Origin of the sequence: Pseudomonas sp. lyk4-TYG-107 (assembly GCF_030209055.1) — a bacterium.
Taxonomy (GTDB): domain Bacteria; phylum Pseudomonadota; class Gammaproteobacteria; order Pseudomonadales; family Pseudomonadaceae; genus Aquipseudomonas; species Aquipseudomonas putida_A.
On sequence record NZ_JARVST010000002.1, the window covers coordinates 171562 to 228420 of the forward strand.

Annotated in this window: 54 protein-coding genes, 1 tRNA gene and 1 pseudogene (1 of these 56 only partly in view); 29 read left to right on the plus strand and 27 right to left on the minus strand. The window is 59.9% G+C overall.

Features of this window, described 5'->3' with window-relative positions:
* Positions 1-69: 69 nt before the first annotated feature.
* The 4 genes from QRN61_RS02510 (at position 70) to QRN61_RS02525 (ending at position 3163) form a co-directional block, all read left to right on the plus strand.
* Entirely contained in the window at positions 70-765 is a 696-nt protein-coding gene (locus QRN61_RS02510) for an ABC transporter permease (protein WP_285373138.1), read from the plus strand.
* The gene (locus QRN61_RS02515) at positions 762-1451 is read left to right on the plus strand and encodes an ABC transporter permease (protein WP_007961692.1); all 690 of its coding nucleotides are present in this window, start codon (positions 762-764) and stop codon (positions 1449-1451) included. The genes QRN61_RS02510 and QRN61_RS02515 overlap by 4 nt, the downstream gene beginning before the upstream one ends.
* Complete coding sequence (locus QRN61_RS02520; protein WP_285373139.1) at positions 1432-2667, plus strand: methyltransferase; 1236 nt, start codon at positions 1432-1434, stop codon at positions 2665-2667. The genes QRN61_RS02515 and QRN61_RS02520 overlap by 20 nt, the downstream gene beginning before the upstream one ends.
* A 420-nt stretch (positions 2668-3087) precedes the next feature.
* Positions 3088-3163 (plus strand) — tRNA-Thr (locus tag QRN61_RS02525).
* A gap of 118 nt (positions 3164-3281) precedes the next feature.
* Here the strand turns inward: QRN61_RS02525 and QRN61_RS02530 are convergent.
* The 4 genes and pseudogenes from QRN61_RS02530 to QRN61_RS02545 form a co-directional block, all read right to left on the minus strand.
* Positions 3282-3407: pseudogene (locus QRN61_RS02530) on the minus strand (helix-turn-helix domain-containing protein); the annotation flags it as partial.
* Positions 3408-3471: 64 nt separating this feature from the next.
* The gene (locus QRN61_RS02535; protein WP_285373140.1) at positions 3472-4152 is read right to left on the minus strand and encodes an RES family NAD+ phosphorylase; all 681 of its coding nucleotides are present in this window, start codon (positions 4150-4152) and stop codon (positions 3472-3474) included.
* The gene (locus tag QRN61_RS02540) at positions 4149-4559 is read right to left on the minus strand and encodes an MbcA/ParS/Xre antitoxin family protein (RefSeq protein ID WP_285373141.1); all 411 of its coding nucleotides are present in this window, start codon (positions 4557-4559) and stop codon (positions 4149-4151) included. The genes QRN61_RS02535 and QRN61_RS02540 overlap by 4 nt, the downstream gene beginning before the upstream one ends.
* Positions 4560-4867: 308 nt before the next feature.
* On the minus strand, positions 4868-5377 hold the full coding sequence (locus tag QRN61_RS02545; RefSeq protein ID WP_159988108.1) for a PBECR2 nuclease fold domain-containing protein: 510 nt from the start codon (positions 5375-5377) through the stop codon (positions 4868-4870).
* Between the two features lie 442 nt (positions 5378-5819).
* On the opposite strand from QRN61_RS02545, the gene QRN61_RS02550 reads away from it, so the two are divergent.
* The gene (locus QRN61_RS02550; RefSeq protein WP_285373143.1) at positions 5820-6746 is read left to right on the plus strand and encodes a LysR family transcriptional regulator; all 927 of its coding nucleotides are present in this window, start codon (positions 5820-5822) and stop codon (positions 6744-6746) included.
* Here the strand turns inward: QRN61_RS02550 and QRN61_RS02555 are convergent.
* The 6 genes from QRN61_RS02555 to QRN61_RS02580 form a co-directional block, all read right to left on the minus strand.
* Positions 6663-6980, minus strand: a complete 318-nt coding sequence (locus QRN61_RS02555; RefSeq protein WP_007952614.1) for an AzlD domain-containing protein — start codon at positions 6978-6980, stop codon at positions 6663-6665. The genes QRN61_RS02550 and QRN61_RS02555 overlap by 84 nt on opposite strands.
* A complete protein-coding gene (locus QRN61_RS02560; protein WP_003220701.1) occupies positions 6959-7675 on the minus strand; it encodes an AzlC family ABC transporter permease in 717 nt (238 codons plus the stop codon). Before QRN61_RS02560 ends, QRN61_RS02555 begins: the two co-directional genes overlap by 22 nt.
* Positions 7672-8049, minus strand: a complete 378-nt coding sequence (locus tag QRN61_RS02565; protein WP_003220700.1) for a GNAT family N-acetyltransferase — start codon at positions 8047-8049, stop codon at positions 7672-7674. The genes QRN61_RS02560 and QRN61_RS02565 overlap by 4 nt, the downstream gene beginning before the upstream one ends.
* A gap of 79 nt (positions 8050-8128) precedes the next feature.
* Positions 8129-8875: a 2OG-Fe dioxygenase family protein gene (locus QRN61_RS02570; RefSeq protein ID WP_064585516.1), complete on the minus strand. Its 747-nt coding sequence runs from the start codon at positions 8873-8875 to the stop codon at positions 8129-8131.
* Positions 8876-9106: 231 nt separating this feature from the next.
* Complete coding sequence (locus QRN61_RS02575) at positions 9107-10393, minus strand: OprD family porin (protein ID WP_027611233.1); 1287 nt, start codon at positions 10391-10393, stop codon at positions 9107-9109.
* Positions 10394-10689: 296 nt separating this feature from the next.
* Positions 10690-11358, minus strand: a complete 669-nt coding sequence (locus QRN61_RS02580; protein WP_285373144.1) for a DsbA family protein — start codon at positions 11356-11358, stop codon at positions 10690-10692.
* Positions 11359-11614: 256 nt separating this feature from the next.
* On the opposite strand from QRN61_RS02580, the gene QRN61_RS02585 reads away from it, so the two are divergent.
* On the plus strand, positions 11615-13708 hold the full coding sequence (locus QRN61_RS02585) for a TonB-dependent receptor (protein ID WP_285373145.1): 2094 nt from the start codon (positions 11615-11617) through the stop codon (positions 13706-13708).
* Between the two features lie 187 nt (positions 13709-13895).
* Here the strand turns inward: QRN61_RS02585 and QRN61_RS02590 are convergent, their stop codons facing one another.
* From QRN61_RS02590 to QRN61_RS02600, 3 genes are all read right to left on the minus strand, one after another.
* Complete coding sequence (locus tag QRN61_RS02590) at positions 13896-14108, minus strand: hypothetical protein (protein ID WP_007961849.1); 213 nt, start codon at positions 14106-14108, stop codon at positions 13896-13898.
* 246 nt (positions 14109-14354) lie between these two features.
* Entirely contained in the window at positions 14355-15461 is a 1107-nt protein-coding gene (gene aguA / locus QRN61_RS02595; RefSeq protein WP_096796710.1) for an agmatine deiminase, read from the minus strand.
* A 248-nt stretch (positions 15462-15709) separates the two neighbouring features.
* Entirely contained in the window at positions 15710-18622 is a 2913-nt protein-coding gene (locus QRN61_RS02600; RefSeq protein ID WP_096796711.1) for an aminotransferase, read from the minus strand.
* Positions 18623-18768: 146 nt separating this feature from the next.
* On the opposite strand from QRN61_RS02600, the gene rfbC reads away from it, so the two are divergent.
* Genes rfbC through QRN61_RS02620 form a run of 4 tightly spaced genes read left to right on the plus strand, consistent with a single transcriptional unit; the run spans position 18769 to position 22999 of the window.
* Complete coding sequence (gene rfbC, locus QRN61_RS02605; RefSeq protein ID WP_025110961.1) at positions 18769-19314, plus strand: dTDP-4-dehydrorhamnose 3,5-epimerase; 546 nt, start codon at positions 18769-18771, stop codon at positions 19312-19314.
* Positions 19315-19356: 42 nt separating this feature from the next.
* Positions 19357-21165: a sensor histidine kinase gene (locus tag QRN61_RS02610; RefSeq protein WP_285373146.1), complete on the plus strand. Its 1809-nt coding sequence runs from the start codon at positions 19357-19359 to the stop codon at positions 21163-21165.
* Positions 21162-22547: a sigma-54-dependent transcriptional regulator gene (locus QRN61_RS02615; protein WP_097086920.1), complete on the plus strand. Its 1386-nt coding sequence runs from the start codon at positions 21162-21164 to the stop codon at positions 22545-22547. Before QRN61_RS02610 ends, QRN61_RS02615 begins: the two co-directional genes overlap by 4 nt.
* On the plus strand, positions 22544-22999 hold the full coding sequence (locus QRN61_RS02620; protein ID WP_285373147.1) for a YiiD C-terminal domain-containing protein: 456 nt from the start codon (positions 22544-22546) through the stop codon (positions 22997-22999). The genes QRN61_RS02615 and QRN61_RS02620 overlap by 4 nt, the downstream gene beginning before the upstream one ends.
* 207 nt (positions 23000-23206) lie before the next feature.
* Here QRN61_RS02620 and cysQ read toward each other — a convergent pair whose 3' ends face one another.
* Both cysQ and nudE read right to left on the minus strand, forming a co-directional pair.
* Positions 23207-24040 (minus strand): 3'(2'),5'-bisphosphate nucleotidase CysQ, encoded by an 834-nt coding sequence (cysQ, locus tag QRN61_RS02625; protein WP_285373223.1) that lies wholly within the window; start codon positions 24038-24040, stop codon positions 23207-23209.
* Positions 24041-24045: 5 nt separating this feature from the next.
* Positions 24046-24612, minus strand: coding sequence for an ADP compounds hydrolase NudE (nudE, locus tag QRN61_RS02630; RefSeq protein ID WP_027611223.1), 567 nt, complete (start codon positions 24610-24612; stop codon positions 24046-24048).
* Between the two features lie 88 nt (positions 24613-24700).
* Here nudE and yrfG point away from each other — a divergent pair, with 88 nt between their 5' ends.
* Positions 24701-25363 (plus strand): GMP/IMP nucleotidase, encoded by a 663-nt coding sequence (gene yrfG / locus QRN61_RS02635; protein WP_027611222.1) that lies wholly within the window; start codon positions 24701-24703, stop codon positions 25361-25363.
* Positions 25364-25466: 103 nt separating this feature from the next.
* Here the strand turns inward: yrfG and lysM are convergent, their stop codons facing one another.
* Positions 25467-25907 carry a peptidoglycan-binding protein LysM gene (gene lysM / locus QRN61_RS02640; RefSeq protein ID WP_027611221.1) on the minus strand — a complete coding sequence of 147 codons (441 nt, stop codon included), beginning with the start codon at positions 25905-25907 and terminating at the stop codon, positions 25467-25469.
* A gap of 188 nt (positions 25908-26095) precedes the next feature.
* Between lysM and fdhD the strand changes: the two genes are divergently transcribed.
* The 3 genes from fdhD (at position 26096) to QRN61_RS02655 (ending at position 30089) form a co-directional block, all read left to right on the plus strand.
* A complete protein-coding gene (gene fdhD / locus QRN61_RS02645) occupies positions 26096-26935 on the plus strand; it encodes a formate dehydrogenase accessory sulfurtransferase FdhD (RefSeq protein ID WP_047600939.1) in 840 nt (279 codons plus the stop codon).
* Positions 26932-29280 carry an FdhF/YdeP family oxidoreductase gene (locus tag QRN61_RS02650; RefSeq protein ID WP_285373148.1) on the plus strand — a complete coding sequence of 783 codons (2349 nt, stop codon included), beginning with the start codon at positions 26932-26934 and terminating at the stop codon, positions 29278-29280. Before fdhD ends, QRN61_RS02650 begins: the two co-directional genes overlap by 4 nt.
* 329 nt (positions 29281-29609) lie before the next feature.
* Complete coding sequence (locus tag QRN61_RS02655; protein WP_027611218.1) at positions 29610-30089, plus strand: glycine zipper domain-containing protein; 480 nt, start codon at positions 29610-29612, stop codon at positions 30087-30089.
* Positions 30090-30153: 64 nt separating this feature from the next.
* Here QRN61_RS02655 and QRN61_RS02660 read toward each other — a convergent pair whose 3' ends face one another.
* The 4 genes from QRN61_RS02660 to QRN61_RS02675 all read right to left on the minus strand — a co-directional run bounded on the left by QRN61_RS02660 (position 30154) and on the right by QRN61_RS02675 (position 34602).
* Positions 30154-30585 carry an acyl-CoA thioesterase gene (locus QRN61_RS02660; protein ID WP_097086913.1) on the minus strand — a complete coding sequence of 144 codons (432 nt, stop codon included), beginning with the start codon at positions 30583-30585 and terminating at the stop codon, positions 30154-30156.
* Positions 30586-30616: 31 nt separating this feature from the next.
* Positions 30617-31840: a 3-hydroxyacyl-CoA dehydrogenase gene (locus QRN61_RS02665; RefSeq protein ID WP_285373149.1), complete on the minus strand. Its 1224-nt coding sequence runs from the start codon at positions 31838-31840 to the stop codon at positions 30617-30619.
* Between the two features lie 142 nt (positions 31841-31982).
* Positions 31983-33917, minus strand: a complete 1935-nt coding sequence (locus QRN61_RS02670; RefSeq protein WP_285373150.1) for a RecQ family ATP-dependent DNA helicase — start codon at positions 33915-33917, stop codon at positions 31983-31985.
* 181 nt (positions 33918-34098) lie between these two features.
* Positions 34099-34602, minus strand: a complete 504-nt coding sequence (locus QRN61_RS02675; RefSeq protein ID WP_285373151.1) for a polysaccharide deacetylase — start codon at positions 34600-34602, stop codon at positions 34099-34101.
* A 302-nt stretch (positions 34603-34904) separates the two neighbouring features.
* On the opposite strand from QRN61_RS02675, the gene QRN61_RS02680 reads away from it, so the two are divergent.
* The 5 genes from QRN61_RS02680 to QRN61_RS02700 all read left to right on the plus strand — a co-directional run bounded on the left by QRN61_RS02680 (position 34905) and on the right by QRN61_RS02700 (position 37961).
* Entirely contained in the window at positions 34905-35180 is a 276-nt protein-coding gene (locus tag QRN61_RS02680) for a hypothetical protein (protein ID WP_183784575.1), read from the plus strand.
* A gap of 92 nt (positions 35181-35272) precedes the next feature.
* Positions 35273-36415, plus strand: a complete 1143-nt coding sequence (locus tag QRN61_RS02685) for a hypothetical protein (protein ID WP_285373224.1) — start codon at positions 35273-35275, stop codon at positions 36413-36415.
* A gap of 342 nt (positions 36416-36757) precedes the next feature.
* The gene (locus QRN61_RS02690) at positions 36758-37057 is read left to right on the plus strand and encodes a hypothetical protein (protein ID WP_285373152.1); all 300 of its coding nucleotides are present in this window, start codon (positions 36758-36760) and stop codon (positions 37055-37057) included.
* Between the two features lie 134 nt (positions 37058-37191).
* On the plus strand, positions 37192-37362 hold the full coding sequence (locus tag QRN61_RS02695) for a YhfG family protein (protein WP_096796727.1): 171 nt from the start codon (positions 37192-37194) through the stop codon (positions 37360-37362).
* Positions 37362-37961, plus strand: coding sequence for a putative adenosine monophosphate-protein transferase Fic (locus QRN61_RS02700; RefSeq protein ID WP_096796728.1), 600 nt, complete (start codon positions 37362-37364; stop codon positions 37959-37961). The genes QRN61_RS02695 and QRN61_RS02700 overlap by 1 nt, the downstream gene beginning before the upstream one ends.
* Before the next feature lie 129 nt (positions 37962-38090).
* Here the strand turns inward: QRN61_RS02700 and QRN61_RS02705 are convergent, their stop codons facing one another.
* Both QRN61_RS02705 and hslO read right to left on the minus strand, forming a co-directional pair.
* Positions 38091-39632: a phosphoenolpyruvate carboxykinase gene (locus tag QRN61_RS02705; protein WP_027611209.1), complete on the minus strand. Its 1542-nt coding sequence runs from the start codon at positions 39630-39632 to the stop codon at positions 38091-38093.
* Positions 39633-39813: 181 nt separating this feature from the next.
* A complete protein-coding gene (gene hslO, locus QRN61_RS02710) occupies positions 39814-40716 on the minus strand; it encodes an Hsp33 family molecular chaperone HslO (protein ID WP_098966688.1) in 903 nt (300 codons plus the stop codon).
* 104 nt (positions 40717-40820) lie between these two features.
* Here hslO and QRN61_RS02715 point away from each other — a divergent pair, with 104 nt between their 5' ends.
* Complete coding sequence (locus tag QRN61_RS02715; protein ID WP_285373153.1) at positions 40821-41621, plus strand: phosphatase PAP2 family protein; 801 nt, start codon at positions 40821-40823, stop codon at positions 41619-41621.
* An 89-nt stretch (positions 41622-41710) separates the two neighbouring features.
* On the opposite strand, the gene QRN61_RS02720 is transcribed toward QRN61_RS02715, so the two are convergent.
* Positions 41711-42115 carry an RNA-binding S4 domain-containing protein gene (locus QRN61_RS02720; RefSeq protein WP_285373154.1) on the minus strand — a complete coding sequence of 135 codons (405 nt, stop codon included), beginning with the start codon at positions 42113-42115 and terminating at the stop codon, positions 41711-41713.
* Between the two features lie 217 nt (positions 42116-42332).
* On the opposite strand from QRN61_RS02720, the gene rimB reads away from it, so the two are divergent.
* Positions 42333-42812, plus strand: coding sequence for a retropepsin-like aspartic endopeptidase RimB (rimB, locus tag QRN61_RS02725; protein WP_065257793.1), 480 nt, complete (start codon positions 42333-42335; stop codon positions 42810-42812).
* The gene (gene rimK, locus QRN61_RS02730) at positions 42809-43714 is read left to right on the plus strand and encodes a 30S ribosomal protein S6--L-glutamate ligase (RefSeq protein WP_007949201.1); all 906 of its coding nucleotides are present in this window, start codon (positions 42809-42811) and stop codon (positions 43712-43714) included. The genes rimB and rimK overlap by 4 nt, the downstream gene beginning before the upstream one ends.
* 130 nt (positions 43715-43844) lie before the next feature.
* On the opposite strand, the gene QRN61_RS02735 is transcribed toward rimK, so the two are convergent.
* Entirely contained in the window at positions 43845-45158 is a 1314-nt protein-coding gene (locus QRN61_RS02735) for an ATP-binding protein (protein WP_095190569.1), read from the minus strand.
* A gap of 112 nt (positions 45159-45270) precedes the next feature.
* Positions 45271-46011, minus strand: a complete 741-nt coding sequence (gene ompR / locus QRN61_RS02740) for an osmolarity response regulator transcription factor OmpR (protein WP_003220637.1) — start codon at positions 46009-46011, stop codon at positions 45271-45273.
* A gap of 358 nt (positions 46012-46369) precedes the next feature.
* Here ompR and QRN61_RS02745 point away from each other — a divergent pair, with 358 nt between their 5' ends.
* The 7 genes from QRN61_RS02745 (at position 46370) to tauD (ending at position 54755) form a co-directional block, all read left to right on the plus strand.
* On the plus strand, positions 46370-48694 hold the full coding sequence (locus QRN61_RS02745) for a Tex family protein (RefSeq protein ID WP_007964702.1): 2325 nt from the start codon (positions 46370-46372) through the stop codon (positions 48692-48694).
* Positions 48694-49077: a PaaI family thioesterase gene (locus QRN61_RS02750; RefSeq protein ID WP_086793980.1), complete on the plus strand. Its 384-nt coding sequence runs from the start codon at positions 48694-48696 to the stop codon at positions 49075-49077. Before QRN61_RS02745 ends, QRN61_RS02750 begins: the two co-directional genes overlap by 1 nt.
* Before the next feature lie 270 nt (positions 49078-49347).
* Entirely contained in the window at positions 49348-50931 is a 1584-nt protein-coding gene (gene gshA / locus QRN61_RS02755) for a glutamate--cysteine ligase (RefSeq protein ID WP_285373155.1), read from the plus strand.
* A gap of 221 nt (positions 50932-51152) precedes the next feature.
* Positions 51153-52130, plus strand: a complete 978-nt coding sequence (gene tauA / locus QRN61_RS02760; RefSeq protein WP_285373156.1) for a taurine ABC transporter substrate-binding protein — start codon at positions 51153-51155, stop codon at positions 52128-52130.
* A gap of 16 nt (positions 52131-52146) precedes the next feature.
* The gene (gene tauB, locus QRN61_RS02765; protein ID WP_097086895.1) at positions 52147-52941 is read left to right on the plus strand and encodes a taurine ABC transporter ATP-binding subunit; all 795 of its coding nucleotides are present in this window, start codon (positions 52147-52149) and stop codon (positions 52939-52941) included.
* Entirely contained in the window at positions 52938-53771 is an 834-nt protein-coding gene (tauC, locus tag QRN61_RS02770) for a taurine ABC transporter permease TauC (RefSeq protein ID WP_285373157.1), read from the plus strand. The genes tauB and tauC overlap by 4 nt, the downstream gene beginning before the upstream one ends.
* A gap of 141 nt (positions 53772-53912) precedes the next feature.
* On the plus strand, positions 53913-54755 hold the full coding sequence (tauD, locus tag QRN61_RS02775; protein ID WP_285373158.1) for a taurine dioxygenase: 843 nt from the start codon (positions 53913-53915) through the stop codon (positions 54753-54755).
* Between the two features lie 160 nt (positions 54756-54915).
* Here tauD and mgrA read toward each other — a convergent pair whose 3' ends face one another.
* Both mgrA and QRN61_RS02785 read right to left on the minus strand, forming a co-directional pair.
* Positions 54916-55953 carry an L-glyceraldehyde 3-phosphate reductase gene (mgrA, locus tag QRN61_RS02780; RefSeq protein WP_285373159.1) on the minus strand — a complete coding sequence of 346 codons (1038 nt, stop codon included), beginning with the start codon at positions 55951-55953 and terminating at the stop codon, positions 54916-54918.
* A 110-nt stretch (positions 55954-56063) separates the two neighbouring features.
* Positions 56064-56859, minus strand: the 3' portion of a protein-coding gene (locus tag QRN61_RS02785) for an LLM class flavin-dependent oxidoreductase (protein ID WP_285373160.1). It continues 524 nt past the right edge of the window; 796 of the gene's 1320 nt are visible here — the last part of the coding sequence; its start codon lies off the right edge, out of view; the stop codon is at positions 56064-56066.

Here is a 56859-nt window from a genome sequence, read left to right on the forward strand (position 1 = left end):
GCGGGACCGGCACCGTGATCCGACGGCGCCGGCTCCCGGCCTTGCCTGCCGCGATTTGAAAAGAAATCCATGATTATCGACCTCTACGGATTCGGCCCGGCCCTCGCCGCCGGTGCGCTGATGACCGTCAAACTGGCGCTGACGGCCCTGTGCCTGGGACTGGTGCTCGGTCTGCTCGGCGCCTTGGCCAAGACTTCCCCGTACAAGCCGCTGCAATGGCTTGGCGGCACTTATTCGACGCTGGTGCGTGGCGTCCCGGAATTGCTCTGGGTGCTGTTGATCTACTTCGGTACGGTCAACCTGATGCGCAGCTTCGGTGAGTTTTTCGGCAATCCCGATCTGCAACTCAGCGCCTTCGCCGCCGGCGTGATTGCGCTGGGCCTGTGCTTCGGCGCCTACGCCACGGAAGTGTTCCGCGGCGCGATCCTTGCCATTCCCAAAGGCCATCGCGAAGCGGGCGTGGCGCTGGGACTGTCGAAATGGCGGATCTTCACCAAGCTGATCATGCCGCAGATGTGGCGCATCGCCCTGCCCGGCCTGGGCAACCTGTTCATGATCCTGATGAAAGACACCGCGCTGGTCTCGGTGATCGGTCTGGAAGAAATCATGCGTCACGCACAAATCGGCGTGACCGTATCGAAACAACCGTTCACCTTCTATCTGGTGGCGGCGGTCATGTACCTCGGCCTGACGGTGCTGGCGATGACCGGCATGCACTTCCTGGAAAAACGCGCCGCTCGCGGCTTTGCGAGGAGCGCTTCATGAACTGGGAAGTGATCATCAAATGGCTGCCAAAACTGGCGCAGGGCGCGACCCTGACCCTGGAGCTGGTGGCGATTGCCGTGATTGCCGGCCTGTTGCTGGCCATTCCGCTGGGCATCGCCCGCTCCTCGAAGCTGTGGTACGTGCGCGCTTTGCCCTACGCCTACATCTTCTTTTTCCGTGGCACGCCGCTGCTGGTGCAACTGTTCCTCGTCTATTACGGCCTGGCGCAGTTCGATGCAGTGCGTAACAGCGCGCTGTGGCCTTACCTGCGCGATCCGTTCTGGTGTACTACCGCAACCATGACCCTGCACACGGCGGCGTACATCGCCGAGATTCTGCGCGGCGCGATCCAGGCGATTCCGCCCGGCGAAATCGAGGCGGCGCGGGCATTGGGCATGTCCAAACCCAAGGCAATGTTCTACATCATGCTGCCGCGAGCGGCGCGCATCGGCCTGCCGGCCTACAGCAATGAAGTGATCCTGATGCTCAAGGCCAGCGCGCTGGCGAGCACCGTGACCCTGCTGGAACTGACCGGCATGGCCCGCACGATCATCGCCCGGACCTACCTGCCGGTGGAAATCTTCTTCGCCGCCGGCGTGTTCTATCTGCTGATGTCCTACGTGCTGGTGCGCGGCTTCAAGCTGCTGGAGCGCTGGCTGCGCGTCGATGCCTGCCAAGGGCGTTGAAACTTCCCACGTGCTGACGGGCGAGGCCCTACTCGCCCGCTTCACCGCGCTGGATGCTTTTCTGATTGAGCATCAGGCGCTGTGGAAACCTCGTCCGTTCACTCATCTTTCGCTCCCATGGGAAACCGCCTACCCCGAATTGGCTTCGTGGCTACGCGGACGATCGCTGGAAGATGCAGAGCTTGTGCATAACCACCCTGCCGACCTCATCGATGCGCCGGAGCCGTTCGCTTCATTGGCGGCATTGTCGATTGAGCTGAGCGCGGTTGGTGAGTTGCCGGAACATGCACTGGAAGCCTCAGGCCATCGATTGAATGTCGATGTGCCGGGGCGCAAGTGGCAGCAGATCGAAGCCTTCGCCAGCCGTTTGTCTTTTGCCTCGCCGCCAACGCATTGGCTGGACTGGTGTTCCGGCAAGGGGCATTTGGGTCGACGTCTGTTGGGTGCGGGACAACAACTGACTTGTGTCGAATACGATCCGGCGTTGGTCGCCAGTGGTCAGGCCCTGAGTCAGCGGCATCATTTGCACGCCCTGCATGTCGAGCAGGATGTGCTGGCGGCAGACGCAGCAAGCGTTATAAGTGCTCAGCACACCCCGGTCGCCCTGCATGCCTGCGGCGATCTGCATGTGCGCTTGATGCAACTGGCGAGCGCGGCCGGATGTCAGCAGATGGCCATCGCCCCGTGCTGTTACAACCGGATTGATCGCAGCGAGTATCAGGCCTTGTCCTGCGCCGGCATGCGATCCGCCCTACAACTCTCGCTTGAAGATCTGGCACTGCCCATGAGCGAAACCGTCACCGCCGGTGCACGGGTCCGACGTCAGCGCGACACCTCCATGGCCCGACGTTTGGCCTTTGATCTGCTGCAACGACAAGTGCGCGGAGTAGACGAATACCTGCCCACCCCGTCCCTGCCCAGCGCCTGGCTGGAAAAACCCTTCGCCGATTACTGCCGCGACCTGGCAGCGCTGAAAGAGTTATCCACAATCGGAACGCCAGACTGGCAGGCACTGGAAGCCGCCGGTTGGCAGCGGTTGGCCGAAGTTCGCAACCTGGAATTACTGCGCGGACTGTTCCGACGACCGCTGGAGCTTTGGCTGAATCTTGATCGAGCCATTTTCCTCGCCGAACAGGGATACGTCGTACGCCTCGGCACCTTCTGCGACGCACCGCTGACTCCGCGTAATTTCATGCTGCTGGCCGAGCGCGCTTGAAATCTTCACAGCCTGTGGATAACTCTGTTGATGGTTTTCCCGTGGATCCAATATTCACGGCCGTTAGACCGCTTAAACAGCATTGGTCATTTTTTGTTCATATTGATAAAAAACCTGTAAAACAGGGATTTGCGCACAAAATGAGAACGTGTCCACAAAATCCCCTGCAATGCAGCCGTAGCGCCCATCCGTTGTGCATAAGCTTCCAATCAAAACGACATAAACGGGTGAAATGGGTGCTTGAACGGTGCAGAAATCCTGCCCTCACGCTCATTCTGGCTTGATCGCGTAGCACCTCGGTTTTGCGGCTAAAAACTCGGCGACACCGCTCACGCCAAGCCTGATCCAGCGCCTGCGTAAAAATAGTCTGAATTCAGGGGTTTACAGAACCAACCCAATCGCTATAATCGTCGCCCACACGCCGGTATAGCTCAGTTGGTAGAGCAACTGACTTGTAATCAGTAGGTCCCGGGTTCGACTCCTGGTGCCGGCACCATACAAAACGAAGCCCCTGCAGAAATGCAGGGGCTTTGTTGTTTCTGGTACGTCCACATTACGTCCACACTGCCTCAAGCCTGTGAAGCCCCAAATCGTCATTGATCTGGATGGCTCGTTATCGAGGGATGTGCTTCTGCCAGTGCGGGGCGCGGCACCTTGGTTACACGTACAGCTTTACCGGCCTTCATCTGACGTACAGATTCCAGCAAATCCCTCCGGAATTGTTCCAATTCATTGAGCATTAATGAGTTTTCTCATTCGGTTGCTCAGGTCGGCTACGAGCAGGCTGTCGAATAAGATCGCGCTTCAAACCTGACTGATCTCAAACACAAACGAAATCCTGCGTTGACTCGCACTCCACACATAACGCAGATGTTTGCCCTGCTTCGGAATCGACACCGCTGGCGGCCGGAAAGCGGCGACACATTCGTGGCCCGGCAGGCGAACGCTGTTGTAGAGCATCCCCCACGATTCAGACTCGCGCAGTTGTCGGGCAAATGCCTGGGATGGGCCGTAGGCTTCCGGATCGGGTTGATGCAAATGTGCAAAACCATCACGAACATCGTGCAGCGGCTTAACCACACGATTGACGTAAGTACGCATGGTCAACTCAAGGTCCGCTTCGTTGGTGGCCGCGAGGAAACGCTCCTGGTGATAGCAGGTTTCGGCGATGGCCGCGGCCTGGCTGCTGGCGGCGTAGTAGACGCCGAAGGTGCCATCGGTGAAGCGGCTGCTTTTGCCGATGTGGGTAAACGCCGCCATCACCGGAGTTGAACCGGGGCCGGAGAGCCGGTCTTCGGGACGCACGCGGGCGAGGACGCCGGACTGCTCGATCAGGCGATCGTTGGTCAGTGCTTCCAGCGCGTAGGCGATTTCCAGGTCTTCGGGGTCGAGCACGTCTTCGAACAACGCAATCGGCGGGAAGCTGCTGTTGACGATCCGGTAGGCCTTCGGCCATTGCGGCTCAGCCAGCGGCGGGGCCTTCAACCGCGTACCCCATCGAGGTAGCGGCGCACGTCGGCGATATCGACCACCCTCCCCGCCAGCATGTAATCCAGCGCGGTCCGGCCATTGAATGGCGCCGCCGTGTTCGGGCTGCTGACCCACGTATAGGCGCGCTCGCTGCTGTTGCTGAAGATGATGCTCAAGGCCTTGTGAATGCCCATCAGATACGAGATGCGCTCCAGCGTGTCGTGCGGCAGGCGAATGTTTGGCGGCAGGTGCTTGTATTTGTAAAACGTGGTGTTGCCCACGCCGCCCAACAACGTGCGCTGCTGCTCGGCACTGCAGCCCCAGCGCTCCATGAGATTGAAGAAAAACTTCAGCGCGACGCGCCCGGCTTCGGGGACGTCGAGTTGTTCACGCGGGGTGAGGGCTGGGGATGAGGTAGGCATGATTGTCCTTCTTCGCAGGTCCGCAAGCTGAGCGTAGTACAGATATGAATATTTTCAATAGAGTTATTCGTATACGAATGAAAATCCTCAAAACCCAGGTTGACATCTCAATGCTCGGTGGCAGAGAATCCGGCTCAAGAGCGCGAAACCGACTGCCTTCAGGTGGCAATAGTCGGCGTTAGGAACCCCGTTGATGACCTGAAAATCAGCGCTCGGGTGAGACCTCTTCTCCCCTGCTTGAGGGAGCACAATATCAAGCAACATTCATGTGAAGGGCAGCCTGAGAAGGCTGCCCTTTTTCGTTTGAACTACCGGTAACGTCGATACAACAGCTCACCATGCCGATGCTTGTTCAGGCCTTTCTTGTCACAGTTCATGAAATTCCAGAGTACGTTGCCGCGCTCAACATGAACCACCACCAGCATCTGGTATCTCGCGTTGTAAGCACCGATGAAAGAGAGTCGAAACGAGGCGTCATCGTAGGAAACCCGCCATATCTCTAACGGCCTCGTCAGGGTATCTCGCGCAAATTCGGTGAACCGCTCACGGGCATTCGGGCGCTTTTCCACCGTATGAAGCAAATGCTCGCGCTTCACCAAAATCGGCACATATGGCGTTTCGATCAGAACAGCATCAAGACCATGATCAAGTCCGAAGACTCTGGCAACCTGCTCCCACGCTGCATTAAGACTCAGTTCACCTGGCAGCTCTCTAACCGCAGAAATCAGAAGGCCGGGGTCAATATCGCGAATATCCGGTAAGCCCAGATCTTTCCAGTTTTTTTGATCGGGTAACGCCCTGCTGCCCTGCAAACTCATGGCATCGACTCGCTAGCTTCGCGGATGCCGGCATTGCCTGGAAATCCATGGCCTCGGACCAAAAGTCCCGAAAATAACTACCTGATATTTCAGCCACTTGTGCATGGGCGGTAAATAAGCCCGTTCGCTCTTTTCTATAGGAGGCTTCCGACAACGGTGCAAAACAGTGGCGTTTCGGTGTGGGAAACATTCAAAAAAGCTGTAGTCCCGAGACGTAAAAAAATGCCCGACTCGTCCGAATCGGGCACTTTTCTTGACCCCAATCACCCCCACGTCATCAAAAATCCCGATCCTGTGTCAGCTTCCAGCCATCGGCGGGGACATCAATTCGCTACTAAACCCGCGACAACTATGCTCAGGTGCTGGAATATAGCCGGCATATGACGCCGGATCGGCAGTCTCGTAAACAACAATACCCAGCCCACTTCAGAGGGCATTACCCATGGATAGCAGAACCTTACGCAACCTCATGCGCATCGTGCAGACCGGCTCGTTGTCGGCCGCAGCCGAGCATTCGTGCCTGACTGTGCAGGCCCTGGCCGCGCAGTTGAACAAGGTCGAAGAGCAGTTCGGTTTCCGCTTGTTTCGACGTTCCAACAAAGGGCTGACGCTGACGCCGCAAGGCACTGAGCTGACGCCCTACATGGACAAAGTGCTGATTGCCACGCGACAGATGGAAGAAAAGGTCGAGGCGCTCAAGGTGCCCGGCCAGCGCACATTGAAGGTTGCGTTGAACAACACGTTGTCGCCTGACTTCAACCGGCGAATGATCGGACGCCTGATCGAGGTGTTTCCCGATTACCAGATGGAATTCAGCTATGCCGAGTCGATGGAGAACCTCAGCAAGCTGAAGAATGAAGACTTTGATCTTGCGGTGTTGATCGGCCCGCAGCGGCCGGGTTTGCCGAGTATCGTCCTGCCGGATGTGCAGGTGCAGGTGGTCGGTGCGCATTGCGGGCAGGAAAACGATCCACTGACGTTACTGGGCAACAAGTTTCAGGTGCGTCCTGCGGAAGATTGTCCGTATTCCCACAGTTTCCTGCGTTTTCTCGACGCCGGACTGGGCAATCACGAGAACGGTCAACGCATGGTTTATTCCTGCAGCGAGACCCTGACGCTGTCGTTGATCACGCAGATGGACGCAGTGGGCATGGTGTCTCGTGAGGCCGCGCAAAAGAACGGCCTGACGATTTTTCCCGGTTTTGAGGATTTCCTCGAAGTGCGTCTGGCGGTGAACAACCCGAATCTTTCAGGCCAGGCCCTGAACGATGTGGTCGATCTGCCGCTACATGAAAGAGCCGAGCGCAATGTACGCAGCCGTCCCAACCGCCACACTGAGAAAGAGGTTTTTGCTGAAATACGCACATAACAACGTCGGAATGGCTGCATAAAATTCCGGGCGATCGAGCTGTATGTGCTGATCCTTGATCAACAAGGGTGTCAGGCTGATCGCAGCGACGATCGCCACCGGCAGGTATTCCAGCGCCCGCGCAACGAATGGCGGCCAGTGCTCGGTGTTGACCTGCAGCGGCAACGCGCGTGGCAGGAAGGTCACGGCCATCATCAGCGCGACCACCAGAATCAGGAACGTTTGGTCAGGCATACACCCACTCCGCAGCCCACAAACGTGGCGATGAAAACGTTGAACGGCGAAGTGCCGACCAGGCTCAGCGCGCCCATGCAGGCGACGGCAGCCGCGGCGGCGATGAGTTTGTTGCGGGTGTTGCACAGCGACACCAGCACGTAGAGCATCATCGCGGTCAGTGCGTAGTCGAGCTGATATTTGATCAGGTGCGATGCATATTGCGCGCAGACAGCGCCCAACAATCCACCCAGCACCCAAGAGGTGTGGCAGAACAGGTTGAAGCCGATCAGGTAACGGATGTTGACCGGCGCGCCGGTGCCCAGTTTGACGCTGTGGAACGCGAAGGACTCGTCGGTCAGACCACCGGCGTAAGCCCAGCGCTCCATGCGGCTGAGCCCCAATGCGCGCAAGGCCTTGGCCATGTACACCGACATCAGCATGTGCCGCGCATTGATCAGGAAGGTGGTCAGCACGATGGTGGTCAGCGAAGCGCCGCTGGAGATCAGCGCCAGTGCGGCGAATTGCGAAGCGCCGGCGTAGACGAACAAGCACATCGCCACCGGCAGCCACATCGGCAGCCCGGCGTTGACCGCCATCAGCCCGAACACGAACGACACCGTGAAGTAACCGGCCACCACCGGGCTGGCTTCGGCAAACGTGCGCGATGGCTGATGAGCAGCCATCAGCGGCGCACTGCCGGACGTTTCATTCATAGATCCCTCTCAAATGTCCGCTCGCCGTGGGGTTCGCAAAAACCCTGGGCAGTCCAGAATCGCTTGCCCGCGAGGTTAGCATCGTCGACGAACAGAAACATCCGTAATACACCGACCCGCTTCATGTCGGACGACGCCGCTTCCACCAGCCGCTGACCGACGCCCTGGCTGCGATAGCGCGGGCTGACCGCCAGGTGGTTGATGGTGCCGCGACTACCAAGCATGCCGCCGAGCACCGCACCGACGATTTCGCCTTCGACGTCGAAGGCCAGATAGGCCGTGGTGGTCTTCTGGATCAATACACCGCGCAGGCATTTGGCGTCCTGCCATTCGCAGAACGACACTTCGTCGAACTGCCGGAAGAAGCGCTCCATGCGCTGCGCGTCCTTGGCGGTGGCGCGTCGCAGCACCACCGGCGTCGAGCACTCGACGCCATCGATTGGGGTGATCTGATTAGCGAACAATGTCGAAAGCGGTCCCGGGCCGCGAGAAGGAAATCGCCAGAATCTGCCGGTACGCCATGGCATGCGTGTGGGTGTTGCGCGCCGGAGTCACGTAATGGCGCATGTCGCGATCAAGGAAGTACGTGGTGTCGAGGATTTCCTGGTAGGTGGTCGACGCCAGTTGATGCTCGTGCACATCGTACAAACGGCTTTCCGCGCCCTCGACATTGTTGCGCCCCCAAAAGTGCACACCGCTGAACGGATAGCCGTCGCAGTGAATCCCTTCCGGGGTTATTTCCAGTTGCTTGCCGGGTTTGATCTCGATGCGGATCTGATGAATCTGGCACTGCCAAATCTCATCGTGCAATTCTTCCGGCAACACGCTTTTGTACACTTCAAAATCGGTGTCGATCAGGCTGCGCATTACCGGCGAAGTGATCACTTCATCAGAGAAGTCCTGAAAGTGCCGCACAACACCGCCCACGTAGGCGTTGTTCTCTTTCGACTGCACGTACGCGCGATGCTCGAGTTGCTTCAATTCACGTGTTTTCGGGTTGTACTCAAAGTCGCTGTAACGACGGTAACGCATGCCGGCTTCGGCCTGACCGTAGTAACTGTCTGGCTCCATGTTTTCCCAACTTTTGGTCAGTCTGACGAAGTCGGCAAAATGACCGTAGAGATTGAAGTCACCACCCTGGACGTTGACATATTTGTCGCGCCGTAGCGATTCGCCCACTTCTCTGTTCAAAACGATCATTACCAAATTCTCCGCTGCGTTGAGCGGCCTAATCTATTAGGTGGAGAATTTGCGTCCATGAGAAAGAATTTCAGGCATTTAAAGCCCTGCTTGAAACGGTACTTGAAGACGCTTCAAAACAACTTTTACGTGACAAAAAAACGGGTTTTTTACGGTTTTTGCGAAAAAGACGTCGAAAAAAAACCCCGAGCCAGTCGGGGTTTTCTCATGTTTCTTACACCGGATCGTTCATCAGAAGATGTTGATCGGGTAGTCCACGAACACACGCACTTCGTTGCCGCTGCTGTTGTAGTCGGCGGATTTCTGCGACACGCGCAGAATCGAGCTGCGCAGTTTCACGCTAAGGTCTTTCGCCGGACCGCTTTGCACGACGTATTTGACCTGGTTGAAGATCTCACGCTCGGTGCCGCCACTGCTGGTGTCGGTGGTGATGTTGTCGCCACGCACGTAAGCAAAGTTGTAGCTCAGGCCAGGTACGCCAAAGGCACCAAAGTCCAGGCCGTAGCCCAGTTGCCAGCTGCGCTCGTCTTCAGCGTTGAAGTCCGACCAGTACGAGTTGGCCAGGTAAATGGTGTTGCCACCGTCGCCCTGACGACGACCATCGTTCTGATAACCGCCGTACGGATAACCCAGGTTGCTGTCACCGGTACTGCGCTGGTGCGCCACGGTGAACGAGTGCGGGCCGGTGGCGAATGTGGCCGCCAGGCTCCAGATCTTGTTGTCCTGGCCGCCGGTGTTCTTGATGTCGGCATAAGACTTGTCGAGCTTGGTGCGATAGCCGTTGAAGTCCAGGGTCAGGGACTGATCCTTGTCGATCGGGAACACGTAGTTGGCGTTCACGTACTGCTTCTTCATGACGTCTTCAACGTCGGAAGCGTACAACGCCGCCTTGAACTGTTCGGTGAACTGGTAGCTACCGCCCAACACGTTGATCGACTTCAGACCACCGCTGTCACGGCCTTCAGCGCTTTTACGCGATTCGGCGGTGAAACGACCGGCGTCCAGTTGCAGGCCTTTGATCTCTTTGGAGGTGATCAAGGTACCGGTGTAGCTTTCCGGCAGCAGACGCGAGTTGTCGTAGTTCAGCACCGGCAGGGCCGGCATCTGGTCGCCGTACGTCAGCACGGTGTTGGACACGCGGAATTTGACCGCAGCGCCACCCTTGGACAGGTCGTCAGCCGCGTTGCCGCTGTCACCCTGTTTGAAGAAGTCGATACCACCGGCGCCGCTGCGGCCCTTGCCGCCATCCAGACGCAGTGCATACAGACCGAAAGCATCCACACCCACACCCACGGTGCCTTGGGTGAAACCGGACGAAAACGTACCGATGGCCGCTTGGCCCCACTCGGCTTTGTCCGGGTTGCCGTCTTTGTAATCACGATTGATGTAGGCATTGCGCAGCAGCACTTTGAGGCTGCTGTCTTCTACAAAACCCTTGGACTCGGCTTGGCCGTCAGCCATTGCCGAAGTGGCACTCAACATCCCCAGTGCGATCAGACTGATTCGCTTGTTCAACATTTTGTTTTCCTTATTACGGGTTGAAACGCGCTGTGTCGAACGGCTGAAACGGCGCTATTGCACTCTTTTTTCACCCCGAAACAAAAAGACCCGCCCACGGCAAAACCGTGTCGGGCCCTTTTATTATTTTTGAGTCATGGCGGTTGGCCACAGGCGTTGGGCCGAATCGTAGCCGCGCCCTCAATAATGTGTCAATTTCAAGAATCGTCTTTAAATAGGTAAAAATCGTCTAAGAATCGTAAATTTTGCGATAGCGCATTGCTCGGAAATACGCTCAGCCAGTGAATCCAGTTCGATTACGCACAGCCGTCGATACCGCATTGCGCGGCGGATTGCCCCGGCTCAACCGCGACCACCGCTTGCCCCAACCAGTCGGCGAAAGCCTGAGGATTGCCAAGCCATGGGCTGATGTCGATCAAGGTGAACTGCCCGTCATGCTCCAGCGCCAATGTCGGAAAACCTTGGCCACCCAGTTGCGCCAAGAGTGCGCGGCTGGCCTTTACATGCGCTGTCGTATCAGCGGACTTAAACGCAGCCGCAAAGGTGTCCTCGGTGTAGCCCAACTCCCGGGCGAGTTCGAAAAGTACGGATTCATCGGCAATCCGCCGTCCTTCCACGTAATGCGCCGTCTGCAAACGTCCGAGCATCTGCAAACCGCGACCGTCGATGGACTCTGCCGCCATCACCGCCGCAATCGGCGGCGTCGAATCGAAGACCGCCGAGTGATCACGCAGCAGACCTTCGAAATACGCTTCGCCAAAGGGTTGTCCGGTGTATTCGGCAATGCGCCGGTCGTGGGGCATGACGTAATCACGCAGTTGCGGCGAAACGCGCTGGCGATTCACGCCGCTCATCATTCCGCCCGCATGGGCAACGACCGGCAACACTTGCTGCGCCGCTTGCACCAGCGGTTTGGCACCGTAGCACCAGCCGCACAATGGATCGTAAATGTAGTGAAGGATCATGGGAGAACTCCGGCAACAAAGTAGAAATATTCGATGCCGGCAGACTATTCCTACGCGTGTTGGGGAAAAATGCCGGAATGGCTCTCAGACTGTTTCGAGAATCGGTCGAATGGATCGACCGGTCAGGATGTGTCGAAATCGACATAAATTGAAACAATCTGACAGGGGAACTTCTCAGGAATAAATTACGGAAGCAAATGCAAAGCATTACCATTCGCGCGTTTGAATTTCCTTACCCTTTCGGATGCGCTTTTCCATGCCTGCCCCGTTCCGCCTCACGCCTGTCACCCTTGGATTGTCTGCCTTTCTGTCCAGCGGTTTTGCTTACTCCGCCACCGAACTGCCCGCCACCGCGATCAGCGCCGAAGCACAAGCCGAGGACCCGCGCGTCAAGATCAGCAACACCGCGACTCGCACCTCCACCCCGGTGCGTTACGTGCCGCAGGCCATCGACTCGATCAAGACCACGAACGTCGCCGACTACGGCACCAATGACATCGGTGACGCCCTGAGCGGGATTCCCAACGTCAGCAGCAGCGCCGACACGCGCTTCGACAGTCTGCGTATCCGCGGCTTCGACGCCAGCAACGACTTCTATCTAGACGGCATTCGCGACGACAGCCAGTACAAGCGCGACCTGCACAACATCGAGCGGGTCGAAGTGCTCAAAGGTCCGGCGGCGGTACTTTACGGCCGTGGCAGCCAGGGCGGGATCGTCAACCGCGTGAGCAAGCTGCCCGAGTTCGGCCGTCGTTCGACCATCGAAGCCCAAGGCGGCAGCGACGACCTGCGCAGCCTGTACGCCGACCTCAGCACCGACCCCAGCGAAAACCTCAGCCTGCGCCTGAACATGGGCAACATGGATGAAAACAGCTTCCGCGACGGCGTCAGCGGCAACCGCCAGCTGTTCGCGCCGTCGATGAGCTGGCAACTGACCCCAGACTTGAACTGGCTGGTGCAATACGAATACAGCCACTACAACCGCACCCCGGATCGCGGTATTCCCGGTGTGAATGGCCGCCCGACGGACGTCAGTCGCGAGACCACTTACGGCAACGATCACGATTTCATCGACGACAAGGCGCAGTCCCTGCGCTCGAAACTCACCTACGAGATCAACGACAACTGGCAGCTGCGCCAGACCCTCGGCGTGTTCAAGCTCGACAGCGATTTCGACAACACCTACCTGACCAGCTTCGATCCGAAAACCAACAAGGTCGCGCGCCAGCACTGGCAGCAGGATCTGACCACCCGCAACGTCTACAACAACCTCGAACTGGAAGGTGGTTTCGATACCTTTGGCCTGGAGCATCGCCTGCTGACTGGCGTCGAGATCGGCAGCCAGCGCCGCGATCCGAAGTTGTACAACGCCGCGACCGGCCGAACCCCTGGCGCGCAGCCGGTGCCGTCACTTGACCTGTTCAACCCCAACCGCGAGCTCCGTCACACCGGCAGCATGCAGGTGTTCAGCGACAGTCACACCGAAGTCGAGAGCCGCGCGGTGTACGTGCAAGACCAGTTGCGCCTGAACGATCAATGGCAACTTCTGGCCGGCTTGCGCTACGACACGTTCGATATCGAGTCGACCAACCAGCTCAAGAACCTCACTGAGGATCGTGACAGCCACAGCACCAGCCCGCGCTTCGGGATTGTCTGGACGCCACTGCAGAATCATTCGTTCTACGCCTCGTGGTCGAAGACCTTCTCGCCCGTTGGCGGCGGCCTGATCGGCATCACCCCGGGGGCTGCCGGCAATAGCAACGACTTGAGTCCGGAGCTGACCAAACAGAAAGAAATCGGCGTGAAAAGCGACTGGCTGGATGATCGCTTGAGCACCACGCTGGCGGTCTACGACCTGGAACTCTACAACCGCCGCACCAGCGACCCGAACGATCCGACCCTGACCGTCATGACCGGTCTTCAGCGCTCACGGGGTGTGGAGCTGACCGCCACCGGCAAATTGGTCGGCAACTGGTACATGCGCGGTGGCGTCGGCGTGCAGGACACCACCATCGAGAAGGACAACAACGGCCTGGAAGGCAAACGCGTCAACAACGTGGCCAAACACAACGGCAGCCTGTTCCTGACCTGGAAACCGGAGATGGGCTGGTACGGCGAAACCGGTCTGACCCTGGTCGGCCAGCGTTATGCCGACAACGCCAACACCACCGTGCTGCCGGGTTACGGCCGCTGGGATGCGCTGGTCGGCTACCGTTTCAAGGACTGGGACTTGCGCGCGGCACTGAACAACATCACCGACCGCGAGTATTACGCCTCGGCCACTAGCCAATATCAGATCCAGCCAGGCGCACCGCGCAGCGTGGTGATGACCGGTACTTACAGCTTCTGATTTCACACAAATCCTGTGGGAGGGGGCTTGCTCCCGAAGGCGTCGAATCAGGCAACACCATCGTCACTGACTTACCGCATTCGGGAGCAAGCCCCCTCCCACAGGTTCAATGTTCGCAATGGTTTCCATCGTGCATAAAAAAGCGCCGCCATCCCGGCAGCGCTTTTACCAATCCCTGTTGTTTTTCTTATCCTTCCATCACAGCCCATAACGCTTCCAGTTCGGCCTCGCTGAACAGGCCAGCGGGGTAGCGCTCGATCATCATCCGGCGCGGATCAGGTTCCCTGATCTGACGCGTTCCATTGGACTTCAAAAAGTGCGCGACAATCTGGAGCGATTCGCCGTTGACGGCCATGGGATGCAAAGTCCGCTCGCTGACTACGTTCACTTCGGCGTTCATTTCAGCGCTCTCTCCCCGTTCGTGAGCGGCTAAGTTATCCAAGGTATATGACAGAACTGTTGAAGTTCCCCCCTCTCCCTAGTGCACTTTGTCCGATACAAGAGCTATGCCAAGGTTTCCGATTTGTCGACAGGCGGATACAAACAAGCCCGCGGTCCAACAGGGCCGCGGGGCTTGTTTGAATGTGTAGCAAGCTAATCTTTGCCTGGCCGATTTATGAATCAACTCAAGCTGTTACGTCTCAACTCACTCTTTGTGCGGGGCTGGCTGTTGTTGGGTAAGGCAGTGGATATTGCCGCCGCCCAGTAACAGTTCACGGCCCGGCACCATCACCACTTCATGTTGCGGGAACAGCTTCTGCAGGATTTCCCGCGCAGGCGCGTCCATCGGATCGTCGAAGCTCGGCGCGATGATGCCGCCGTTGACGATCAGGAAGTTCACGTAGGAACCGGCCAGGCGCACGGAAGGGTTGCGCTCCTGCGTACCGTCGACCGGATCGACACCGGCGCACTCCTCTTCGGTCGCGTACAGCGGCCCCGGAATCGGCATCTTGTGCACCGTGAACGGGCGCCCCTTGGCGTCGGTGCTGCTTTGCAGCACGTTCATCGCCGCCTGGCAGCGCGGGTAGTTCGGATCCTGCGGATCGTCGGTCCACGCCAGCAGCACTTCGCCCGGGCGCACGTAGCAGCAGAAGTTATCCACATGACCGTCGGTTTCGTCGTTGAACAGACCATCCGGCAGCCAGATGATCTTATCCACAGACAGATTGTCACGCAGCACCGCTTCGATCTCTTCGCGGCCCAGGTGCGGGTTGCGGTTGTGATTGAGCAGGCACTCTTCAGTAGTGATCAGCGTGCCTTCGCCGTCGACGTGAATCGAACCGCCTTCAAGCACAAAACCTTCGGTGCGATAACGCGGGCTGCGCTCGATTTCAAGGATCTTGCCACCGACCTGCGAATCACGGTTCCACGGCGAATACAGACCGCCTTCAAAACCACCCCATGAGTTGAAGTCCCAGTTCACACCGCGCACTTCGCCGCTGTTGTTGATGACGAACGTCGGGCCGGTATCACGTACCCAGGCATCATCGCTGGACATCTCGACCACGCGGATATTCGGCACGTCGAGACGCGCGCGGGCGTTCTCGTACTGGCCGGCCGACACGGCAACCGTCACCGGTTCAAAACGGGCGATGGCCTTGGCCACGGCAGCATGCGCAGCTTGCGCCGGCTTGCCGCCCAGGCGCCAGTTGTCCGGGCGCTCTGGCCAGATCATCCAGGTCTGGGTCTGCGGCGCCCACTCGGCCGGCATGTAGAAGCCATCGTCACGCGGGGTACTTTTCAAAGTGGTCATCGGATCAGGACTCCAGGGAACCGTCGAAGGTTTGCAAAGCGATGGCGACTTTATAACCGATAAATATCGTATTTTAAATGCTTTAAAATGACGCTCGTCTAAAAAAAACAGTTAAATACCGATACAAATCGAATTAGCACTGAACCCATGTGGGAGCGGGCTTGCTCGCGAAGGCGGCACATCCGTCGATATCAACTTTGAATGAAGAACCGTATTCGCGAGCAAGCCCGCTCCCACAAAAGCAGCGTTTACAGACCTTCTTCGAGTAGCCGATCCAGCATGTCGACAAAGAAGTCCACGCTGCGCCGCGAGGTGACCATCGGCGGTTTGATCTTGAGAATGTTCAGGTCATCCCCGGTCGGTTGCATGAAGATCCCCAGCTCGCGCAGGCGATCGCACAACAACGTGGTCTCCTCGGTGGCCGGCTCCAGCGTCTCGCGGTTGCGGATCAGCTCCACCCCCAGATAGAACCCGGAACCATGTACCGCGCCCACCAGCGGGTGTTTATTGATCAACGCCTCCAGCCGCGTCTTGAAATGCCCGCCAACCACCTGGGCGTTTTCCCAAAGCTTTTCTTCTTCCATCACATCCAGCACCGCCATACCGACCTGGCAGCTCACCGGACTGCCGCCGGCCGACGAGAAGAAATAGCCTTCAGCTTCCAGCGCCTCGGCGATTTCCCGACGCGTAATAACGGCGCCGAGCGGCTGGCCGTTGCCCATGCCCTTGGCCATGGTGATGATGTCCGGCACCACGCCCTGCTCTTCGAAGCCCCAGAAAAAGTGACCCATGCGCCCGTAACCGACCTGGACTTCGTCGGCGATGCACACCCCGCCCTGGGCCCGCACCAATGCGTAAACCTGCTTCAGATAACCGGGCGGCAGGGAAATCCCGCCGGCGTTGCCGTACACCGGTTCACAGATGAAACCGGCCAATTGGCGATCCTGCGCGGCGATATGCGTCAGTTGCGCTTCGACGCTGCGCACATAGTCCGGCGCCGAATCGAGGCCGCGAAACTCGCCACGGTAGGTATTCGGCGCGGTCACCGGGTGCACCCAGTCCGGGCGGCTTTCCAGCGCGCGCGGGTTGTCGGCAACCGAGGTCGACACCGCATCGGCCCCGACCGTCCAGCCGTGATAAGCCTCCAGCACGCTGAGCATGTCGCGCCCGCCGCTGTAGGCCCACGCCAGACGGATCGCCAGGTCGTTGGCCTCGCTGCCACTGTTGACCAGAAACACCCGATCCATGCCTTCCGGCGCCAGCTTCAGCAAGCGTTCGGAGAACTGCGCCACGGCTGCATAGTTGAAGCGCGAGTTGGTGTTGAGCAGCGACCACTGTCGCGCCGCCACTTGGGCCATGCGCGGATGACCATGGCCGAGCACTGCAACGTTGTTGAGCATGTCGAGATAGGAACGGCCCTGCATGTCGATCAGGTGATTGCGCCAGCCACGCTCGATGCGCGGCGGGTCGACGTAATAATGTTTTTGCGTGCGGGCGAAACTGGCGTCGCGCCGTTCGAGCAAGGTTTTGGCGTCCAGCTCCGGCTCGGCATCGCAGGACAGCCCCAGCAGTGCTGCCGGCGACGGGCACAACGCCTGCCACGCCGCAGCGCGCGAAGGGCTGCAGAACAACGGCGCATCCAGCGATGCAACGCGGCTCACCTGCACAATCAACGGGCCTCTGACCGCACCCAGCACCTGACCTTTGACCAGCGCCGCGCCGCTGTGCAGCGAGGCGTTCACGCCCCTCAGCCGCACGCTGAGCTGCGGTCCGTCGAGTTGCAACACACCATCCGCCGCGTGATGCAGCACACCGGCAAACGGCGCTTCCACCGCCGAACCCTGCGGCACGTGCAACTCAACGTGCAGCGGGAACGTCTCCGGTTCGACCGCGCTGTCCACTCGCGTCTGCGACAAGCGGTATTGCCCGTAACGACTGGCAGCCAGGCCATGCGCGGCCGCGGCTTCAGTGAGCAGTCGTTGATCGATACCCTCCTGCTCCCAGTTGCCCGCCTCGAAATGCGGACTCAGGACGCCAAGGTCGATCAGCGCAAATTCGCGCCCGACCAACTCCGGCAGCAGCGGTGCGAAGCCTTCACTGCCGATGGCTGGAAGAGACTGGCCGACAGACGTGAGGATCGCCGCTTCCATCAGCGCCAAGGGTACAGAAGTGGCCACGTGGAAAATTTCCCATTCGTGGCCAAGATTGTCACGGCTGTAGATATTACCCGGATCGATGCTGACCTGTTGCTCGCCACTGAGCACCAGCACCGCCGCCCGCGCCACGATCAACGGCCACAACGCCAGCAACTCTTCATGTAGCAGTGGATTGACCGCGTGATAGGCCTGCACCGCCGGCAGAATCACAAACGGATCACCGCCGGCATGGTGCAGCAGCGCCGCGCACGTCACCGACAGATCAGTGACACGCCAGGTGCGCACCAGATCACCGAAGTCGATCACGCCCTGCAATTGCCAATGACGCTTGGCATCGCGTTGCCAGACGGCGTTATCGTCGGTGATGTCCATGTGGATCGCCTGCACCGGCAGCTTGTCCTGCAACGGCTGCAAGCGACGTTCGGCCTGTTCGGCGGCTTGCGCGATCAAGGCGCGCTGGCGCTCATCCTGAATCACCGGCAGCAGATGGCTGATCAGCGCACTGGCGTGGCGGGCGTCCCATTGCAGCGTGCGCTGCAGGCCCGGGTGATCGAAGCCGGCCAGGGCCAGGTCCATCTCGCCACACAACCGACCGAATCCGGCCACCACGTCATGGCCCAAATGCTCAAGATGGGTCAGCGGCTGACCTTCGATGTAGTCCAGCAACCGCACGTGCACCGGCTCGCCGTCGGTTTCCAGCGACAGCAGATCCTCACCATTACTGGCCGGGATCACTCTGGGCACGTGCACCGACGAGTGCTCGGCAAGGTACTTGAGGCCTGCATGCTGAGCCTGCAACTCAACAAGTGCATAATCGCCGCGGCAGATTTTCAGGACAAAGCGCCCACGCTCACTGTCGACCCGATAATTCAGGTCCTGCTGACTGCCCAGCGCCTGTAGCGTGCCGCTGAGCCCGTAATGCTCGGCCAACCACTGCCGTGCCTGCGCTTCAGAAACCTGCGGGCTGGGCAAACTGGCGCGATGAATCAACGTGGCGAGCGGCATGGGACGACCCCTGAGATTTTATTAGGTGCCTATATCGCCATTGCTGCAGTGGATGCGCAACCCCCGACCGGAGATATTCAAGCGCTCGCATCCGCCGGCACTTTGCGCAAGAATGTCGGCCATTCACCCCTATCTGGAAAAACCTCATGAATGTAATCACCACCGATCTGCCCGGTGTTCTGATCATCGAACCCAAGGTATTTGGTGACGAGCGCGGCTTCTTCTACGAGAGTTTCAACGCCAAGGCGTTCCAGGATGCGACGGGGCTCGACACCCAGTTCGTTCAGGACAACCATTCGCGCTCGCAGAAAGGCGTGCTGCGCGGCCTGCATTACCAGCTGCAAAATACCCAGGGCAAACTGGTTCGGGTGACCGCCGGCGAAGTGCTCGATGTAGCCGTGGACATCCGTCGCAGCTCGCCGCACTTCGGCAAGTGGGTTGCTGTACGCCTGTCGGCCGAGAACCACCGTCAACTGTGGGTTCCGGAAGGCTTTGCCCATGGTTTCGTGGTGCTGAGCGAGTTCGCCGAATTCCTCTACAAGACCACCAACTACTACGATCCATCGTCCGAACGCAGCATTCGCTGGGACGACCCTGCCTTGGGCATCGACTGGCAACTGGACGAAGCGCCGAAGCTGTCGGCCAAGGATCAAGCCGGTGCGCTGCTCAAGGACGCTGACGTCTTCGCCTGAGCCTAGGCATAATGCGCCTGTTCACTCAGGCGCATCCGGCTCATGAAACCATCTCTACCCCGCAGACCCCGCTGGCGCAGCCTCGCCCTGCTGGCGCTGTGCCTGGCACCGCTGCTGTGGCCGCTGGAGCATCTGGCCGAGCGCTATTACCGCAGTGAACTGGCCGGGCAAAACCGCCAGACCCTCGATCTTTACGTCGCCAACCTGCTGGGCACCCTCCACCGCTACGAAGTATTGCCGCAAATCCTCGGCGATTTGCCGGCCCTGCGCGCCGTGCTCGGGGCACCGGACGACGGCGTCACCCAAGGCAACGCCAACCGCCTGCTGAAAAACATCGCCGCACAGACCGGCGCCGAAGTCATGTACCTGATGGACACCAGCGGCCAGACTCTCGCGGCGTCAAACTGGGACAAACATGACAGTTTCGTCGGGCGCAATTTCGCTTTCCGTCCGTATTTCAGCGAAGCCATGGCCGGGCGTCTGGGCCGTTTCTTCGGCCTCGGCACTACTTCGGCCAAACGCGGTTATTTCTTCGCCGCGGCGGTGCGCAACGGCGAAAAAATCATCGGCGTGCTGGTGATCAAAGTCGATCTCGACCACACCGAAAGCCTGTGGGGCAAAACCCCGGAACAACTGTTGGTGACCGACCACAACGGCGTGGTGATTCTCACCTCGCGGCCGGAGTGGCGCTTTCGCTCGACCCGTATCTTGACCGACACCGAGCGCTCGGCGATCACCGCCATCCTGCCCTATCCGACCCGCGAGCCGCGCCCGCTGAACCTCAGCGACAGCGCCTGGCTGACCCAAACCGTCGATATCGCCGAAACCGGCTGGAGCGTCAGTATTCTTGCCCCGCGCACGCTGATCGACCGCCCGGTGCGCACCGTGGTGGCGATCGGCGGTGCCACACTGTTGGTGGTGATGTTGTTGCTGGGGCTGATGATGCAGCGCCGTCGGCATTACCTGGAACGTATCGCCTTCGAGGCCAAGGCCCGTCGTGAACTGGAAGGTCGGGTGGCCGAGCGGACCAGCGATCTGGAAGGCCTCAACCGCCGCCTTAAGCAGGAAGTGCTGGAGCGCGAACAGGCTCAGCAGGAGCTGGTGCGTGCCCAGGACGATCTGGTCCAGGCCGGCAAACTCTCGGCACTGGGCACGATGTCGGCGAGCATCAGCCATGAACTCAACCAGCCGCTGGCGGCGATTCGCAGTTACGCGGAAAACGCCGAGGTGCTGCTCGATCATCAACGCACCGACGATGCGCGCGGCAACCTCAAACTGATCAGCGAACTGACCGGGCGCATGGCCTCGATCATTGCCCACCTGCGGGCCTTCGCCCGCCGCGACCGCCATGCCCCGGAAAGCGTGGCCCTGCAACCGGCGCTGGACGATGCGCTGGCGTTGCTGGCCAAGCGACGCCGCAGCATGGAGGTCGAACTGATCCGCGACCTGCCCGCCGCTACGCTGTGGGTCGAGGCCGGGGAAACCCGTCTGCGTCAGGTGCTCGGCAACCTGCTCGCCAACGCCCTCGATGCGCTGACCGAAAAAGGCCCGCCGCGCAAACTGTGGCTGAGTGCCGAGTCCACGGCCGAGGGCGTCAATCTGTACATTCGCGACAACGGCCCGGGCTTTTGCATGGAAGCCCTCGGCCGCGCCAGCGAGCCCTTCTACACCACCAAGACCCGCACTCAGGGCCTTGGCCTGGGGCTGGCCATCTGTGAAACCCTGATGCGCGCCTTCGGCGGTGAACTGTCGTTCGCCAACCACAAGCAAGGTGGCGCCTTGATCACCCTGCGGCTGCGCGCCGGTGCGCCCGGGGTCAGCCTGCAACCGTCCGAGGATCGAAGTGCATGACCATCGACAATCGCATTCAGGTGGTGTTGATCGACGACGATCCGCACCTGCGTCAGGCCCTCGGCCAGACCCTGGACCTGGCCGGGCTGAAAATCCTTCCGCTGTCCGAAGCCAAAGGTCTGGCCGGGCAACTGGAGCGTGACTGGCCCGGCGTGGTGGTCAGCGACATCCGCATGCCGGGCATGGACGGCCTGGAGCTATTAAGCGAATTGCACGCTCAGGATCCGGAGCTGCCGGTGCTGCTGATCACCGGCCACGGCGACGTGCCGTTGGCGGTGCAGGCGATGCGTGCCGGCGCCTATGACTTTCTGGAAAAACCGTTCGCCAGCGACGCGCTGCTCGACAGCGTGCGCCGCGCCTTGGCCCTGCGCCGGCTGGTACTGGACAACCGCAGCTTGCGTCTGGCCCTGAGCGATCGCAACGAACTGAGCGCGCGACTGGTCGGCCACTCGGCGCCGATGCTGCGCCTGCGCGAGCAGATCGGCGCGCTGGCGGCGACCAAGGCGGACGTGCTGATCCTCGGTGAAACCGGCGCTGGCAAAGAGGTCGTGGCCCGTGCGCTGCACGATTTGTCGAGCCGGCGCAACGGCCCGTTCGTGGCGATCAACGCCGGGGCACTGGCCGAATCGGTGGTCGAAAGCGAGCTGTTCGGGCATGAGCCGGGCGCGTTCACCGGCGCGCAGAAACGCCGGATCGGCAAGTTCGAATTCGCCAACGGCGGCACGCTGTTCCTCGATGAAATCGAAAGCATGAGCATGGACGTGCAAGTGAAACTGCTGCGCATGCTGCAAGAGCGCGTGGTCGAACGTCTGGGTGGCAATCAGTTGATCCCGCTGGACATCCGCGTCATCGCCGCGACCAAGGAAGACCTGCGTCAGGCTGCCGATCAAGGGCGTTTTCGCGCCGACTTGTATTACCGCCTGAACGTCGCACCGCTGCGCATTCCGCCACTGCGCGAACGCGGCGAAGATGCGCTGGTGCTGTTCCAGCATTACGCCGACGAAGCCAGCGCCCGACATGGCTTGCCACCGCATGAACTGCAGCCGGCGCAACGCGCCTTGCTGTTGCGCCACACCTGGCCGGGCAATGTGCGCGAACTGCAGAACGCTGCCGAGCGCTTCGCCCTCGGTCTGGAACTGGCGCTGGATAACAGTGGAAACGAAGGCGGCGGCACCAGCGTGGAAGTCATCAGTGGTGGCCTGAGCGAGCAAGTGGAAAACTTCGAGAAGTCGTTGATTGCCGCCGAGCTGGCGCGCTCGCACAGTTCGGTGCGCAGCCTCGCCGAAGCCCTGGGTATTCCGCGCAAGACCCTGCACGACAAACTGCGCAAGCACGGCTTGAATTTCGCCGACAGTAACGCCCATGGAGACGAAGCCGAATGAGCCGCGACAGTCACTATCTGGAATCGGTGCTGCATCACGACATTCCCCTGACCCGCGAGATGGGCCTCAAGGTCCTCGCCTGGCACGAGCAGCAGTTGAGCCTGCACCTGCCGCTGGAGCCGAACGTCAATCACAAAAGCACCATGTTCGGCGGCAGTCTCTACTGCGGCGCGGTGCTGGCGGGTTGGGGCTGGCTGCATCTGCGCCTGAAAGAAGAAGGCATCGAAGACGGGCACATCGTGATTCAGGAAGGACAGATCAGCTATCCACTGCCCGTGACCGGTGATGCCACGGCGATTTGTCCGCCACCGGAAGCGGCGGTCTGGAAGAAGTTTCTGGCGATGTATCAGCGTTATGGGCGGGCACGATTGACGCTCAACACGCGGATCGTCAACGCCGGCAGCGATGAGAATGCAGTGACGTTCAGCGGGCAATACGTTCTGCACCGCTGAACGTCAACAGCCCCTCACCCTAACCCTCTCCCGGAGGGAGAAGGGACTGACCGAGGCGTCTTGCGTCAGGCATCGACCTGAAAGATCGGCAGCGATTATGGATTCAGTAGAACTGGCTCAAGTCGGTGAACCTCACCAGCATCCCCCAATCGGCCTCCTCTCCCTCCGGGAGAGGGCTGGGGTGAGGGGAATCGAGAATCCACCCACTTACCCCCGAGCCAGCTCCAACAGTCTTGAACGCCACGCCGCCTTCGCCGGCAACGCCAGAAAGAACTCATTGAGCAGCGATTCCCGCGCCGGATAACAGAACGCTTCGCCCTGCAGATCCAACACTTCGCCGCCAGCACCTTCGAGCACGCCCTGCGCCGCCGCGGTGTCCCACTGCGAAGTTGGCGCCAATCGCGGATAACAATCCGCCGCCCCTTCAGCCAACAGACAAAACTTCAACGAACTGCCGATGTTTGCCAGTTGCAACTCGCCCAGGCTGGCGCTCAGACCGGCAAGCAGCCGCTCTTGCTCCGGACTCGAGTGCCGACGGCTCGCCACCACGGTGAACGCTTCACTGGGCGCGAGCACCTCACGCACCTCAATCGCCACCGGCGAACCACCTTTGTCCCAACGCCACGCGCCGAGACCGGCTCCGCCGACATAGAACCGGCCATTGGTCGGCATCGTCACCACGCCAAACACCACCCGCCCGTTTTCGATCAGGGCGATGTTCACGGTAAATTCTTCACTGCCGCTGATGAACTCCTTGGTGCCATCCAGCGGATCCACCAGCCACCAGCGCTGCCACCCGGCGCGCACGCTCTGCGGAATGTTGGCGTCTTCCTCGGACAGAATCGGAATACTGGAGTCCAGCGCGGTCAGCCCGGCGACGATGACATGGTGCGCGGCCATGTCCGCTGCGGTCACCGGTGAATCATCGGACTTGGCGGTGACCTCCACGCCAGAGCGCCAGAACGGCAGAATCGCCTCGCCAGCCTGCAACGCCAACTCAACCACCGGCGCCATCAACGGATGGGAAAACTTCATCGACATCTCACTCATGACTGAAAGAACCCGCGCTGCGTCAGCAGATCACGCGCCAGATACAGCGCCGCCAGGGCACGGCCTTCGGTAAATTGCGGGTTTTGCGCCAGCGCCGCCAGTTCACGCAGGTTGACCTTGTCGACGCGCATCGGCTCCGGCTCGTCGCCCTCCAGACGCTCCTCGTACAAATCGGTGGCCAGCACCACCTGGATCTTTTGGCTCATGTAACCGGGCGACAGCGACAACTCGGTCAGATGCTCCAGTTGGCGCGCACCGAAACCGGCCTCTTCCTTGAGCTCGCGCTCGGCCGCTGCCAGTACATCCTCGCCCGGCTCGATCAGGCCTTTGGGCAGGGACAGTTCGTATTCGTCGGTGCCGCCGCAGTATTCCTCGACCAGCACCGCGTGTTCGCTGTCGAACATCGCCACAATCATCACCGCGCCATAACCCGCGCCTTTGCCGACCAGACGCTCGTAGGTGCGCTCCACGCCATTGGAAAAACGCAGCTTCAGTTCTTCGACGCAAAACAGACGACTGGTGGCGACAATCTCGCGGGCGAGTACAGTGGGTTTCTGGCGCATGCAAAGCTCCTTGGCGTGAACGCGCTACTATAACGCGGCTTTCCCGATTGTTTGTGTCGGATATCTTTCTACCGCTCGAGACGTTGCCATGCCTTCTTTACCGTGGTCTGACATCGATACCGTCCTGCTGGACATGGACGGTACGTTGCTGGATCTGCACTTCGACAACCATTTCTGGCTGGAACACCTGCCGCAACGCTACGCCGAACTGCACGGGGTGAGCCGGGCCATGGCCGACATGGAGTTGCAGCCGCTGTTCGAGCGCCATGCCGGGCAACTGCAGTGGTACTGCCTGGATTTCTGGAGTGCCGAACTGAAGCTCTCGGTGCGCGAGCTGAAACTGGAAACCGCGCACCTGATCGCGCTGCGCCCGGATGCCGACACCTTTCTGCAGGCGATCAAAAAAGCCGGCAAACGGGTGATCATGATCACCAACGCCCACCGCGATTCGCTCTCACTGAAACTGGAGCGGATCGAACTGGCGCCGTATTTCGAACGGCTGATCAGCTCGCACGATTACGGTTTCCCCAAAGAGAGTCCGCAGTTCTGGGATGCCTTGCAGGCGGATATCGATTTTGATCCGGCACGCAGTCTGTTCATCGACGATACGTTGCCGATTCTGCGTAGTGCGCGGGAATTTGGTGTGACGCATTTGTTGGCGGTGAAAGAGCCGGATAGCCGCAAGGGGCCGAAGGACACGGCTGAGTTTGCGGCGGTTGAAGACTACCGCGATTTGATGCGGGGTCTCTGATTTCCTGTAGGAGCTGCCGAAGGCTGCGATCTCTTGACTTTGATTGTTTAAAAAACAAGATCAAAAGATCGCAGCCTTCGGCAGCTCCTACAGGGGTTGTGAGTTACTCAGGGATACGCAGGGTTTGGCCCGGGTAGATTTTGTTTACATCCTTGAGCATTGGTTTGTTGGCCTCAAAGATCTTGTTGTACTGATTGGCGTTGCCATACACCGCGAGGGAAATCGCACTGAGGGTGTCGCCTTTTTTCACCACGACAAAACGTGCGGCAGCCACAACCGGCCCGGTCACGGTGATCTGATCATCAACACTGCCCACGCCTTCGATGTTACCCACCGCCAGCAGAATTTTTTCCTTCTCCTCCTGACTTGCAACTTCACCGGTGACCGTCACCTTGTCGCCGTCCACGGTTGCCTGAACATTCGGGTTGCCCAACCCGACCTTGCTGATATGTTCCTTCAACTGTTCGCTGGCATTGGCATTACCCGGGGTCAGCAGGTCGATCAGCTTTTCACCGGCTTCTTTCACAAAGCTCAACAGACTCATAGCGCACACTCCTTGATTGGGATTCCAGACGTCCAAGCCTAGACCACACCAGACCAACCCGGTTCCGGGCCGACCAATGACCCGGCAGCCGCTTGATCGACGCCATCTATCAATAGATCGACAGTACCGATTAGACGCGACAAGTTGCCGCGCCTAGTCTTAGCGTTGATCAATCCGTCGGTGATGCCATGAACGCCAAGCGCCCAACTTGCGCGGCGCCTGCACTCGAAACGCCCGCGCCCGCCGCCAGCCAGACCTACAGCTATAGCGATCTGCCCCTTGTGGAATCGGCCAGCACCGCGCTCGCCGAGGAAGTTGCGTTGGCGATCGCCTACAACGGCATCAGTCAGGCGGTGATGCTGGTGACGCCGACGGATCTGGAAGATTTCATCGTCGGTTTCAGCCTCGGCAGCGGCATCATCGAAGACGCCAGCGACATTTATGACCTGCAACTGACCGGCGCGGGCTCGGCGCAATACGCGCAGGTGACCATCGCCAACCGCGCGTTCTGGAACCTCAAGCAACAGCGCCGACAACTGGCCGGCACCAGCGGTTGCGGGCTGTGCGGCGTCGAGGCGGTGGAACAGGCCTTGCCTGACCTCAAAGTGTTGCCCGGCGCACCGTTGCCGCCCGCTGCCTGGCTCGACGGCCTGCGCCAGCGCATCGGCGCGTTCCAGCCGCTCGGTCAGCACTGCGGCGCGGTACACGCGGCGGTGTTCATGAACGCCAGCGGTGAATTGCTGCTGGGCCGTGAAGACATCGGCCGGCACAACGCCCTCGACAAACTGATTGGCGGGCTGATCCGCCAGAAGATTTCCACAGAAGGCGGCCTGGCGATTGTCACCAGCCGTTGCAGTCTCGAATTGATCCAGAAAGTTTTACGCGCCGGCATCCAGACTCTGGTCAGCCTGTCCGCGCCCACGGGCCTTGCCGTGCAATGGGCCCGTCGCCACAACCTCAATCTCATCCACCTGCCGCAGAAGAATGCGCCGCGGGTCTACAGCCCAGCGATGGAGAATCAAGCGTGAGCCAACATCATCAAGCCGACCAGAAACCTGTCCCGCGCTACAAACCTTACAAAGGTGCAGCCGGCGGCTGGGGTGCGCTGATCAGCGTGGCCCAAGCCTGGTTGACCAGCGACAACGCGCTGAAAAACCTGCGCATGATGCTCAAGACCAACCAGAACGGCGGCTTCGACTGCCCGGGCTGCGCCTGGGGCGATTCGCCGGAAAGCGGCATGGTCAAGTTCTGCGAGAACGGCGCCAAAGCGGTGAACTGGGAAGCGACCAAGCGTCGGGTGGACAGCAAGTTCTTCGCCAAACACAGCGTCACGTCGTTGCTGGAGCAGAGCGACTACTGGCTTGAATACCAGGGCCGCCTGACCGAGCCGATGGTCTACGACGCCGAGACCGACCGCTACAAACCCATCGCCTGGGACGATGCCTTTGCAATGATCGGCAAACACCTGCAAGCGCTGTCGAGCCCGGACCAGGCCGAGTTCTACACTTCGGGCCGTGCCAGCAACGAAGCGGCGTACCTGTATCAGCTGTTCGTGCGCGCCTACGGCACCAACAACTTCCCGGACTGCTCGAACATGTGCCACGAGGCCAGCGGTGTGGCGTTGGCGCAGAGCGTTGGCGTCGGCAAAGGCACCGTGACTTTCGACGACTTCGAACACGCCGACGCGATTTTCGTCTGGGGCCAGAACCCCGGCACCAACCATCCCCGGATGCTCGAACCCCTGCGTGAAGCGGTGAAGCGCGGCGCGCAAGTAGTGTGCATCAACCCGCTGAAAGAACGTGGCCTGGAACGTTTCCAGCACCCGCAGCACCCGATCGAAATGCTCACCAACGGCGACAAGCCGACCAACACCGCGTACTTCCGTCCGGCACTGGGCGGCGACATGGCGGTGCTGCGCGGCATGGCCAAGTTCCTCTTACAGTGGGAGCGCGATGCGCAGAAGGCCGGCACGCCGGCAGTGTTCGATCATGACTTCCTCAATGCGCACAGCGCCAACGTGCTGGAGTATCTCGGCGTGGTCGATGACACGCCGTGGGAGCAGATCGTCGCGCAGTCCGGCCTGTCTCTGGTGGAGATCGAGCAAGCGGCGCGCATGTACGCCAAAGGCAAGAACGTCATCATGTGCTGGGCGATGGGTATCACTCAGCATCGCCATTCGGTGCCGACTATCCAGGAAATCGCCAACCTGATGTTGCTGCGCGGCAACGTCGGCAAACCCGGCGCCGGCCTGTGTCCAGTGCGCGGTCACAGCAACGTGCAGGGCGACCGCACCATGGGCATCAACGAGCGTCCACCGGTGGCGTTCCTCGATTCACTTGAGCGGCGCTTCCAGTTCAAGGTGCCGCGTGACAACGGGCACAACGTGGTCGAGGCGATCCACGCCATGGCCGAGGGCCGCGCCAAGGTTTTCATCGGTCTGGGCGGCAACTTTGCTCAGGCCACGCCGGACAGCCCGCGTACCTTCGCGGCGCTGAGCAATTGCGACCTGACTGTGCAGATCAGCACCAAGCTCAACCGCAGCCATCTGGCCCACGGTAAAGACGCACTGATCCTGCCGTGCCTGGGTCGAACCGATATCGATATCCAGGCCGAAGGCCCGCAAGCGGTCACCGTGGAGGACTCGTTCAGCATGGTTCACGCGTCCAACGGCCAGTTGCAGCCGCTGTCGAACCAGATGCGCTCGGAACCGGCGATCATCGCCGGCATCGCCGCCGCCACGCTGGGCAGCAAACCGGTGGACTGGAACTGGCTGGTGGCCGATTACCGGCGCATCCGCGACCTGATCGCCGATACCATTCCGGGCTTCAAGGACTTCAACGAGAAGGTCAAGAACCCGGGCGGTTTCTACCTCGGCAACAGTGCCGGTGCACGCAAGTGGAACACCCCGTCGGGCCGGGCCAATTTCCGCGCGAACATGCTGCCCAAGGATCTGGTGCACGAGCGTACCCGCGCCACCGGGCAACTGCCGGATCTGATCCTGCAATCGATGCGCTCCCACGACCAGTACAACACCACGATCTATGGCCTCGACGACCGCTATCGTGGGGTCAAGGGTCAGCGCGATGTGCTGTTCGCCAACGAGGCCGACATCATTCGTCTGGGCTTCCGCCCGGGGCAGAAGGCCGACATCGTGTCGATCTGGGACGATGGCCGTGAGCGTCGGGTGAAGGGCTTTACCTTGCTGGCGTTTGATATTCCTGCGGGGCAAGCGGCGGCTTATTACCCGGAAGTGAATCCGCTGGTGCCGCTGGAAAGCACCGGGGATGGCAGCCATACGCCGACATCGAAGTTCATTGCGATCCGGCTGGAGGCGGCGAGTGAGACTGGGTTGATCATGGCCAAATCTGCGTAAAGCGTTGCCTGGACTGACCCCTTCGCGAGCAAGCCCGCTCCCACATTGGAATGCATTTCAAATGTGGGAGCGGGCTTGCTCGCGAAAGCGGTGGCACATTCAACAAAAATCTTTGTACCCTGCACCCTTCCAACGCCCACAAAAAAGGCCGCTTTTTCACAAAAGCGGCCTGTCCGAAGTAGCTAAAGACCGGCGAAAATCGCTTAAGTTCCGCATACAAAACAGCAACTTGCATAATTGTATACAAGTCGTGTTATTCGTCGGATTTCGATTGTCAGCCTTGTTACACAGCCTCAGGATCGGCGCCGTCATCCCTTTGAGGCTCCTCTATGAAGTTCTCCTCGATTCTCTTGTTGTCCCTTGGCCTGGTCAGTGGCTTCGCTTCTGCCGGAGGCACCACCGAAGCAGGTGTGGGCGGCGCATTGGGCGGGGTTCTTGGCTCGGTCGTCGGTCAGTCTTTAGGCGGCAGCACAGGTTCAACCATTGGCGCAGCCCTGGGCGGCGCGGGTGGTAGCGCGGTCGGCGCCAACAAACACAGCCGTGGCGAAGCGGCCATTGGCGGTGCGTTGGGCGCAGCCGGCGGTAACGTGGTCGGCCGCAGCATGGGCGGTACCACCGGCAGCCTGATCGGTGCCGCAGCAGGTGGCGGAGCCGGTGGCGCGCTGGGCAACTACATGGGTAACCAGAGCAATGACGAGGGTCGTCATTACGATCGCGGCCGTGACGACCGTCGCTACTATCGCGACCGTCACCCTGGCCGTGGCCACGCTTATGGCCACCGCAAGCATCACCGCTACTATCGCGACTAATCCGTTGCGTTAAGCGCGAAAGCAAAAATCGCAGCCCAAGGGCTGCGATTTTTTTTGCTCTGGTTCAAACCACCAGACGCTCCAGCGCGTCACGCAATCTACCTGGAATCGGCACCGGCTGATTGCTCGTCCGGTCCACGAATACATGGACAAAACGCCCCGCCGCACACGCCTCGCTTTCACCGACCTTGAACACCGCCAGTTCATATTGCACCGAACTGTTACCCAGCTTGCCAACCCGCAGACCGATCTCGATCAGGTCCGGGAACGCGATCGAGGCGAAATAATCGCAAGATGAACTCACGACAAAACCCACTACCTCGCCGTCGTGGATATCCAGGCCACCGACCTGAATCAGGTAAGTGTTCACGGCAGTATCGAAAAAGCTGTAGTAGGTGACGTTGTTGATGTGGCCATAAGCATCGTTGTCGTGCCAGCGGGTGGTGATCGGCTGGAAATGCGGGTAATCGGCGCGTTGCGCCATGGTGCTGGACATCGGTATCGACTCCTTGAGTTATCTGTCCAGTCTAAAGGTAAAAACCTTTGCCTCGCGCCGCCAGCTCGCCAATCAGTGGGGCCGGCCGCCATTGATCGCCCTGTCGCGTCTCCAGCGCCAGCAAGCGCTTGTGAATGTCCGCCAGCCCCTGATCGTCCGCCCAGGCCATCGGGCCGCCTCTGTCCGCCGGGAAGCCGTAGCCATTGAGGTACACCTGATCGATGTCATGCGCCGATTCGGCAATGCCTTCCTGCAGAATTTTCGCGCCCTCGTTGACCAGAGCCAGAAGACACCGCTCGAGGATTTCCTCGGACCCAATCTCCCGGCGCTGAAAGCCGAGGCCTTCGCTGACGCTCAATATCAGCGCATCGACCTCGGGATCATGCTCTGCCTGACGACTGCCCGGCTCGTAGTGGTAGTAACCGTTGCCGGATTTCTGCCCGAATCGGCCCATCTCGCACAAGCGGTTGTCGACCTGAACCTCTGGCGCATCCTGCCCCTTGCCGGCCAATTCGCGCGCGCGCCATTCCAGATCAATGCCCACGACGTCATACATGCGGAACGGTCCCATGGCGAAACCGAAGCCCTGCAAAACCGTATCGACCTGCTGTGGATAAGCGCCCTCGAGCAGCATCTTGCGCGCCTCCAGTACATACGGATGCAACATGCGATTGCCGATAAAACCGTGGCAGTTGCCCGACACCACACTGACCTTGCCCATGCGCTTGCCCAGAGTCAGTGCGGCTTCCAATACCGCCGGTGAAGTCTGCGCCCCGCGAACGATTTCCAGCAGTTTCATGATGTGCGCGGGGCTGAAGAAATGCAGGCCGAGCACTTGCGATGGACGTTTTGTTGCAGCGGCAATCGCATCAATATCCAGTGCCGAGGTGTTGCTCGCCAACAACGCCTCAGGCTTGAGCAGGCCATCCAGTTCGCGAAAGATCTTCTGCTTGAGCGCGAGGTTTTCGTACACCGCTTCGATCACCAGATCGACATTACGGATTGCCGGGTAATCCGCCGCCGCGCTGATGCGGGCAAGACGTGCATCCGCTTCGACCTGATCGATCCGGCCCTGGCGCACGTTGTGTGCATAAGTCTGCGCCACGGTGCCCAGCGCCTGTTCGAGCATCTGTGGATTGTTATCGACCCACTGCACGGCGATGCCGGCATTGGCCAGGCACATGACAATACCGCGGCCCATGGTGCCCGCGCCGATCACGGCAGCTTGCTGAATATCGAAGGATGTCTGGCTCATGTTGTTCTCTTGTTGGCGATCCGAAGACAGCCTTCACCATAGTCAGGCACCGGGCGTTTTTGAAGTTTATTACCGTGATGAGCGACATTCAGCGCATGGATACAGGCCGCCATGGCATCACACGCTCCCACAGGGTTTGTATTTACTCGAGCAGATGATTGTCAGCCCAACTGCGGACTTCCGCGTACGGATATTGCTCCAGCGCCGCATACCCCGAGATCGTCCGCGCCTTCAACTTGGTAAACAGCGGCACGCTGATCCCGCACAGAAAACGCGTCAGGCGCTCCGCCGTCGGCACATGGCCGGTGTGCTGTTCGTGCCTGTGGATAAAATCACCGCACGACGCCGCGAAGTTCTTATCCACAAGCGCTGGCAACTCGGGAGGTGCCGGAAGCCGCGCGACATCACCGTGGCACACCGAACAGTGCCCGCAGTGCTCGGGCGCATTGTGGTCGCCGAAGTACTCGGCCAGGCGATAACCCAGGCAGCGCTCAGTGGCGAACAGTTCGAGCATGGCGTGAATCCGCGCGACTTCAGTCTGTTCATGCCGGGTGAAGTACTCGTGCAACTCGGCACTCAGCACAGCGCTGTCGAAATCGCTGTGCAGCACGTTGTAGACCTCGGTCATCTGCTTGCTCTCAAGCTCGACCCAGCCCTTCTCCTGAAAATAATCCAGCGCCGTCACCACCCGATTGCGCTCAGCCGAATACTGCGTGTACATCGCCTCGAAATTCACCGTGGCCCAGGTACGTGCGCGGCTGGAGGTGTGAATGATGGCCGCGACAAACTCCCTGCGCTCTCCCTCGAAACGCTCAAGCAACGCTTCCGGCTCCAGCAGGTATTTGAAACGGTACTCGGCGTAATAGGCATAGCGCGGAGCAATCAGGCCGCGCAGCTCCATTTGCACCAACAACGTCTTCAGCGGCAGCGTGCGAATGTTGCTCTGATCCGCCAACGGCCCGAGCAGAAACTCCCACTGTCCTTCAGCTGCGGCAGCCTGCATTTCCTCCAGCACACAACGTATCCCCTCGCGCTCCGGGGTATCGCCGTAGACGAAATTTTCCAGCACGTTGAGGCTGTCGCGGTTGGCCAGCACCAGGCAATCCGACGGCTGTCCGTCCCGTCCGGCGCGACCGATTTCCTGACTGTAGTTCTCGATGGATTTCGGCAGGTCGAAATGCACCACGTTGCGGATGTCACTTTTATCGATGCCCATACCAAAGGCAATGGTCGCGACAATGCAATTGGACTGTCCGGCCATGAAGCGCTTCTGGATCGCCTCGCGCTGATCGTTGGGCAACCCGGCGTGATAGGCCTCGGCCTGTATGCCGTTGCGCCCCAGATGTTCGGCGATGTGCTCGGCGGTTTTCTGCAGCGTGACGTAGACGATGCTCGGCTGGCTCGCGCGCTCGCTCATCCACTCCACCAGCCGCCGGCGCTTGTCCTGGCCACGCACCGGTTCCACCAGCAGATTGAGGTTTGGGCGATAGAAACCGGTGGTCACAACATCCGCTTCGGCGATGGCGAATTTGGTCTGCATGTCGGCGATGACCTTCGGCGTCGCCGTGGCGGTCAGCAGCAGCGTTTGCGGGATATTGAACTGACGCTGGTAGTCCGGCAGCTTCAGGTAGTCGGGGCGGAAGTTGTGGCCCCATTCCGAGATGCAGTGCGCCTCGTCAATCACCAGCAGCGAGATCGGCACCTGCTGCAAAAAATTGCGAAAACGCTCGTTCTTCAGGCGCTCCACCGAGATCATCAGGATCTTCAATTCACCCGAACGGGCGCGGGCCATCACATCATTGGCGTCATCGCGGCTTTGTGCCGAATCGATGCTGCCGGCACTGATGCCGTGACGCTTGAGGAATGCCAGTTGATCCTGCATCAACGCCAACAGTGGCGAGACCACCAGGGTCAGATGTGGCAGCAACAGTGCCGGTACTTGATAGCACAGCGACTTGCCAGACCCGGTGGGGAAAATCGCTGCCGCCGAGCGCCCGGCCAGTACCGCGCTGATCGCGGCTTCCTGCCCGGGTCGAAACTGTGGATAACCGAAAACCTGTTCCAGGGTGTTGTGCATGCGCTGTCACTCCGTTGACCGCTGTGATGCCAACAGCCTAGCGGGCGATCGCAGCGAGTCGAGAAAAGGCCGGGGTCAATTCAATACGGGATGATACAGCCAATAGCGCAGACAACTCGGTCCACTGCAGGAGCGAGCCTGCTCGCGAAGGGGCACAAAACAGCGATACAAATTTACCTGTTCAGGGCCGCAAAACCGCCACTCGCAGTTGCTCGTTCAACACCTGCTCATGCACGCCCTGGCTCTTGCTCGCCCACAACGCATGAGCCGGGCTGATGTCACCGGTGAAGGCCGCCGCCAATTGCCGCAGTTCCGCAACACTGCGCACGCGCGGGCAGAACGGCTGCCCGTCACAGTCAACGCTGGCGTTGCGATAGGTGCTCAGCAAACGATCCCACAGACCGTCACGCACCTGCCTGACCGACTTGAGCTGCACATGCGGCACACCCAGTCGCTGCTCCAGCCCTGCCTCGTCCAGCGCTTCACTGGCGAGCAAGGCCCTGCCGAACATCAACACCTCGGCGCGCGAGGCGGTATCGATGCCAGTCTGGCTGGAGAGCGCATCGGGCCAACCGGTGCGTTCGAGGTCGGCAAACATCCAGCCGTTGCCGGCATCAGACGCCATGGCCAAACGGCAACCACTGGCCCACAGCAATAAAATCGAGGCCATACGTAGCCACTGCATACTCAATTCCCTTTAAGCGCGTATCGGACGTTTGGAAACGTCCTACAGATTCTGGCGCGCACCATACATAGATCTGCCAAGAAACGCCTGTGAATCCTGTGGGAAATTTCTGCGCTAGGGGTTTCACCCCGAAAAAACCGCAAAACCTTGTAGGGCATATGCCCGGCCCTCGGAAAATCCCCTACGAACGGCGTCCATTGCGGCGCTCTTGTGAGTGCTCGCCACGCACTTCTATAGTGGCCGGCGCGACTGACCACTGAATCAGCCCCGCCCGAGTGCCTTTGTAAAGGACAAGCCTCACCATGATTACCCGCTATCGCCCTTTGAAGACTTGCTACAACGAAAATCCCGTATTGGTCATCGACACTCAGTCCAGCCATCGCGATCTGCTTGATGCCGCTGACCAGCGACTGCGTGCCGCCAGCGATCTGCTGGAAACCCTTTACTGTTTATGTTTCAAACAGGCCGACGTGAAAGATATACCTAACATCGTCAATGCTCTTTATTTATTAGTGCAGGATGGCTGTGACTTGCTCGAAGTAGCAAAACACAAACCCCAACAACCAGACCGACACTGAAAACAACTAAAATCCAGAAACAACAGAAGGCTTTAATAAACAGCTAGAAAAGACCTAAGTTGTTGGCTCTTACTTTAACCGAGAGCAACACAATGACTGTTTTAACTATATTTTTTTGCGGAACTGGTTCCAATAAATTCGACGTCACCCACGAAAACTTCTGGAACGGTGAACTGATTTCCACCTTGGCTGCCAATCATACGGGTTACGAGTTTGCCGAGTGGATCGTGGTCGATGGCCCCGGCAGCGGCAACCTGCAGGCCGACGATCTATTCACCAAGACCAAGGAATACGGCATGAGCGGCACCTTGTTCGGCAAGGGCTGGGAAGAAAACGTGTTGCATGCGCTCAATATCATCAAGGGCAAGTGCGACTGGCAACGCGAGCAACTGACTGAAGCCGAATACAATCGCCTGAAAGCTGCCGGCATTCCTATCGAAGATGTAAAAGTCGAGGGTTCCTGGTTCTGGCGCAAATATAATTACGGTAATCGCAGCATTACCCAGCAGCAATTACAGGAAGGAATCATCAAAACCCACCGCAAGGATGGTGTTATTCCGACTCAAGTCAATCTCGTCGGTTGGAGCCGGGGCGGCATCAGTTGCCATATGTTGGCCAATGCAATGTTCAAGGACAGTCTGCTGAAAAACATCCCGGTCAATATCTTTGCGCTTGATCCCGTGCCAGGCATTGGTAACTTTCAGGAAGAGCGCGTCAAACTCGCGGGCAATGTCAAAGAGTATGTAGCGTTCTATGCTCGTGACGAACGCTCCAAAGGTTTCAGCTGCGTCATCCCACAGACCGCTACCGGCACTAAAACCTACATCTATCCTATGGCTGGCCGCCACGCCACCATGGCCGGCAATGCCACCAGCAGCGGCGGCGTCCCGACCGGCGCCAGTGATCTGAAAGCGCTGTCCGAGCCCGGACGCATCGTGCGCCACCTCGCCGAAACCTGCCTCAAACGCTGGGGCGTGCAACTGCAAAAAACGTTGAATCTGACCCAGGCCGATCTGGAAAACCTCACCAACGGCATCGCACGCGACGAAGCCAAATACACACTGATGCACAAACATTCCTACACCTACTTCACCGAGCTGGACCAAGGCGAGCGCTACGTTTCGCTGGGCAGCAAAGGTGTACCGTTCACCAGCGTGAAGGGCGAGATCTACAACCCGGCGACCGGCCTGGCAACCAGCTTGCTGGATATTTCGGCGTATCAGCATTTACGTTGAAAAACGAAGAAAGATCGGTAGGAACGTCCGATGAGATCTTCATCCCGTTCCTACACGCCAAGACTCTTTGTCGCCTATCGCGGCTTGAGGGCACAAATCTATAGTCGTGAATGTCGCTGGCAAATCAGCGGCTCGGGCTTGGTCACCCGGTGGGACACATAAATGCGTCCGTTGTATGCTGCCGGCAATTCAAATGTCTGCACGCTTAATGGTGGCTGTGTTTGGGACGCCTTTGAGCGTGCCGGACTTGTGTGTTCCTTCGGTTGACCAACCCGAACACAGTTCGCCTCCCATCGCTTGGTCACGGTGGGATGAATCCTCACGACATTTGGAATACACACTATGAAAGCATGGACCCCGCTTCCCCTCGATCGCTACCGCTCACTCGAATCCAACCTCACCGACACCAAGCCCCTGATCATCGACACAGAGGCCAACCCGCAAGACATCCTCGAATGCGCCGTCCAGCGCCTGCGTGCCTCCAGCGACCTGCTGAAATCCCTCTACTGCCTCAGCTTCAAACAAGCCGACGTCGAAGACATCCCCCATATCACCCACGCCCTCTATCTGCTGACGCAGGATGGCTGTGACCTGCTGCAGGTCGCGCAGCAGCAGATGCTCGGCTGGAAAGCACCGCTCTGAGGCTGACAGTCTTCCGGTCGCTCTCACGCCTAACCTGAGACAGATGAGCGACACTCGTGCAAGCATCGAAAATCCCAACCAATCCGTCCACACGATTGCGCTACACTGTAATCCTGCACCAAGAGGCCCATGCCATGAGCAAATTGACGTTCCAGCAAAAGCAGGCTTATTACGAAAAAGTACGTCGGTCTAACTACTTGGCGAGCCTGCGTCTAGAAGGGTTCGATACCAATCGTAGCGATGCTGAAAGACCGCTTCCATCACGGGAATCAGTCATCGAAAAATACCGTCAGAACACACGCTAATGGTGGACAAGTACGGGGTCGGGCAAGACCCCTACTGCTACCCTGGAAGTGATGTCCTGCGTAACTTGCTCAATATTCGCTGTGAAGAAGAACTGCACAAAGCAGAGCGAGAACTATCAGAGATCGCTATCAGTCGATTTCCTCTTCTTCCCCCTCCATATGATCTAACCCTTTTTCAACATATCCATAGAACTCTGTTTTGCGATGTCTACGACTGGGCCGGGCAGCCGCGAACAGTCAACATTCAGAAGGGGGATACCTTTTTCTGCACCGCAGAAAGAATTCTCCCAGAGGCAGAGAAAATATTTCGCGCCATGGAACGTGATGCATGGTTCGTGGGGCTGAACAAAGAAGAGCTCGTCGTGGCTATCGCCGAAACCTATGGCGACTTGAATGTCATTCATCCTTTTCGCGAAGGTAACGGGCGTGCTCAGCGCATCCTTTTTGAGCAGATCATCATCAATGCGGGCTTTACGGTTGATTGGTGGCTGATCAAGGAAGACGCTTGGATTTCGGCAAATGTTGATGCGGTTGCATGTGACTATCGTGGACTTGAAGATATCTTCGAGAACTGTATTGGCGGGCCACTCCTCCCTTAAGTGGCATTATTCTGGCCGTTTACCCCAAATTCTGCGGGAATAATGGCAGTCAAGCCGATAACGACAGCTAAACCGTCACCCACAAAAAAGCCGCCCCTAGAGGCGGCTTTCTCATTACTGCAACCAATTTTACAACTTAGGACCCGCAGCCTTAATCGCGTCGCTCACTTCGAACTTCTTGAAGTTCTCGATGAACAGACCGGCCAGCGCCTTGGCAGCTTCGTCGTACGCAGCCTTGTCAGCCCAGGTGTTGCGTGGGTTGAGCAGGTTGGTTTCAACGCCCGGTACGGCCAGTGGCACGTCGAGGTTGATGGTGTCCAGGTGCTCGGTGGCAGCACCGATCAGCGCGCCGCTCTGGATCGCTGCGATCACCGCACGGGTGGTCGGGATGTTGAAGCGTTTGCCGACGCCGTAGCCACCGCCGGTCCAGCCGGTGTTGACCAGGTAGACCTTGGAGCCGAAGCCGCGGATGCGCTTGATCAGTAGTTCAGCGTATTCGCCAGCCGGACGCGGGAAGAACGGTGCGCCAAAGCAGGTGGAGAAGGTCGACTTGATGCCGCTGCCCGAACCCATTTCAGTCGAGCCCACCAGCGCGGTGTAGCCGGACAGGAAGTGATAGGCCGCTTGTTCTTCGTTGAGGATCGACACTGGCGGCAACACGCCGGTCAGGTCGCAGGTCAGGAAGATCACCGCGTTTGGCTCGCCGCCCAGGTTCTTCTCGGAACGCTTGGCAACGTGCTCCAGCGGGTAGGCCGCGCGGCTGTTCTGGGTCAGGCTGACATCGGCGTAGTCAGCGTGCTTGGCGTCGTCGATGACCACGTTTTCCAGGACTGCGCCGTGCTTGATGGCTTTCCAGATGACCGGCTCGTTCTTCTCGGACAGGTCGATGCACTTGGCATAGCAGCCGCCTTCGATGTTGAAGACAACGCCTTCGCCCCAGCCGTGTTCGTCGTCACCGATCAGGTAACGGCTCTCGTCGGCGGACAGGGTGGTTTTACCGGTGCCCGACAGACCGAAGAACAGGGTCACGTCGCCTTCTTCGCCGATGTTGGCAGCGCAGTGCATTGGCAGCACGTCAGCGGCCGGCAGCAGGAAGTTCTGCACGGAGAACATGGCTTTCTTCATTTCACCGGCGTAACGCATACCGGCGATCAGCACTTTCTTCTGCGCGAAGTTGATGATCACGCAACCGTCGGAGTTGGTGCCGTCACGCTCAGGCACGCACTCGAAGTTGGCCACGTTGAGCACTTGCCACTCGTCACGACCGGCCGGGTTGTACTGGGCCGGGTTGATGAACAGGCAACGACCGAACAGGTTCTGCCAGGCAGTCTGGGTGGTCATTTTGACGGCCAGGTAGTGATCTTCAGCCGCACCTACATGCACGTGGGAAACAAAGTGCTCTTGCGCGTTGTTGAACGCCTCGACACGAGCCCACAGCGCGTCGAACTTGTCGGCCGGGAACTTGCGGTTGATCGGGCCCCAGGCGATAGCGGCCTGGGTGGAAGGCTCTTCAACGATGAAACGATCAACTGGCGAACGGCCGGTGCGATGACCGGTGCGGACTACCAGAGCGCCGGTATCGGCAAGCTCGCCCTCACCGCGTTGCAGGGCTTCTTTAACCAGATCATCAACACTCAGATCGGTGTACACGGCGTTATTGGCTTGCGTCATGAGGTTCCCCGTCGGCCAGTGGCCGAGTGTGCTCCAAACGTTTTGTAGTAGAAAGTCGTGCACTACTACCGCGAAAAAAGTGGGCCGGATTATGCCAGAAAAGCCCAAAAAGAGTAGGGTCCTCCCGTCGTAACGGCGAAATTCCGTCGTTACGCAGTGAATTTACCTGCGCTGAACCGTTTTAGTGCCGGGTATCTGACGGCGTGTCGACGCCTGCGCCAGCGAACAATTGAGCAATATCGGCCGCATCGAACAGGTAACGCTGGTTGCAGAACTGGCAATCGATCTCGACTTCGCCACCGCGTTCAGCCACCAGTGCCTGCGCATCTTCCAGACCCAGACTGACCAGTGCATTGCCAGAGCGTTCCCGCGAGCAGCTGCAACGGAAGCGCAGGTTCTGCACATCGAACAGGCGCACCTGCTCTTCGTGGTAGAGGCGATGCAGGACGGTTTCGTTGTCCAGGCTGAGCAATTCATCGGCGGTCAGGGTGCTGGCCAGGGCGGTGATGTGCTGCCAGCTTTCGGCGCGCTCTTCTTCGTCTTTCAGGCGGTCGGCCGGCAGTTGCTGCAGTAGCATTCCGCGAGCACGGCGGCCGTCGGCGAACAGCTTGAAGCGGGTGCCGACCTGTTGCGACATGACGAAATAATTGGTGAAGCACTCGGACAGGGTTTCACCATCAAGGTCGACGATACCCTGGTAACGCTGGCCGATCGTCGGGTCGACGGTCAGGGTCAGGTCACCGCCCGGCATCAGGTCGGCAAGGGTCGCGTCCGCGGCGATCTGCTCGGCGTTATAACGCGCCAGGCCACGGATCTCGCGCTCGCTGGAGCATTCGATCATCAGCAGCGGAATCGGCCCTTCGGAGCGTGCCTGCAAAATCAGCAAGCCGTCGAACTTCAGGGTGCCCACCAGCAGCGAGGCGGCCGCCATCAGTTCGCCCAGCAATTGCGCGACCGGCTCCGGGTACGGGTGCTTGGCGAGAACTTCGGCGTAGCTGCGTTCCAGCGCCACCAGTTCGCCGCGAGTGTCGCTGTCATCGAAGATGAAGCGTTGGGTGTAGTCGGTATCCGGTAGGTCGGTCATAGGTCTGGGTATCTGAATTGATGACAAAAAGGTTACAAAAGATGAAAATCCCGCGCTTCTCCGCACCCGTTTGGTGCGAAATGTTCAGCCACGGGAGGCATTTTATGAACAATCCGGGTTTGTTCCAATCAAGGTGGAACCTCGGCCGGCTGGTTCTGTGCAACGTAGTGCCATTAGCGCTACTGGCTTTCTGGTTATGGCCTACGGGCCAGATGCTGTGTGTGATTTTCGACGAGTGGCTGTTCCGCTCACTCAATGCACCACTGGCCAGCAACCCCATATGGCTCCACATCTGGGCAATTGCAAGTCTGCGTCCGTTCGACATTGTCGTCGGACTGATTCTGCTGACGCTGCTGATCAAGGGCGACTGGGTGTTCAAGGCAATTGATGTACGTCGCGCCTTCTTCGGTTTTTTCTCGATTCTGCTGCTGATGGTGGTGATTCGCGCGCTGTTTTCCAAATTCGCCGACCACATGGACTGGCAGCACAGCAGCCCATCGATGGTGCTGGAAGGCGCGGTGCACCTGAGCGACTATTTCCCGCATCTGGAAAAAGCCTGGGAGCTGAAGGATCGCTCGAGCCAGAGCTTCCCCGGTGACCACGCTTCGGTGTTGTTGATCTGGGCGCTGTTCATGGGGGTGTTCAGTCGCTCGGTCGGCCAGTTCCTGACGATCTGGGGCCTGGCGTTGCTGTTCATGCTGCCACGTCTGGTGGCCGGCGCGCACTGGGGCCAGGACGATTACATCGGCGGCATGCTGCTGGCGGTGTGGGCGTTGGGTTGGGGTTACTACACACCGTTCGCTTATCACGCCGCCAACTTCTGGCTGAAGGTGACTGCGCCGGTATTCAGTCTGCTAGGCAAGCTGCCGCTGGTTTCGCGGATGAGTGTGGTGTCTGCCCGTTAATGGGTTGAATGCAGAAAAGATCGCAGCCTGCGGCAGCTCCTACATGGGAATACATTTTCCTGTAGGAGCTGCCGCAGGCTGCGATCTTTTTATTCGTGGCTGCTGCCACGAAACTTGAACAGATCCCGCCGCTGCTTCTTGCTTGGCTTGCCGTCAGTGCTCACACCCAACGCCCCGGCCTTGCGCATCGCCGCTGCCGCTTCACGTTTGGCAATACTCGCCTCGGTCTCGGAATACAGCGTCTGCGCCTCGGGTGCGCCGCGACGCACGATCGACAAGGCTTCAACCCTCACCGTGCGTTCTTCAAAACCGGTCCGGATTTCGAACTCATCACCAATGCGTGGCTCTTTGCCAGGCTTGCAGCGCTCTACCCGGCAATGCACCTTGCCACTCTCGATGGCCGCTTTGGCCAGAGCCCGGGTCTTATAAAAACGTGCCGCCCACAACCACTTGTCGAGACGGACCTTGTCGTCCTCTTCGCTTTTTTGTGCCATGGAATTTCCTCATTCTGAAATATTGATGAACTGTACTACCGTTTCTCTCGTGCCATGAATTGCAGCGTCCCGGATTACAATGCGCACCACCCGACACCTGCTTGAGGCGTCGGTGATCCGGGCCGTAGAAATCTGTCGCCTTTTAACCCTTATTCTGCGTGAATACCGCGAATCCGGCCCCTTGCGGGCTGAGCGGTTGCCACGGTTGAGCACTTTTTTGAAGACATTTGACCATTTGACCGTTGTCGGTCTGCGCGAGTGGGTGGCGCTCCCGGATCTGGGAGTCGCGGGCCTGCGGGCGAAAATCGACACCGGCGCCAGCACCTCCAGCCTGCATGCCACCGACATCGAGCCGTTCGAACGCGATGGCGAAAAGTGGGTGCGCTTCACCGCGCACCTGGGCACGGTGGTGCAGTTGCGCCACCGGCGCTGCGAAGCACCGCTGGTCACGCGCAAGACCATTAAAAGCTCCAACGGCCAGGCCCAGGTGCGCTATGTGATCAGCACCACTCTGGCCCTCGGTGATCGGGTCTGGCCGGTCGAGTTCACGCTCGCCTGCCGCAAGTCCATGCGCTATCGCCTGTTGCTCGGTTCCAAAGCCCTGATCGATGGCCAGCTGGTGGTCAATCCGGGCATCAAATATGTACAAGACAAGCCGGTGTTCCCGGTATCTACCTCCTCCACAGGTGTTGCATGAAGATCGCTGTGCTGTCGCGCAATCCGCGTCTGTATTCCACCCGTCGTCTGGTCGAAGCCGGCACCGAACGCGGGCATGAAATGGTGGTGATCGACACCCTGCGCGCCTACATGAACATCGCCAGCCACAAGCCGCAGATCCACTACCGCGGCAAACCGCTGGAAGGCTTCGACGCGGTGATCCCGCGGATCGGTGCATCGGTGACGTTCTATGGCTGCGCGGTGTTGCGCCAGTTCGAAATGATGGGCGTGTTTCCGCTCAACGAATCGGTGGCCATCGCCCGCTCGCGGGACAAACTGCGTTCGCTGCAACTGCTGTCGCGTCGCGGCATCGGCCTGCCGGTGACCGGGTTCGCACACTCGCCGGACGACATTCCCGACCTGATCGACATGGTCAACGGCGCACCGCTGGTGATCAAGGTGCTGGAAGGCACCCAGGGTATCGGCGTGGTGCTGTGTGAAACCGCGACGGCGGCCGAGTCGGTGATCGAGGCGTTCATGGGCCTGAAGCAGAACATCATGGTCCAGGAATACATCAAGGAGGCGGGCGGTGCCGACATCCGCTGCTTCGTGGTCGGCGACAAGGTGATTGCGGCGATGAAGCGTCAGGCCAAGCCGGGCGAGTTCCGCTCCAACCTGCATCGCGGCGGCAGCGCCAGCCTGATCAAGATCACCCCGGAAGAACGCATGACCGCGTTGCGTGCGGCCAAGGTCATGGGCCTGGCGGTGGCGGGTGTGGATATCCTGCGTTCGAACCACGGCCCGCTGGTGATGGAAGTGAACTCGTCACCGGGCCTGGAAGGGATCGAGACCACCACCGGCAAGAACGTGGCGGGGATCATCATCGAACACCTTGAGAAAAATGGCGGGCCGAACATGACCCGGACCAAAGGCAAAGGTTGATCCGTTTGAAGTGTGACGGCTGACAGGCCGCCTTCGCGAGCAAGCCCGCTCCCACATTTGGGAATGCGTTCCCCTGTGGGAGCGGGCTTGCTCGCGAAGGGGCCATCAGCCCCGCTGGATATCTCAGCGCTTAAACGGCATCGCGCGGCAACATCAACCCCAACGGCAACCGCACCCGTGCTTCCAGTCCACCACCGGAGCGGTTGCGCAGTTCAACATTGCCGCCATGCATCGAAGCAATCCGCTTCACGATCGCCAGACCCAACCCCGTACCTTTGCCACCCCGGGCACGGTCGCCACGGGTGAACGGGTTGAAGATCGCCTCAAGCTCCGACGGATCGATCCCCGCACCACGGTCCATCACGCTCAGCACCACATACGGCGCGCTGGTGTCACCGGACACATAGGCGGCAACCTCGACGCCGCTGCCGGCATGGTTCAGGGCGTTGCCGATCAGGTTGTTCAGCAGACGTTTCATCGATACCCGACGCAACGGAAACGGCTGGATCGGTTCCAGGCGCAAACGCACTTTCTCTTCGGTCTGGTTGTACGGTGCGGCCACCTCACGCACCAGATCGCTGAGATCCACTTCTTCCACCGACTCGTCGCGACCGTCGCGAATGAACGCGAGGAACTGGTCGAGAATCGCGTCCATGTCCTCGATGTCGCGCACCATGTCGTCGGTCAGGTCATTGCGATCACCCATCAGTTCCAGCGACAGGCGCAAGCGGGTCAGCGGCGTGCGCAAATCATGGGACACCCCCGCCAGCATCAGTTCGCGCTCGCGGCCGGCCTGTTCGACGTCTTCGGCCATCTGGTTGAAGGCGCGATACACCTCGGTCATCTCACTGGGTGTGTCGCTGATCGGCAGGCGCACGCTGCGACCCTGACCGAGTTGCCGCGCGGCATATACCAGACGTTTCAACGGCTGGTTGAGCTGACTGACGAAAATCCATGCAGAGGCGGTGGACAGCAAACCGATGGCGAGGAACCAGCCGAGTACGTTCCAGATTTTCTGCCCGCGCAGCGGATGCGGGTACAGCGGCACTTTCAGCCAACCGTCGCCGAGGCTTGGCGCACGCACCCACAGCGCCGGCGGCGAGTGCATGCGCAAACGCACTTCGGTGTCGGCGCCCAGCTCCGCCTGCATCTGCCGCTGATAGATTTCACTGTACGGCCAGTGCTGCTCGCCCTCCGGCACTCCGGCGCCGACCACCCGGATCAGGGTCGCGGCATCGGCGATCTTCGCGCGGTTTTCTTCATCAGCCGCCCAATAGGCGCGCAGCGTCAGGGCGACGCCGTGGCTGTATTGGCGATCTACCAGCACGTCCTCGTTCATCAACAGATAAACCAGGGTCAGCGCCTTGGAAAACAGCACGACGATGAGCACCAGCCAAAGGGTGCGGGAGAAAAAACTTTGGGGGAACCAGACGGGGGTTTTCATCGATAACCGTTACACACTTGCAGGAGCGAGCCATGCTCGCATATTGCGGATTGCGAGTCTGCGTAGAGGGTCGATCAACCCGATGCGCAGACCCGCTCCTACAAATCGCCGATCACTTGGTGGCGGCGCCGTCCGGTACGAACACGTAGCCCACACCCCAGACAGTCTGGATATAGCGTGGTTTCGACGGATCCGGCTCGATCATCCGGCGCAGGCGGGAAATCTGCACGTCGATGGAACGCTCCAGGGCATCCCACTCGCGGCCACGGGCCAGGTTCATCAGTTTGTCGCGGGTCAGCGGCTGACGCGCGTTCATTACCAGCGCCTTGAGTACCGCAAACTCACCGGTGGTGAGCATGTGCACTTCTTCGCCACGTTTCAGCTCGCGGGTCGCCAGCGACAGCACGTAATCACCGAAGGTGACGTTTTCGTCTTCGCTGCCCGGCGCGCCCGGCACCGGTGCGGCCTGACGCCGCAGAACCGCTTTGACCCGTGCCATCAGCTCGTCCGGGTTGAACGGCTTGGCCAGGTAGTCATCGGCGCCCAGCTCCAGGCCCTTGATGCGGCTCATCTCATCGCCCTTGGCGGTGAGCATGATGATCGGAATCTGATTGTTCGCCGCCCGCAGGCGACGGCATGCGGTCAGGCCGTCTTCGCCCGGCAGCATCAGGTCGAGGACGACCAGATTGAACACTTCACGCGACAGCAGACGGTCCATTTGCTCGGTGTTCGGTACGGCACGGGCACGGTAGCCCTTGCTGACGAAGAAACGTTCCAGCAGGCTGCTCAGCCCCGGATCGTCGTCAACAATTAGAATTTTTTCGCCTTCAGCATTGTTTGCAGTGCTGCTCATTGGATGCTCCTTTTAGCTCGGCGCGCATTATGGCGTAGCTGCCGTTATACGCACCGTGTGCATTGTTAGCAGATTTTTCCTTCACTGCCAGAAAACCGGGGTTTCTACCTACAGACTGCTACACCCCCGAATGACAGAACGCTGGTTATAATGCGCGGCGTTTTGTGCCAGGCAACGTCTGAATCGTTACCGCAGGTGGCCGCGATATTTTCCGGGCCTGCGCAGTAATTATTCGATTTCACGGGTCAATGGGGTGCCTTTTGACCCAGGCAGCGGCAATTTTCTAGCCGCTCAACCAGACTCCGGGCCTTTATTTCCGTGCCTGCGAGCCTGCTTTCACACTATGTCAGGTGGTTTTATGGACAGCATCAACAGCCGCATCGCCGAGGAACTCGGCGTACGCCCGCAACAGGTCGAAGCGGCCGTCGCGCTACTCGATGAAGGCTCTACCGTTCCCTTCATCGCCCGTTACCGGAAAGAAGTCACCGGCAGCCTCGATGACACCCAGTTGCGTCATCTGGAGGAGCGTCTGCGCTACCTGCGAGAACTCGACGAACGGCGCATCAGCATCCTCGCCAGCATCCAGGAGCAGGGCAAACTCACCCCTGCCCTAGAGCGCGATATCAAGCTCGCCGACACCAAGACCCGCCTCGAAGACTTGTACCTGCCGTACAAGCAGAAGCGCCGCACCAAGGGCCAGATTGCCCTGGAAGCCGGCCTCGGCGAGCTGGCCGATGGCCTGTTCAATGACCCGAACCTGACGCCAGAAACCGAAGCCGCACGCTTCGTCGACGCCGAGAAAGGCGTAGCCGACGTGAAAGCTGCGCTGGAAGGCGCCAAGTACATCCTGATGGAGCGCTTCGCCGAAGACGCCAGCCTGCTGGAGAAGCTGCGCAACTTCCTCAAGCAGGAAGCGACCATCAGCGCCCGCGTGATCGCCGGCAAGGAAGAAGAAGGCGCGAAGTTCCGCGATTACTTTGAACACGACGAGCCGCTGAAAAGCATGCCGTCGCACCGCGCACTCGCGATTTTCCGGGGCCGCAACGAAGGCATCCTCAGCTCCGCGCTAAAAGTCGGCGACGAACTGCCGGGCACCATGCACCCGTGCGAAGGCATGATCGGCCAGCAATTCGGCATCCAGAATCAGAACCGCCCGGCCGACAAATGGCTCGGTGAAGTGGTGCGCTGGACCTGGAAGGTCAAGCTCTACACGCACCTGGAAACCGACCTGCTCGGCGAGCTGCGCGACGGCGCCGAAACCGAGGCGATCAACGTCTTCGCCCACAACCTGCACGACCTGCTGCTGGCCGCGCCGGCCGGCCCGCGCGCCACCCTGGGCCTCGACCCGGGCCTGCGTACCGGCTGCAAAGTCGCGGTGGTCGACTCCACCGGCAAGCTGCTCGATCACGCCACGGTTTACCCGCACGTGCCGCACAACAAATGGGATCAGACCATCGCGATTCTGGCCGCCCTGTGCGCCAAGCACTCGGTTGACCTGATCGCCATCGGCAACGGCACCGCCAGCCGCGAAACCGACAAACTGGCGATCGAGCTGATCAAAAAATACCCAGCAATGAAGATGACCAAGGTCATGGTCTCCGAGGCCGGTGCATCGGTGTACTCGGCGTCGGAACTGGCGGCCAAGGAATTCCCGGATCTGGACGTGTCGATCCGTGGCGCGGTGTCCATCGCCCGTCGTCTGCAGGATCCACTGGCCGAACTGGTGAAGATCGATCCGAAATCCATCGGTGTCGGCCAGTACCAGCACGACGTGTCGCAGCTGAAACTGGCGCGTGGTCTGGATGCGGTGGTCGAGGACTGCGTAAACGCCGTCGGCGTCGATGTAAACACCGCCTCGGTGGCCTTGCTGGCGCGGATTTCCGGCCTCAACGCGACCCTGGCGCAGAACATCGTCGCTCACCGTGACGAGCACGGCGCGTTCAAGACCCGTGCAGCGCTGAAGAAAGTTGCGCGTCTGGGCGAGAAAACCTTCGAACAGGCCGCAGGCTTCCTGCGCGTGATGAACGGCGACAACCCGTTGGATTCCTCGGCCGTTCACCCGGAAGCCTATCCACTGGTACAGCGCATCGCCGCTGAAACCGACCGCGACATTCGCTCGCTGATCGGCGACGCCGCGTTCCTCAAGCGTCTGGACCCGAAGAAGTTCACCGACGAGACCTTCGGTCTGCCCACCGTCACCGACATTCTGCAAGAACTGGAAAAACCGGGTCGCGACCCGCGTCCGGAGTTCAAGACCGCCGAGTTCCAGGAAGGCGTCGAAGACCTGAAAGACCTGCAACTGGGGATGATCCTCGAAGGCGTCGTCACCAACGTGACCGCGTTCGGCGCGTTCGTCGACATCGGCGTGCATCAGGACGGTCTGGTGCACATCTCGGCGTTGTCGGAGAAGTTCATCAAGGACCCACGCGAAGCGGTGAAGGCCGGTGACGTGGTGAAAGTGAAGGTCATGGAAGTCGACATCCCGCGCAAACGCGTCGGCCTGTCGATGCGCATGAGCGACACTCCGGGCGAGAAAATCGACGGTGCCCGTGGCTCGCGTCCGGGCTCGGCACCGCGCCAGTCGTCGAACAACGCGCCACGCAAGGAAACGGCCACAGCCGCACCGGTGAACAACGCCATGGCTTCGCTGTTCGCCAACGCCAAGCAGTTGAAGAAACGCTGATGGAGATTCCGGCCGGGCTCGTCGAGAGCGCGTTTTTCAAGCTGTTGGGCTGCCGCCTGCACAGCCTGGAAACCGGGGTGGCGCAAGTCGCCCTGGTGCTGGAACCGCAACTGCGCAATCGCGGCGGCAAATTGCACGGTGGCGCGCTGTTCAGTCTGGTCGATATCGCCATGGGGCTGGCCTGTTCCAGCACCCACGGCTTCGATCAGCAGAGCGCGACCATCGAGTGCAAGATCAACTACATCCGCGCCGTATCCGACGGCGAGGTGCTGTGCACGGCGCGGGTGATCCACCCGGGCCGCCGCACGCTGGTGGTCGAGGCCGACGTGATGCAGGGCGACAAACTGGTCGCAAAAGCGCAAGGCACGTTCGCTGTCCTGTAGATGTTGTTCATCATTTTGAGTTAATTTCGGCGCAACGAATCCTGTGGGAGCGAGCCTGCTCGCGAAGACGGTGTGTCAGTCGACGGTGATGTTGGCTGCAATACCCTCTTCGCGAGCAGGCTCGCTCCCACAGGGATTGTGCAGTTCTTGACTGACCGGCAAATGGCCTGCCGCTACAAAACCAGGCGAAAACGCCAGTTTCAACTTCACCCTTGTAGACCGTCCTGCCCACCCCCATATTGGGGCGACTGACGCGTGAAGGAATCCAAATTGAGCGAACTTCTCAACCGCCGCCTGGCTCTGCTCGGCGAGCGCGCCAACCTCTCTCTGCTCGAACAGTGCCTCCACGGTATCGAACGTGAATGCCTGCGCGTGACCAGTGAAGGTCGTCTGGCGCAAACGCCGCACCCGGAAGCCTTGGGTTCCGCGCTGACCAATGAACAGATCACCACCGACTATTCCGAGTCGCTGCTGGAATTCATCACCCCCGCCCTGCCCGATCCGGCCGATACGCTGGCGAGCCTGGACAAGATTCATCGCTTTGCCTACAGCAAGCTCGGCAACGAGTACCTGTGGAGTCCATCGATGCCGTGCCCGTTGCCGGCCGAGGAAGACATCCCGATCGCCTATTACGGCACCTCCAACATCGGTCAGCTCAAGTACGTCTACCGCAAGGGCCTGGCCCTGCGGTACGGCAAGACCATGCAGTGCATCGCCGGGATTCACTACAACTTTTCCCTGCCGGAAAAGCTCTGGCCGCTGCTGCGCGAAGCCGAAGGTTTCGTCGGCACCGACCGCGATTTTCAGTCGTCGTCCTACATCGCGCTGATCCGCAACTTCCGCCGCTACAGCTGGCTGCTGATGTACCTGTTCGGTGCTTCGCCAGCGCTGGATGCGGGCTTCCTGCGCGGCCGTTCGCACCAGTTGGAACAACTGGATCCGGACACCCTGTACCTGCCGTACGCCACCAGCCTGCGCATGAGCGACCTCGGTTACCAGAGCAACGCCCAGGCCGGCCTGACGCCGTGCTACAACGATCTGGCGAGCTACACCGACAGCCTGCGCAAGGCCGTGGCCACGCCATACCCGCCGTACGTGGAAGTCGGCACGCACCAGGATGGCGAGTGGGTACAGCTCAACACCAACATCCTGCAGATCGAAAACGAGTACTACTCCAACATCCGCCCGAAACGCGTGACCTACACCGGCGAGCGACCGATCCAGGCGCTGATGGCCCGGGGCATTCAGTACGTCGAAGTGCGTTGCCTGGATATCAACCCGTTCCTGCCGATGGGCATCGACGTCACCGAATCGCGCTTCCTCGACGCGTTCCTGCTGTACTGCGCGCTGAACGACAGTCCGCTGCTGACCAACACTTCGTGCGGCAATGCCACTTCGAACTTCCTCAGTGTGGTCAAGGAAGGTCGCCGTCCGGGCCTGCAATTGCAGCGCGACGGTGAAGCGGTCGAATTGAAGGTTTGGGCAGCCGAGCTGCTGGAAAAAATCGCACCGCTGGCGGCATTGCTCGATCAGAGCCATGGCGGCGACGCACACAGCAAGGCGCTCGACGCGCAACTGGCCAAGGTCAAGGATTCGTCCCTGACCCCATCGGCCCAAGTGCTGGCGACCATGGCCGAGCACAAGGAAAGCTTCGCGCAATTCTCCCTGCGTCAGAGCCAGGCGCATGCCGAGTTCTTCCGCAGCGAGCCGTTGGCTGCTGATGAACAGGCGAAGTTCGAGGAGCTGGCGCGCTCGTCGCTGGCGCAACAGGCGGAGCTGGAGCAGAACGAGGTCGGCGATTTCGATGTGTTTGTCGGGTCGTATCAGGCGAGCATTCTGGCGATCAGCAACTGACATCAGAAGGCTCTTCGAACCTTTTCGCGAGCAGGCTCGCTCCCACATTAGATTGCAATCTCCTGTGGGAGCGAGCTTGCTCGCGAATGACCGCGCAGCGGCCAGGCTTAGATTTTTCCGCTCATAAGCTAAGTCTAAAAAGTTATTTATTTTTAGATTCTTAGATCATTTAGTCTCCTTTCACGCCGATCGTCGGTCGCCTGATTTGGAGCACTCCCCCCATGAAAATGAATTTCCCGCTTCGCCTGCTGGCCGTGGCCTCGTTGGCTGCTGCGAGCTTTCTGGCGCAGGCCGCCGACCTCACCGTCGCCTACCAGACCACCGTCGACCCGGCGAAAGTCGCCCAGGCCGATGGCGCCTACGAAAAAGCCACCAAGGCCGACATCAGCTGGCGCAAGTTCGACAACGGCGCCGACATCATCGCTGCCATCGCTTCCGGTGACGTGCAGATTGGCTACCTCGGTTCCAGCCCGTTGACCGCCGCCATCACCCGCAAGGTTCCGGTGGAAACCTTCCTCATCGCCACCCAGATCGGCGCCGCCGAAGCACTGGTCGCTCGCGACGGTTCCGGGATCAAGACCCCGCAGGATCTGGTCGGCAAGAAAATCGCCGTGCCGTTCGTGTCCACCGGACACTACAGCCTGCTCGCGGCGTTGAAGCACTGGAACATCGACCCGTCGAAAGTCACCGTGCTCAACCTCGCCCCGCCAGCGATCATCGCCGCTTGGAAACGCGGTGATATCGACGCCACTTACGTGTGGGATCCGGCCCTCGGTGTGGCCAAGGAAAACGGCAAAGTGCTGATCACTTCCGGTGAACTGGCCAAGTTCGGCGCGCCGACCTTCGATGCCTGGATCGTGCGTAAAGACTTCGCCGAGAAGCACCCGGAAATCGTCACCGCGTTCGCCAAGGTCACCCTCGACGCCTACGCTGATTACCGCAAGGACCCGAAAGCCTGGCTCGCCGACCAGTCAAACGTCGACAAGCTGGTGAAGCTCTCCGGCGCCAAGGCCAGCGACATTCCATTGCTGCTGCAAGGCAACGTCTACCCGCTGGCGGCTGATCAAGTGATCAGCCTCGGCGCGCCAACCACCAAAGCCATTACCGACACCGCCGCGTTCCTCAAGGAACAAGGCAAGGTCGAAGCCGTACTGCCGGACTACGCGCCGTACGTCAGCGCCAAATACATCACCCACTGATCGGGAGTTAACTGCGATGGCCTTGCTACAGCTGGAGCGCATCAGCGCACAGTATCCCGGCAGCCCGGAACCGGTGCTGGCGGACATTTCCCTGACCCTCGGGCCGCAGCAATTGCTGGTAGCCCTCGGCCCGTCCGGCAGTGGCAAGACTTCGCTGTTGAACCTGATTGCCGGCTTCGTCGAACCCAGCGCCGGGCGCATCACCCTCGACGGCGTGCCGGTCAAAGGCCCGAGCGCCGAACGTGGCGTGGTGTTCCAGGATGACGCGCTGTTGCCTTGGCAGGATGTGTTGGCCAACGTCGCGTTCGGTCTGGAACTGGCCGGTGTCGCCAAGGACAAACGTGAAAAGATCGCCCGGGAAATGCTCGCACTGGTCGACCTTTCCGGTTTCGAAAATCGCCGCATCTGGCAACTCTCCGGAGGCCAGAAACAGCGCGTCGGCCTGGCCCGCGCCCTCGCCGCCGACCCGCGCGTGCTGCTGATGGACGAACCTTTCGGCGCCCTCGACGCATTCACCCGCGAGCAGATGCAGGAGCTGTTGCTGCAAGTCTGGCAGCGCACTGCAAAACCGGTGTTCCTGATTACTCACGACATCGAAGAAGCGGTATTCCTCGCCACTGACCTGATTCTGCTAGCGCCGAATCCGGGGCAGATCGTCGAGCGTCTGCATCTGGATTTCGGTCAACGCTACGCTGCCGGTGAGTCGGCGCGGGCGATCAAATCCGACCCGCGTTTTATCGAAACCCGCGAGCACGTGCTGAGCAAAGTGTTCTCGCAACGCAGCGCCGTACAACGGCAGGAGCGCGCATGAGCAGTTACGACGTTTCCGCCCCGTCAGTGAAAACCCCATCGGTGGCAATTCCGCAGCGCCGCAGCCTCAGTACGCGGTGGATCAGCCTGCTGACCCTGTTCGCCTTGCTGGTGATCTGGTGGACGGTGACCGCCAGCGGTTTGATCGAACCGCTGTTCCTGCCGCCACCGTCCGCCGTGCTGCAAAAAGGCTGGTTGCTGGCGACCACGGGCTATATGGATTCAACTCTGTGGCAGCACCTGGGCGCGAGCCTGAGCCGCATCGGTCTGGGTCTCGGTTTCGCGATTCTGACCGCGGTGCCGGTGGGCATTGCCATCGGCGCCAACCGTATTGCCCGTGGTGTGCTTGATCCGTTGATCGAGTTCTACCGGCCGATTCCGCCATTGGCTTATCTGCCGCTGATCGTGATCTGGTGCGGTATCGGCGAGCTGTCGAAAGTGCTGCTGATCTACCTGGCGATTTTTGCGCCGATCGCCATCGCGACAGCCACCGGTGTGCGCACTGTAGACCCGGCGAAATTGCGCGCTGCGCAGTCGCTCGGAGCCACTCGCGCACAACTGATCCGCCATGTGATTTTGCCGAGCGCCCTGCCGGACATTCTCACCGGTGTGCGCATTGGTCTGGGCGTTGGCTGGTCGACCCTGGTCGCCGCCGAACTGATCGCCGCCACCAGCGGTTTGGGGTTCATGGTGCAGTCGGCTGCGCAATTTCTGGTCACCGATGTGGTGGTGCTGGGGATTCTGGTGATCGCCCTGATCGCCTTCGCCATGGAAATGGGCCTGCGCGCCCTGCAGCGCAAACTGGTGCCGTGGCACGGCCAAACCCACTGACAAATTTCATGCGCCCCCTGTGGGAGCGAGCCTGCTCGCGAAAGCGTCGGATCAGTCACCGCACTGTCGCCTGACACTCAGCATTCGCGAGCAGGCTCGCTCCCACAAAAGCATGACACCCCGAATTCGAAGAGAAAGACCATGAGCAGCCTGACCATCACCCCACTAAGCTCGGCTCTCGGCGCGCAGATCAGCGGCGTCGACGTCAGCCAGCCGTTGAACCTGGAACAGCGCGACGCGATCGAGCAGGCGCTGCTCAAGTACCAGGTGCTGTTCTTCCGCAACCAGCCGATCGAACCTTCGCAACAGGCACGTTTCGCCGCGTATTTTGGCGACCTGCACATTCACCCGATCTACCCGAACGTGCCCGAGCAGCCCGAAGTGCTGATCCTCGACACCGCCGTCACCGACGTGCGCGACAACGCGATCTGGCACACCGACGTGACCTTCCTGCCGACCCCGGCGATGGGCGCGGTGCTCAGCGCCAAACTGCTGCCAGAGTTCGGCGGCGATACGTTGTGGGCCAGCGGGATTGCCGCGTATGAAGCACTGTCGGCACCGATGAAAAAGCTGCTCGAAGGGCTGACCGCGACTCACGATTTCACCCGTTCGTTTCCGCTGGAACGCTACGGCAATACGCCGCAAGCCCTGGCGCAGTGGGAAGAAGCAAGGCGCAAGAATCCGCCGCTGTCGCACCCGGTAATCCGCACTCACCCGGTGAGCGGACGCCGTTCGTTGTTCGTCAACGAAGGCTTTACCTCGAAGATTAACGAGCTGTCGGAAACCGAGAGCGAAGCGATTCTGAAATTCCTGTTCGCTCATGCAACGCGGCCGGAATTCACCATTCGCTGGCGCTGGCAGCAGGACGATATTGCCTTCTGGGACAACCGCGTGACCCAACATTACGCGGTGGATGATTACCGTCCGGCACGACGGGTGATGCAGCGGGCTACGGTGTTGGGGGATGTACCGTTCTTCAGATAAGACCCGATTTCCTCGTTGTCTGAACTGGCCCCTTCGCGGGCAAGCCCGCTCCCACAGGTACAGCACCGTTCACAGACTTTGTGTACGACTGGAACCCTGTGGGAGCGGGCTTGCCCGCGAAAGCGTCAGAGCAGGCGCCGAATAATTCGGCGCCAGTCATTTATTCAGCGGTCGAAGGCTTCTCCCACAGATTGATCCCGCCCTCCTGGGCAAACCGGTCGATCTCCGCCAGTTCCTCAGCACTGAAACTCAGATTCTTCAACGCCCCGACGTTCTCGATGATCTGCTCTGGCCGGCTCGCGCCGATCAGCGCCGAGGTCACCCGTGGATCACGCAGGGTCCAGGCCAGTGCCAGTTGCGCCAGGCTCTGGCCGCGACGTTTGGCGATCTCGTTCAACGCGCGCACGTGGGCAATGTTGGCCTCGGACAAGTGCGAAGCCTGCAGCGAACCGCCACCTGGGCGATTGACCCGCGCATCCGCCGGCACGCCGTTGAGGTACTTGTCGGTCAGCAGACCTTGCGCCAGCGGGGTGAAGGCGATCACGCCAGTGCCGAGTTCTTCGGTGGTGTCGAGCAGGTCTTTTTCGACCCAGCGATTGAGCAGGTTGTACGCCGGTTGATGAATCAGCAGCGGCAGTTTCCATTCCTTGAGCAGCGCAGCGATCTCGCGGGTTTTCACGCCGGAGTACGACGAGATGCCGATGTACAGCGCCTTGCCCTGTTGCACGGCAGTGGCGAGGGCGCTGGCGGTTTCTTCCAGTGGGGTGTCCGGGTCGAAGCGGTGCGAATAGAAGATATCCACATAGTCCAGACCGAGGCGCTGCAGGCTCTGGTCCAGACTGGCCAGCACGTATTTACGCGAGCCGCCGCCCTGGCCATAAGGGCCGGGCCACATGTCCCAACCGGCCTTGCTTGAAATGATCAGTTCATCGCGGTACTGCTTGAAGTCTTCGCGCAGCAGGCGACCGAAATTGATCTCGGCGCTGCCATACGGCGGGCCGTAGTTGTTGGCCAGGTCGAAGTGGTTGATGCCCAGGTCGAACGCGGTACGCAGCAGGGCGCGCTGGGTGTCGATCGGCGTGCTGTCGCCGAAGTTGTGCCACAGGCCCAGCGACAGCGCCGGCAGCACCAGACCGCTGCGGCCGACGCGGCGGTAAGGGATGGAGTCGTAGCGGTTTTCGGCAGCGGTGTAAGTCATCGAATCCTCTCTTGTCTGTCTTGAAATGGGTGTCGACTTCTTCGCGAGCAGGCTCGCTCCCACATTTGGAGTGCACTCCCCTGTGGGAGCGAGCCTGCTCGCGAAGGGTGTTACACAAATCTGTTGCCGGGTCGGGCAAGGCCCAGGTTTCCGCGCAAGGTCCGGCCCTCATACTCGGTTCTGAACAGCCCGCGCCGCTGCAGTTCCGGGACCACGCCATTGGCGAAATCTTCGAGCCCGCCCGGCAAGTGCGGTACCAGCACATTGAAGCCATCCGCCGCGCCCTGTTCGAACCACTCCTGCAAACGGTCGGCGATCTGCGTCGGGGTGCCGATCAGGCTGTAATGCCCGCGCCCACCGGCAATCTTGCGGCCCAATTCGGCGAGGGTCAGATTCTCCCGCCCTGCCAGTTCCGTCAGCAATTTCTGCCGGCTCTGCTGGCCGCTGTCGGTCAGCGGCAAATCCGGTAGCGGGCCGTCCAGCGGGTACTTCGACAAGTCGAAGTTGCCCAGCATACGCCCAAGCAACGCCACGCCAACCTCCGGCTCGACCAATTGCTGAAACGTTTCACATTTTTCCTGCGCTTCGGCTTCTGTCTGCCCGACGACGACAAACACCCCGGGCATGATTTTCAGCGAATCGGCACTGCGTCCGTACTTGGCCAGGCGGCCCTTGAGGTCGGCGTAGAACGCCTGTGCGCCGGCCAGCGAAGTCTGCGCGGTGAACACCACCTCAGCGGTCTGTGCCGCCAGCTCACGCCCGGTTTCGGATGAACCGGCCTGCACAATCACCGGTTGCCCCTGCGGCGAGCGCGCCACATTCAGCGGGCCTTTTACCCGAAAATGCTCACCGACGTGATCCAGCACGTGCAACTTCGACGGGGCGTAATAGGCGCCGCTGGCCTTG

Coding starts and splice junctions, on each gene's coding strand:
- QRN61_RS02510 (WP_285373138.1), top strand. CDS start 70: ATGATTATCGACCTCTACGGATTCGGCCCGGCCCTCGCCGCCGGTGCG.
- QRN61_RS02515 (WP_007961692.1), top strand. CDS start 762: ATGAACTGGGAAGTGATCATCAAATGGCTGCCAAAACTGGCGCAGGGC.
- QRN61_RS02520 (WP_285373139.1), top strand. CDS start 1,432: ATGCCTGCCAAGGGCGTTGAAACTTCCCACGTGCTGACGGGCGAGGCC.
- QRN61_RS02540 (WP_285373141.1), bottom strand. CDS start 4,559: ATGCCTACCTCATCCCCAGCCCTCACCCCGCGTGAACAACTCGACGTC.
- QRN61_RS02545 (WP_159988108.1), bottom strand. CDS start 5,377: ATGAGTTTGCAGGGCAGCAGGGCGTTACCCGATCAAAAAAACTGGAAA.
- QRN61_RS02550 (WP_285373143.1), top strand. CDS start 5,820: ATGGATAGCAGAACCTTACGCAACCTCATGCGCATCGTGCAGACCGGC.
- QRN61_RS02555 (WP_007952614.1), bottom strand. CDS start 6,980: ATGCCTGACCAAACGTTCCTGATTCTGGTGGTCGCGCTGATGATGGCC.
- QRN61_RS02560 (WP_003220701.1), bottom strand. CDS start 7,675: ATGAATGAAACGTCCGGCAGTGCGCCGCTGATGGCTGCTCATCAGCCA.
- QRN61_RS02565 (WP_003220700.1), bottom strand. CDS start 8,049: ATGGAGCGCTTCTTCCGGCAGTTCGACGAAGTGTCGTTCTGCGAATGG.
- QRN61_RS02570 (WP_064585516.1), bottom strand. CDS start 8,875: ATGATCGTTTTGAACAGAGAAGTGGGCGAATCGCTACGGCGCGACAAA.
- QRN61_RS02575 (WP_027611233.1), bottom strand. CDS start 10,393: ATGTTGAACAAGCGAATCAGTCTGATCGCACTGGGGATGTTGAGTGCC.
- QRN61_RS02580 (WP_285373144.1), bottom strand. CDS start 11,358: ATGATCCTTCACTACATTTACGATCCATTGTGCGGCTGGTGCTACGGT.
- QRN61_RS02585 (WP_285373145.1), top strand. CDS start 11,615: ATGCCTGCCCCGTTCCGCCTCACGCCTGTCACCCTTGGATTGTCTGCC.
- QRN61_RS02590 (WP_007961849.1), bottom strand. CDS start 14,108: ATGAACGCCGAAGTGAACGTAGTCAGCGAGCGGACTTTGCATCCCATG.
- aguA (WP_096796710.1), bottom strand. CDS start 15,461: ATGACCACTTTGAAAAGTACCCCGCGTGACGATGGCTTCTACATGCCG.
- QRN61_RS02600 (WP_096796711.1), bottom strand. CDS start 18,622: ATGCCGCTCGCCACGTTGATTCATCGCGCCAGTTTGCCCAGCCCGCAG.
- rfbC (WP_025110961.1), top strand. CDS start 18,769: ATGAATGTAATCACCACCGATCTGCCCGGTGTTCTGATCATCGAACCC.
- QRN61_RS02610 (WP_285373146.1), top strand. CDS start 19,357: ATGAAACCATCTCTACCCCGCAGACCCCGCTGGCGCAGCCTCGCCCTG.
- QRN61_RS02615 (WP_097086920.1), top strand. CDS start 21,162: ATGACCATCGACAATCGCATTCAGGTGGTGTTGATCGACGACGATCCG.
- QRN61_RS02620 (WP_285373147.1), top strand. CDS start 22,544: ATGAGCCGCGACAGTCACTATCTGGAATCGGTGCTGCATCACGACATT.
- cysQ (WP_285373223.1), bottom strand. CDS start 24,040: ATGTCGATGAAGTTTTCCCATCCGTTGATGGCGCCGGTGGTTGAGTTG.
- nudE (WP_027611223.1), bottom strand. CDS start 24,612: ATGCGCCAGAAACCCACTGTACTCGCCCGCGAGATTGTCGCCACCAGT.
- yrfG (WP_027611222.1), top strand. CDS start 24,701: ATGCCTTCTTTACCGTGGTCTGACATCGATACCGTCCTGCTGGACATG.
- lysM (WP_027611221.1), bottom strand. CDS start 25,907: ATGAGTCTGTTGAGCTTTGTGAAAGAAGCCGGTGAAAAGCTGATCGAC.
- fdhD (WP_047600939.1), top strand. CDS start 26,096: ATGAACGCCAAGCGCCCAACTTGCGCGGCGCCTGCACTCGAAACGCCC.
- QRN61_RS02655 (WP_027611218.1), top strand. CDS start 29,610: ATGAAGTTCTCCTCGATTCTCTTGTTGTCCCTTGGCCTGGTCAGTGGC.
- QRN61_RS02660 (WP_097086913.1), bottom strand. CDS start 30,585: ATGTCCAGCACCATGGCGCAACGCGCCGATTACCCGCATTTCCAGCCG.
- QRN61_RS02665 (WP_285373149.1), bottom strand. CDS start 31,840: ATGAGCCAGACATCCTTCGATATTCAGCAAGCTGCCGTGATCGGCGCG.
- QRN61_RS02670 (WP_285373150.1), bottom strand. CDS start 33,917: ATGCACAACACCCTGGAACAGGTTTTCGGTTATCCACAGTTTCGACCC.
- QRN61_RS02675 (WP_285373151.1), bottom strand. CDS start 34,602: ATGCAGTGGCTACGTATGGCCTCGATTTTATTGCTGTGGGCCAGTGGT.
- QRN61_RS02680 (WP_183784575.1), top strand. CDS start 34,905: ATGATTACCCGCTATCGCCCTTTGAAGACTTGCTACAACGAAAATCCC.
- QRN61_RS02685 (WP_285373224.1), top strand. CDS start 35,273: ATGACTGTTTTAACTATATTTTTTTGCGGAACTGGTTCCAATAAATTC.
- QRN61_RS02690 (WP_285373152.1), top strand. CDS start 36,758: ATGAAAGCATGGACCCCGCTTCCCCTCGATCGCTACCGCTCACTCGAA.
- QRN61_RS02695 (WP_096796727.1), top strand. CDS start 37,192: ATGAGCAAATTGACGTTCCAGCAAAAGCAGGCTTATTACGAAAAAGTA.
- QRN61_RS02700 (WP_096796728.1), top strand. CDS start 37,362: ATGGTGGACAAGTACGGGGTCGGGCAAGACCCCTACTGCTACCCTGGA.
- QRN61_RS02705 (WP_027611209.1), bottom strand. CDS start 39,632: ATGACGCAAGCCAATAACGCCGTGTACACCGATCTGAGTGTTGATGAT.
- hslO (WP_098966688.1), bottom strand. CDS start 40,716: ATGACCGACCTACCGGATACCGACTACACCCAACGCTTCATCTTCGAT.
- QRN61_RS02715 (WP_285373153.1), top strand. CDS start 40,821: ATGAACAATCCGGGTTTGTTCCAATCAAGGTGGAACCTCGGCCGGCTG.
- QRN61_RS02720 (WP_285373154.1), bottom strand. CDS start 42,115: ATGGCACAAAAAAGCGAAGAGGACGACAAGGTCCGTCTCGACAAGTGG.
- rimK (WP_007949201.1), top strand. CDS start 42,809: ATGAAGATCGCTGTGCTGTCGCGCAATCCGCGTCTGTATTCCACCCGT.
- QRN61_RS02735 (WP_095190569.1), bottom strand. CDS start 45,158: ATGAAAACCCCCGTCTGGTTCCCCCAAAGTTTTTTCTCCCGCACCCTT.
- ompR (WP_003220637.1), bottom strand. CDS start 46,011: ATGAGCAGCACTGCAAACAATGCTGAAGGCGAAAAAATTCTAATTGTT.
- QRN61_RS02745 (WP_007964702.1), top strand. CDS start 46,370: ATGGACAGCATCAACAGCCGCATCGCCGAGGAACTCGGCGTACGCCCG.
- QRN61_RS02750 (WP_086793980.1), top strand. CDS start 48,694: ATGGAGATTCCGGCCGGGCTCGTCGAGAGCGCGTTTTTCAAGCTGTTG.
- tauA (WP_285373156.1), top strand. CDS start 51,153: ATGAAAATGAATTTCCCGCTTCGCCTGCTGGCCGTGGCCTCGTTGGCT.
- tauB (WP_097086895.1), top strand. CDS start 52,147: ATGGCCTTGCTACAGCTGGAGCGCATCAGCGCACAGTATCCCGGCAGC.
- tauC (WP_285373157.1), top strand. CDS start 52,938: ATGAGCAGTTACGACGTTTCCGCCCCGTCAGTGAAAACCCCATCGGTG.
- tauD (WP_285373158.1), top strand. CDS start 53,913: ATGAGCAGCCTGACCATCACCCCACTAAGCTCGGCTCTCGGCGCGCAG.
- mgrA (WP_285373159.1), bottom strand. CDS start 55,953: ATGACTTACACCGCTGCCGAAAACCGCTACGACTCCATCCCTTACCGC.